Raw genomic sequence first — 57,334 nt, forward strand, 5'->3', positions numbered from 1 at the left:
CTAAAGTGCACGGCATCGAGCCGGACGAGGTCGTCGGGAGCATCATGCTGCAGCCCGCCGCGATCAAGCGGCTGATCGAGCCGGAGGAGGTGGCCGAGCTGGTCGCCTACCTCTGCGGCCCGGCCGGGTCGTTCATCACCGGCGTCTCCCTCCCGATGGACGGCGGCTGGACGGCGCACTAGTGAGGGAGCGCCGTTGCCTGGACTGAGGAGCGTCGGGAGCGCAGCGACCAGAGCGACGAGGGAAGGCAACGGCTCGGAGCGACCGAACCCGCCTCCACGGAGTGGAGGCCATAAGCAGGCTCCCCGGCGACCGAGCCCGCCGAACGGAGTGAGGCAATGAGCACGCAGTTCCTTGAGTTGCTGGCCAGAGAGGCGTCGGCGGTCGAGTTCGAGGGGCCGATCATCGAGGCCAGGGCGCGGGGCGCCGACCCGGCCACGATCGAGGAGCTGGAGCAGGCCAAGGTCGAGGCGCTCAAGGTGCGTGACCTGCTCAAGCGGCGCGCCAGGCGCGAGGCCGAGCTGTCGGCCCTCTACGACACGGCCGGCGACCTGGCCGCGCTGCGCGACCTCGACGCCGTGCTGGAGGCCATCGTGCACCGGGCCAGGCAGCTGCTGGCCACCGACGTCGCCTACATGACGCTGCACGACCCCGAGCAGGGCGACACGTACATGCGGGTGACCGACGGGTCGATCTCGGCCAAGTTCAGGGCGTTGCGGCTGGCCATGGGGGCGGGGCTGGGCGGGCTGGTCGCGCAGACGGCCACCCCGTACTCGACGGCCGACTACTTCGCCGACGCCAGGTTCCGGCACAAGCACCACATCGACGAGGCCGTCAAGGAGGAGGGCCTGGTCGCGATCCTGGGCGTGCCGCTGCGGCTGGGGCAGCGGGTGATCGGCGTGCTGATGGCGGCCAACCGCAGCGCGCGGCCGTTCCACCAGGAGGAGGTGTCGCTGCTGGCGAGCCTGGCCGCGCACGCCGCCGTCGCGATCGACAACGCCAGGCTGCTGCAGGAGACCAGGAACGCGCTGGAGGAGCTCTCCCAGGCCCACAGGACCGCCAGGGCGCACGGGGAGGCCGTGGAGCGGGCCGCGCTGGCTCACGACAGGATGACCTCGCTGGTGCTGCGCGGCGGCGGGATCGAGGACGTGGCGGCCGTGGTGACCGACGTGCTCGGCGGCTCGCTGGCCGTGCTCGACGATCTCGGGCGGCCGCTCACGGGTGACGTGGGGGAGCTCGACGCCGGGGTGTTCGAGTCGGCGCAGGTGTCCAGAGCGCTGGGGCGTACCGTGCGGCGGGGTGACCTGCTGATCGCGTCGGTGGACGTCGGCGGGGAGCCGCTGGCCACGCTGATCCTGCGCAGCGACGACGCCGACGAGCGCATCCTGGAGCGGGCGGCGCTGGTGTGCGCGCTGCTGCTGCTGTTCCGCCGGAGCGTGGCCGAGGCCGAGGGCCGGGTCAGGGGCGAGCTGCTCGACGACCTGATCTCCCGGCCCGGCTCCCCCGGCCTGGCCGACCGGGCCCGGCGGCTGGGCGTCGATCTCTCGGCGCCGCACGTCGTGGTCGTGGTGCGGCACGAGGGCCAGCGGGAACGGGCCGCGTTCTGGGCCTCGTCGCAGGCCACGCTGCGGCACGGGCTCGCGGCCGGCCGGGCGGGCGAGGTGGTGCTGCTGCTGCCGGGGGCCAACGCGGGCGGCATCGCGCAGCGCGTCGCCGCCGAGCTGAGCGCGTCGCTGCAGGTGCCCGCCACGGCGGGCGCGTCGAAGGTCTGTCTCCCGGGCGCGCCAGGGGCGGGCGACGTGGCGGCGGCCTACCAGGAGGCGCGCAGGTGCGCCGAGGCGCTGATCGCGCTCGGACGGGCGGGCGACGGCGCGAGCGCGGCCGAGCTGGGCTTCGTCGGGCTGCTCGTGGGTGACGGCCGTGACGTGCGCGGCTTCGTCGGACGGGTGCTCGGCGCCGTGATCGACTACGACGCCCGCAGGGGCACCGCGCTGGCCGACACGCTGGCCGCCTACTTCGGCTCGGGCGGCTCGCCCTCCCGTACGGCCGAGGCCATGCACATCCACGTCAACACCGTCACGCAGCGGCTCGACCGGATCGGCAAGCTGCTCGGCGACGGCTGGCTGGAGCCGGAACGCGCGCTCGAGATCCAGCTCGCGCTCCGCCTGCACCGGCTCGGCCACACATCCACCCCATAGACTGTGGGCTCCGGCCCCATATAAGTGACGCCGGTCACTCCTTACCGTGACCGGCATGGCCACTTCCATCAAGAAGATCGTCGCCGCGAGCCTGATCGGCACCACCATCGAGTGGTACGACTTCTTCCTGTACGGCTCGGCAGCCGCCCTCGTGTTCAACAAGCTCTTCTTCCCCGAGTCCGACCCGCTCACCGGCACGCTGCTGGCGTTCCTCACCTACGCCGTCGGATTCGTCGCCCGTCCGCTCGGCGGCCTGGTCTTCGGCCACTTCGGCGACCGGATCGGCCGTAAGACGCTGCTGGTCGTCAGCCTGCTGACGATGGGCGCGGCCACGTTCCTGATCGGCTGCCTGCCGACGTACGAGACCCTGGGCCCGTCGGCGGCGCTGCTGCTGACCGCGCTCCGGCTCGTGCAGGGCTTCGCGCTCGGCGGCGAGTGGGGCGGCGCGGTGCTGATCGTCTCCGAGCACGGCGACACGGCCCGCCGCGGCTTCTGGGCCTCCTGGCCGCAGGCCGGCGCCCCCGGCGGCAACCTGCTGGCCACCGGCGTGCTGGCGGCGCTGGCCGCCTGGCAGTCGGACGAGGCGTTCCTGGCGTGGGGCTGGCGGGTGCCGTTCCTGCTGTCGGGCGTGCTGGTGCTGATCGGCCTGTGGATCCGCCTGACGATCACCGAGTCGCCGGTGTTCCAGGAGGCCCCGCCGGAGAAGGCGCCGCCCATCGTGGGCGTGCTGCGGCACCACTGGAAGGACGTGCTCACCGCGATCGGCGCGCGCCTGGCGGAGAACATCTCCTTCTACCTGCTGACCGTCTTCGTCATCACGTACGCCAAGTCAGTCAAGATCGACAACTCGACCGTGCTGAACGCGGTGCTGATCGCCTCGGCCATCCACTTCATCACGATCCCGATGTGGGGCGCGCTGTCGGACCGGATCGGCCGCCGCCCGATCTACCTGGCGGGCGCCGCCGGCATCGGGGTGTGGATCTTCGCGTTCTTCCCGCTCGTGGACACCGGCAACTTCCTGGTGATCACCCTCGCCATCACCGTCGGCCTGCTCTTCCACGGCATGATGTACGGCCCGCAGGCGGCCTTCTTCTCCGAGCTCTTCGGCACGAGGATGCGCTACACCGGCGTCTCCATCGGCGCGCAGCTGTCGGCGATCGTGGCCGGCGCGCTGGCCCCGATCATCGCGGTCGCGCTCCTGAAGAGCTACTCGAGCAGCCTGCCCATCTCCGTCTACCTTGGTCTGGCGGCGCTGCTCACCCTGGGCGCGGTCTACGCCGCGCGCGAGACCCAGGGCAGCGACCTGGCTGAGAGGATCCACGCGCGATGAAGGTCACCACCCCCAGACTCACCCAGAACGTCCTGACCGTCGAGGGCAGGGACACCGGCGAGCCGGTGCTGTTCGTCCACGGAAACGTCTCCTCGGCCGCCTTCTGGCGCGACAGCATGGCGGCGCTGCCCGGCCGCTACCGCCCGCTCGCGGTCGACCTGCGCGGGTTCGGCGAGAGCGACCCCGCGCCCGTGGACGCCACGAGGGGCCTGCGCGACTGGTCCGACGACCTGATCGAGCTGGTCGAGGCGCTGGGCCTGGACGGGGTGCACCTGGTCGGCTGGAGCCTGGGCGGCGGCATCGTGCTGCAGGTCCTGCGCGACCGGCCGGCCGCCGTCCGGAGCGTCACCCTGGTCAACCCCATCTCCCCGTACGGCTTCGGCGGCACGGAGGGCCCGGACGGCCGCCTCACGCACCCCGACGGCACGGGAGCGGGCGCCGGCGCCGCCAACCCCGACTTCGTGGCCCGGCTCAAGGCGGGCGACATGTCGGACGAATCCCCCACGTCGCCGCGCAACGTCTTCCGCTCCTCGTACGTCAAGCACCCCGGGATCGCCGACGAGGACTTCTACGTACGCTCGATGCTCACCACCCGCGTGGGCGAGGCCAACTACCCGGGCGACGCCGTCACCTCGGCGCAGTGGCCCGGGGTGGCCCCCGGCAAGCACGGCATCCTCAACGCCATCGCGCCCACCTGCTTCCGCCTGGACGACCTCCACGAGATCGACCCCAAGCCGCCCATCCTGTGGATCAGGGGCGCCGACGACGTGATCGTCTCCGACACGTCGCTCTTCGACCTGGCCCACCTGGGCGCGCTCGGCGTCGTGCCCGGCTCCCCCGGCACCCCGGCCCAGCCCATGGTCACCCAGACCAGGGCCGTGCTGGAGCGCTACGGCCCCTACCGCGAGGCCGTCATCGACGACTGCGGCCACAGCCCGCACCTGGAGCACCCCGAGGAGTTCCGCCGCCTGCTGACCGCTCACCTCGGGGAGGCGTGATGTTCGTCGCGCTCACCTTGGTGGCGAGCCTGCTCACCCCGGTCCCGCGGCTCACGGTGCCGGGCGCGGAGCAGGCCGTGGTGGCCACGCTGGACGACCTGACCACGGCGGGCACCGCGAAGACCGGCCACACCGACCCGGCCGACTGGGCCGGGCTGCACTCGGCCGCCACGGTCAACCCGACGGGCGTGCCCGGCATCCAGATCGACGGCTACTTCCCCGACACCTCCACCACCAACGCCACCCACGGCTGGAACCACGACTCCCAGTTCGTGATCAGGCTCCCCGAGCACTGGAACGGCGGCCTGGTCGTCAGCGGCACCCCCGGCAACAGGGAGCAGTACGCCAACGACTACACGATCTCCGACTGGGTGCTGGCCAAGGGATACGCGTTCGCCGCCACCGACAAGGGCAACGTCGGCGTGAACTTCCACGAGGACGGCCGCGATCCCGGCGACGCCATCGCCGAGTGGAACCACCGGGTCACCCAGCTCACCGTGGCCGCCAAGGCCGTCGTCAGGCAGCGGTACGGCAAGAAACCACACCGCACGTTCGTGGCGGGCATCTCCAACGGCGGCTACCTGGTCAGGTGGCAGCTGGAGAACCGCGGCTGGCTCTACGACGGCGGCGTCGACTGGGAGGGCACGCTCTGGCGGGTCAAGGGCGACAACCTGCTGAACTTCCTGCCGCCCGCGCTGAAGGCGTACCCGGACGAGGCCGGGGTGCGGGCGGCCGGGTTCGCGGCGGGCTCGGAGTTCCTGTGGCCGTTCCACCGGCAGTACTACTGGGAGCTCACCCAGCAGCTCTACCAGAAGGAGCTGGACCCGTCCTACCAGGGCGCGGCGGCGGACTACGACTACGACCGGCGCAAGCCGTACGCGGCCGTGGCGAAGATCGCGCTGACCGGCCGGATCACCAAGCCGCTGATCACGATCCACGGAACGCTCGACACGCTGCTGCCGATCTCCCGCGACTCCGACGTCTACGCCAAGATGGTCGGCCCGCACCGGCCGTTCCGCTACTACCGCGTCGAGGGCGGCAACCACCTGGACAGCCTGGTGGACGCCTACCCCCTGCCCATGGCCTCACTCCGTGAGGCGGGCTCGGTCGCCCTGGATGCCGCCGCCTTCCCCCGCTCTGGTCGCTTCGCTCCCGCCGCTCCTCCAGGCGACGGCGCTCCCTCGCAGCTGAAGCCCATGCTGCCGGTCTTCAGGAGCGCCTTCGAGGAGCTGGAGGGCTGGGTCAGTCCTTGAGGTAGCGGTGCCTGCCCGCGCGCGCCAGGCGCACCATGTGACGCGCGCCGGGCAGCCGCCTGCCGATCCGGTGCAGGACGGTGTCCCTGCCCATGGGCGAGCGCCGCCCGAGCTCGACCGTGGCGGCGGGCCGTACGTGGATCTTGCCCCTGCGCACCTCCAGCGCGAACCTGAGCCCGATCTCCTCCTCCGCCGTGCGCAGCGACGTCAGCCAGGCGCCGGGGCCGAGCTGGTCGGGTGGCGGCATCATCCGCTTGACCGGCACCTTGGCCACGAGCTGTCCCGCGAGCCTGCCGGGCACGCCGGCCTCGACCAGGGCGGGCGCGCACACCTCGCGGCCGCGCCGCCCGGTGCTGCGCAGCACCAGCTCCAGCGGGGGCCCGCCGCTCGGCGGCACGTACGGCACCGGCAGCACGACGTACACGTGCCCGTCGAGCCGCTTGACCTCCGCCCCGCGCGACACCAGGGCGATCGACTCGGAGAACGAGCGCGGCTCCACGGCCAGGCCCAGCTCGCCGTGGTCGGTCCAGCACGGCACCACCAGGCGCGTCCTGGGGCGCTGGGCCAGCACGCCCAGGCAGTTGAGCGGCCCCGTCGAGCTGCCGACCCGGCTCCTGGCCTGGTTGGCGCCGCCGAACATGCGTACGTGCACCTCCCACTGGCCCGGCCTGAGCGGCTCGCCGACCGCGGCGGCCGTCACGTCCAGCTGAGCCTCGCCCCTGATCTGCACGCGGATCCGGCGGCGGCCGTCCTGGATGCGCTCCACGTGCTGGGTCAGGGGCAGGAAGTGGATCACTCCCGTCTCGGTGTGGCGCACGTACAGCTCGATGCGGGCCCGCTCGACCGCCTCGGTGACGTCGGTGACGCTCTCGTCCAGGGCCTTGGTCTCCAGCGAGCGCGGCGGGATCCAGTGCAGGCGCTCGCCGTCCTCCCGGTACCTGTCGGGCGTGCCGTCGCCCGACAGGACCTCCACGGTCAGCGCGAGCACCAGGACGTGGGCGTCCCAGCGCATCTCGGTCAGGTCGGCGCGGAGCCCGGCGCGCTTGGAGGAGTTCGACAGGAGCACGATCTGGTCCAGGCGCCCCATCCGCACGTACGCGGCCACCACGCGCAGCTGGACGGGCAGGTAGCGGTCGAGCCGCTCCGGGAACCGCTCCGCGACCAGCTCCTGCACCACCCGGAAGTGCAGGCCCCGGTCCACCGACGAGTCGGCGAACCTGGCGGTCAGCAGCGGGCGCAGGACGGCGTACCGGAACCAGTGGGCCTGCATGCGGTCGCGTTGACGGCCCTCGCCCACGCAGGTCTCGATGTCGGTCAGCAGCGCGCTCAGCTCCCTGACCATCGCCCGCGGCTCGTCCTCGGCCCCCGGCCGGTCGCCGAGGTGGCAGCAGACGTGCTCGGCCAGCACGGCGATGACCTTGGCGTGCAGGTAGGCCCGCATCACGAACGCCTGCTCGGCCATCCTGCCGCCGGGCACGGTGAACCCCAGCTCGTGCTCCTCCAGGAAGGCGCGGCGGTAGAGCTGCTGCGGCATGAGCAGCTGGAGCAGGCGGTCGCGCAGGATGTCGGCGCGGGCCGTGCCGCGCTCGAAGGCGGCCATCGGCGGCCCGAAGTCGCGGATCAGGCGGCCGATCAGCACGTCGGCGTCGGTCTCCACGGCGCGCTCGTGCATGCGGGCGACCGCGTCCTTCTCCAGCCGGTCGCCCTGGTCGAGAAAGTAGACGTAGTCGCCGGCGGCGGCCGCCAGGCCCACGTTGCGGCCGCGCATGGGCGTCCCGGTGTGCGGCAGGTGCAGCACGCTCACGTTGTCGCGGGTCGTGGCGATGGTGTCGAGGCGCTCGCCGATCCCGTCCGTGGAGCCGTCGTCCACGAAGATCACTTCGTACGCGTCCGGGGGCATCGTCTGCTCCAGGGCGGAGCGGATGCACGCGTCGGCGGTGGCCCCCGGATTGTGGACATTGACGATCACGCTGACCTTGACACCCATGCGGCCAGAGTGGGCCCGCATGCACGTTCGGGCGCGGCGGCTTGCCGATTAGAGAGGGAAAGTTGACCCTTTAGTACCAACCCACCGACTGTGAATGTCCCCAGGCGCCGCAGGGCGAGCCGTAGCGGCCCTTGATGTAGCCGAGGCCCCACTTGATCTGGGTCGCGGCGTTGGTCTGCCAGTCGGCGCCCGCGCTGGCCATCTTGCTGCCGGGCAGGGACTGCGGGATGCCGTACGCGCCGGAGTAGCGGTTCATCGCCCGCTCGTTCCAGCCGCTCTCCTTCTGCCAGAGCCGCTCCAGGCAACCCCACTGGTCGTCGCCCCAGCCCATGCCGGCGAGCATGGTCTTGGCGGTGGCCTTGTTGCTGCCCGGCGAGGGGTTGCTGCCCGGCGGGAAGTTCGCCGAGGGGAAGCCGTCACCGCCCGGCGCCTTCTTCGGCACCACCCAGTCGATGTCGGGGTTCTTGCCCGCGGAGGCCCGGCCGTCCTTGAGCTTGTCCGCCTTCGCCGCCTGCTCGGCGGCGTTCTTGAGCGCGTCGTTCTGGGGGTCGGGCGTGTAGAAGCTGCCGCCGGCGATGGCGCCCAGCTGCTCGGGCGTGAAGGGCGTGACGGCTGGCCTCTTGGCGTTCTCCATGGCGCGGTAGGCGACGAAACCGCCTCCGCCGACCACGACCACCAGCGAGACGGCGGTGATCACCACCGCTTTCACGCTCAGGCGCTTCTTGGGCCGGCGCGCCGGGGGGAGGTCTTCCTTCGACGGGCGCTCACTCAACTGCGGACCGGGGCTCACGAACCATGAGCTTGCCCTGTAGTGGGGGGTGGTTCGCAACCGAAACGCGGGAATCGCTTGGGACCCCGTTGGCTAACTCGCTGGTAAGCGTGGCGTTTCCGAAATAGTGTGATATTGCTCACACAAAGGACGCCTCCCCCTCAGGTGCCCGCAAACCGAAGGGAGGCCGCTTCCAGGGTGCCGCGACTACTTCGGTGTCCCATCTGTGACACGTCACAGTTTGGTGACTTAGTTTGGGCATTAGGGACAAGGAATAATAATTTGTGCGTGGCAGGCATCCTCCTGGTTGAAGACGACCCCTCGGTGCGCATGGCTCTCGAGCTGGCGCTGACCCGGCAGGGGCATTCCGTCACCTCGTACGCGACGGGCGAGGAGGCACTCGACCACATCAGGGCCCGCCGCCCGGAGATCGCCATCCTCGACGTGATGCTCCCCGGGATCGACGGGATCGAGGTCTGCCGCCGCGTACGCAAGCTCGACCAGCTCCCCGTCATCCTGCTCACGGCCCGCGGCGACGACCTGGACGTGGTGGTCGGGCTGGAGGCCGGCGCGGACGACTACGTGGTCAAGCCGGTCGAGCCCCGGGTCCTGGACGCGCGCATCCGCGCCATCCTGCGCAGGGCCGAGTCCGCCGCCTCCGATCGCATCACCTTCGGCGACCTCGTGATCGACCGGGGCGCGCTCAAGGTCATGCTGGCCAACAAGGAGATCCACCTGACGCCGACCGAGCTGCGGCTGCTGCTGGAGCTCGTACGGCACCCGGGCCAGGTGCTCAACCGCCGCTACCTGCTGCGCGAGGTGTGGGACCACACGCACATCGCCGACTCGCGGCTGGTGGACGCCTGCGTGCAGCGGATCCGGGCCAAGATCGAGCCGAAGCCGGCCGAGCCCGTGTTCATCCACACGGTGCGCGGGTTCGGCTACCGCTTCAGCCCTCCGTGATCCCCCTGCCCACGGGACTGCGCGCCCGGCTCGTCATCACGTTCACGCTCGTCGCCGTCACCGCCTCGCTGCTGGTCGCCACCATCGGCTTCGAGCTGGCCAAGACCGCGCTCGTGACCCGCGAGGAGAACACCTCTCTCGACCTCGTGCTCAGAGAGCTGGGCAGCATCACGTTCCCCATCGGCAAGCTCGCGCCCGGCGAGGCCGCGCCGACCATCAAGGAGCTGGACCGGGTCGCCGCGGCGCTGAGCGGGCCGGGCCGCAGCGTGATCGTCGAGTACGGCACGCTGGTCTCCACCGAGGGCCCCATGACCCTGAGCGACGTGCCCAACGAGCTCTACGGCCGGGCCAAGCAGAGCGTGGTCACCCAGCGCAAGGTCATCCGCAACCAGCTCTGGCTCATCGTCGGCGCCGAGGTCTACCGCGACGTCGACGGCGCTCCCCAGGCCACCGGGCTGCGCGCGTTCGCGTTCTTCCCGATGCGGGGCGACGAGAACCAGCTCAACACGCTCAGGGCCACGCTCGCCCAGGCCGGCGCCGCCATCGTGCTGATCGCGCTGGTCGTGGCGCTGCTGTCGGCCAGGCAGGTGCTGCTGCCGGTCAGGCGGCTGAGCGCGGCCGCGCAGGCGCTCGGCCAGGGCAGGCTGGACACGCGCCTGCCCGTCCACGGGCAGGACGAGCTGGCCGAGCTGACCTCCAGGTTCAACGACGCGGCCGCGGCGCTGGAGCTGAGCGTGGCCGAGCTGCGCTCGCTGGAGGCCATGTCACGCAGGTTCGTGGCGGACGTCTCGCACGAGCTGCGCACGCCCCTGACCGCCATGACCGCCGTGGCCGACATGCTCTCCGAGGAGGCGGGCCGGCTGCCTGAGGCGCCGGCGGAGGCCGTCCGGCTGGTCCTCAGGGAGATCGAGCGCCTGCGCGAGCTGGTCGAGCACCTCATCGAGATCAGCCGCTTCGACGCGGGCACGGCCACGCTCAACGTCGAGCCGGTGAACGTGGCCGACGCCATCGCCGACTGCCTGGAGGTGCGCGGCTGGAGCGATCAGGTGGAGGTGAAGGCGTCGCAGGGCTTGACGGTGAACCTCGACCCGAGGAGGTTCGACGTCATCGTGGCCAACCTGGTCGGCAACGCGCTCAAGCACGGGCAGCGCCCCGTCATGGTGAGCGCCAGAGGCACGGAGAACGGCCTGGAGGTGAAGGTGCGCGACCACGGCAAGGGCATACCGCGCGAGGCGCTGGCGCACGTCTTCGACCGCTTCTTCAAGGCCGGCGCGGGCCGCGCCCGCAGCCAGGGCAGCGGCCTCGGCCTCGCCATCGCCAGGGCGAACGTCCACCTCCACGGCGGCACGATCTCCGTACGCCCGCAGAATCCCGGCACGCTCTTCACGGTCTGGCTCCCACACTCATGACCGCTGTTCGCATTCTGGCGTTCGCCCTCCTGCTCGCCCTGACGGCCTGCGGCATCTCGCCCACGGACGTCCAGGACCGTGGCAACGCGCCCACCATCAAGATCCCGCCGCCGTCCAAGACGATCTTCCTGATCAGGAACGGCAAGCTCGCCCTGGAGGCGGCCGACGTCGAGAACGACACCGTCGCCAGCCTGCTCGGCGCGCTCTTCGCGGCCTCCTCGCAACCTCTGGACGGCGGCCGGGACACCGCGCTGCGCGGGTTCACGTACCTGGGGATCAAGGACTCGCTGAACCCCGTGCAGCGCGACGAGGTCCAGCTTCCGCGCACCTCGACGCTGACCGTCTACATCAGGGGTGACGGCACGCTCACCAGGCTCGGCATGGCGCAGATCGTCTGCACGGCCCAGCAGGACGCGGCGTACGAGATGGTGAAGATCGTCCGGGAGAACGTGAACCGCCCCTCCAGGTCGGAGGGGCAGCACACCTGCGGCGAGCTCAAGTGATCACATCGTGATGTCCTCGAGCATCTCCGTCACCAGCGCCGCGATCGGGGAGCGCTCCGACCTGGTCAGCGTGACGTGCGCGAAGAGCGGGTGGCCCTTCAGCTTCTCCACCACCGCGACCACGCCGTCGTGCCGGCCGACTCGGAGGTTGTCGCGCTGGGCCACGTCGTGGGTGAGCACGACCCGCGAGTTGGCGCCGATCCGGCTGAGCACGGTCAGCAGCACCCCGCGCTCCAGCGACTGGGCCTCGTCCACGATCACGAACGCGTCGTGCAGCGACCGGCCCCGGATGTGCGTCAGCGGGAGCACCTCCAGCATGCCCCTGTCGAGCACCTCCTCGATCACCTCGGGCGAGGTGATGGCGCCGAGCGTGTCGTAGACCGCCTGCGCCCACGGGCCCATCTTCTCGCCCTCGGTGCCCGGCAGGTAGCCGAGCTCCTGGCCGCCCACGGCGTAGAGGGGGCGGAAGACGACCACCTTGCGGTGCTGGCGGCGCTCCAGGACCGCCTCCAGGCCCGCGCAGAGTGCGAGCGCCGACTTGCCGGTGCCGGCCCGGCCGCCCAGCGAGACGATGCCGATCTCCGGGTCCATCAGCAGGTCGAGCGCGATGCGCTGCTCGGCGGAGCGGCCGTGCAGGCCGAACACCTCGCGGTCGCCGCGCACGAGCTTCACCGACTTGTCCGGCTGCACCCTGCCGAGCGCCGAGCCCTTGGCCGACAGCAGCCGCAGGCCGGTGTGCGCCGGCAGGTCCCTGGCCTCCTCGAGGTCGGCGCTGCCCTGGTCGAAGAGCGCCTCGACGTCCTCCGCGGTCACCTGGACCTCGGCCATCCCCGTCCAGCCCGACTCGTGGACGAGCTCGGCGCGGTATTCCTCGGCCGCCAGGCCGATCGAGGCCGCCTTGACCCGCAGCGGCAGGTCCTTGGACACCAGGACCACGTCGCAGCCCTCGGCGGCCAGCGAGCGGGCCACGGTCAGGATGCGCGTGTCGTTGTCGCCCAGGCGGAACCCGACGGGCAGGATCGACGGATCGCTGTGATTGAGCTCAACCCTGATCGTGCCGTCCTCCGTGGGCATCGCCTCGTCGAGCCTGCCGTACTGGACCCGCAGGTCGTCGAGGTAGCGCAGGGCTTTCCTGGCGAAGTAGCCGAGCTCGGGATGATGGCGCTTTCCCTCCAGCTCGGTGATGACCACGATCGGCAGAACCACGTCGTGCTCGGCGAAGCGCGTCATTGCCGCCGGGTCGGCCAGCAGGACCGAGGTGTCCAGCACGTACGTGCGCTTGGCCGACTGGTGAGTAGGGTTGCTCGAGGACACTGCCACACGTTCTCCCCCGGGCGCCCATAAGCGCGAGCGCCCTGCAGACGAGGCGGGATTCGGACCGGACCCGCATCCCCGACCATGAGCTGCCGTCGGCGCCGGGTACCGGCCCCCCTCGGCAGATCTTGGTGCAAAGGCGGGCCCTCTCCGAAATGTCCGGCCTGCGGTCGGACATTTACTACGTTACGTTCTGAATGCCCCGTTGTCGCGTCATGAACCGTAACGTCGATGTCTCGCAGCGTAATCGCGCAGCGCCCGCAGGAAGTCAACCCTGCGGAAGTCAGGCCAGTAGGCCTCGTGGAAGTAGAACTCAGAGTGAGCGCTCTGCCAGAGCATGAAGCCGGACAGGCGCTGCTCGCCCGAGGTCCGGATGAGAAGGTCCGGGTCGGGTTGGCCGCGAGTGTAGAGATGCTCCGCGATGTGCTCCACATCGAGCACCTCGACGAGGTCCTCGATGCTCGCCCCTTTGCTCGCTTGCTCCTGGAGCAGTGAGCGCACCGCATCGGCAATCTCACGCCTTCCTCCATACCCAACTGCAACGTTCACAATCAGGCCTGGACGGTGTGATGATGCTTCCTTTGCGTTTTTTAGGACATTCGCCGTCCTGGCCGGAAGCAGATCCAGCGCGCCGACCGGGCTGATCCGCCAGCCCTCGTCCACCAGCTCCTGCGTCACGTCCTCGATGATGCGCAGCAGCGGCTCCAGCTCCTCCTTCGGCCGGTTGAGGTTGTCGTTGGACAACATCCAGACCGTGACGACCTCGACGCCCGTCTCGCGGCACCAGCCGAGCAGCTCCGAGATCTTGTCCGCGCCCTTGCGGTGGCCGCTGGCGACGTCACGCATGCCCATCGCGCGCGCCCAGCGCCGGTTGCCGTCGATGATCACCCCGACGTGCCTGGGGATGATGTCCTTCGACAGCTTGGACTCCAGCCTGTGCTCATACAGCCGGTAGACCAGATCGCGCAGGCCCACGGAGTGCCTCCCCAGCGGTTGCCTTCGGTCGCATGACCCAACAGGCAATTATCACCGCGAATCGCCCGTGCCTGCTCCGTCTAGCGGATTCCTCGCTAGATCTCTACCTTTCAGACATCCTTCCGCCTCATCCACGAGGCTCCGGACGAACACCGACAGCTCGGACGACGTCAGCACCGCCCGCATGCCCACGCCCGTCGAGCCCCACGCCTCCACGTACGCCCTTCTGGTCAGCCGCCACTCGCCCTTGGCGGCCTGCCACACGGGGATGGTCCTGAGCTGGCAGCGCAGCTCCCCGCCGCCCACCAGGCCCGCCCTGGTGCGGTAGCGGAAGGAGAACAGCTCGCTGTCCGGGTCCTCGTCGGGGAACCTGTCGTCGGGGTCGGTCCACCGCCTGGCCGCTCCACGCCCCTGCCGGGCCTCGTCCACGCCGCGCGCCAGGCGGGCGAGCAGCCAGCCGCACCGCTCCCCGACGCTCCCGTACGGCGTGCCGTCGCGGCGCAGCTCAAGGGTGACCTCGTACGGCGTGCCGACGCTGTCCTTGCATGCCACTGGCGTGACGGTCAGATAAGAACCGTCGACACAACGCAATCCCCCCATTCTCTGACGGTTTCCGGACGAATGTCTGCTAAACCGCCTATGCCGGATCCGCCCCTGGCCGGTTGCGGCCAGGGGCGTTCAAGGGCGTTCAGGGGCGTTCAGGGGCGTTCAGGGGCGTTCAGGGGCGTTCAGGGCAGGAAACGCGACCACCAGCGGGGTTTGCGCGGCGGATCGGGCAGGCGGCCGCGCTCGCGCAGCCAGGCGGCGAAGTCGTCCGCGTCGGCGCGATAGCCGGGCGGCGGCTCGCTGCGGAACCGGGCGTAGGCGGCGAACGCCGCGGGCAGGTCGGGGCCGGCCGCGGCGGCGGCGTCGGGCCGGATCCTGGCCACGATGCCGCGCCGCTTGGCGACCAGGCTCGACGCCTGCGCCCGCATCCGCTCCGGGTCGAACCCCCTGGGCAGCTCCGCGCCGGCGACGAGCGCCGCCACGACCCGCCCCTGCGCCTCGGCCAGCCGCCGCCGCGCCTCGTCCAGCTCCTCGCCCGCCTCGCCCAGCTCCTCACCCGTCTCGCCCAGCTCCTCGGCCAGCTCCTCGGCGGGGCGCCCGTCCGTCATCCGGGCTCCCCGGCCGCGGACATCGCCGTGCGGATCCTGGCCAGCTCGTGCCCCAGGGCGGCGTCGCTCGGGTACTCGTCGTCCCACTCCAGCAGCACGCCCGGCGGGGTGGCGCGGGCGCACAGCTCCGTGAGCAGGTCGAGCACCGGCTCCGGCGCGGAGGTGGTGTGCGTGTCGTGCCAGATGCCGTGGTGCTCGTACCCGCCGGCCACGTGGACGTACGCGAGGTGCTCCAGCGGCAGGGCGTCGAGCGCGGCCGTGGCCGACAGCCCCAGGTTGAACTGGTTGGTGTAGAGATTGGCCACGTCGATCAGCAGCCCGACCCCGGTGCGCTCGACCAGCTCGGCGAGGAACTGGGCCTCGGTCAGCTCGTCGTCCGGCCAGCCGAAGATGGCGGCGACGTTCTCCAGGGCGAGCGGCACCGGCAGCGCGTCCTGGGCCCTGCGCACGTTCTCGGTGATGACCCGCAGGGATTCGCGGGTGCGCGGCACGGGCAGCAGGTGACCGGCCTCGATGCCGCCGCCCCGTACGAACGCCAGGTGCTCGCTGACCAGCGGCGCGTCCAGCGCCTGCGCGCAGGCCGCCAGGTGGGCGAGCCGGGCCGGGGAGGGCGGCTCGGCGCCGCCGACGCCGAGCGACACCCCGTGCGGGACCACCGGCAACCCCCTGGCGCGCAGCACGCGTAACGACTCGGGGAGGTCGGCGGGCCTGATGTTCTCGGCGACGACCTCGAGGAAGTCGACGCCCGGCATCCGCTCGATGGACAGGTCCAGCTCGGCCCGCCAGCCGATCCCCACCCCCAGCTCGACCCCGGTACGCTGCCGGGCTCCTGACTCGGCCATGTCAGCTCCCTCCTCCCCCGCAACCGCCGCCGCCGCAGCCGCTCCCGCCGCCGCAGCCCGACGTGCCGCCGCAGCCGTGGTGAGACGCCCCGCCGCAACCTCCGCCGTATCCGCCACCGTACGTCGCCCGCCGCCTGGGCCGGCGGGCCGCTCTGGCCGCGCGCAGGTCGGCCTTCAACTGCGCGCCCGGGCCGTACAGCGCGGTGTGCACCCGCCCGCCTCCCGAGCCCAGCGGGTGCGTCTTCCTGGCCTCGCCGAGCCGCTCCACTCCGTGGGCGGTCAGCTTGTGCCGGCGGGACTTCCGCCGGTTGGCGATCGCGGCGGTCGTGGCCGCGCCGATGATCGCCAGGGCGATCAGCGAGATCATCAGGAGCGGCTTGGTGCCCTCGGTGATCACGGTGACCGCGGCCGCCACGGCCCCCGCGAAGGCCAGCGCCGACACCACCTGAAGGACGGCGGCCAGCAGGTCGAGCCGCCTGGCGCGGTAGGCGGGCAGGACCAGGCCGGCGTCCGTGAGGCCGCGCTTCAGCTCGGCCGTCGCCAGGCTCCTGCGCACCTCGGCCTTGAGCGCGGACGCCGGGAGTCCGGAACTGCCGGCGACGGCGGCCAGCACCACCTGCTCGACGGGGTCCCGCGACACCGATGGCGCGTGGACGCCGTGGACGTGCCCCCCGCGTGAGACGCGCAGGTCTCCCGAGCCGGTCAGGAGGGCGATGGCCGTGGCGGCCACCTGCTCCGGGCCGCCCGCCAGATAGGCGATCTCGTAGTGGCTCAGTTTCTGGCCCATGGCGCGAGTACGGGACGTCTCCGGGTCGGCGTGCTCGCGTTTGAATGCGGAGGCGGTGGTGAAAGCTATCGCGGCCAGAGCCACCGAAAGGATCAGCAGGAACAGGTCCATTTAGGCCTCCCTCCGTACAGCCGGATCGGCTGGTTATCGGAAGGACGCGTAAGGCAGAGGTAAAGGTTTCGTTCTGCTCATTTAGATTATTCGAATTTCCCGCAGAGCCGTCATAGGGCCCTCATAGGGCCCTCATAGCGGTACGGCGGCCCGTCAAGTCAGACGTGGCCGCCGTACCGCACAAAAGGATCAGCCGAGGCGGTCCAGCAGGGCGTTGTACTCGTCCCACAGCTCCTTCGGCAGGTGCGAGCCGAACTTGTCGAAGTGGGCCGGGATCAGCGACGCCTCCTCGCGCCACACGTCCTTGTCGACCGACAGGAGGGTGTGCAGGTCCTCCTCTGTCAGGTCCAGGCCCTCGGTGTCGAGGTCGGCCGGCAGCAGGCCGATCGCCGTCGGCACGGCCTTGGCCTCGCCGTTGAGCCGGTCGACGATCCACTTGAGCACGCGGCTGTTCTCGCCGAAGCCGGGCCAGATGAACTTGCCCTCGGCGTTCTTGCGGAACCAGTTGACGTAGTAGATCCGGGGCAGCTGGGCGCCCTTGCGGCGGCCGATCTCCAGCCAGTGGCCGAAGTAGTCGCCCATGTTGTAGCCGCAGAACGGCAGCATGGCGAACGGGTCGTGGCGCAGCTCGCCGACCTTGCCCTCGGCCGCGGCGGTCTTCTCGGAGGCGACGTTGGCTCCGAGGAAGACGCCGTGCTCCCAGCTCAGCGACTCCGTGACCAGAGGCACGGCGGTGGCGCGGCGACCGCCGAACAAGATCGCTGAGATGGGCACGCCCTTGGGGTCCTGCCATTCGGGTGCGATGGTCGGACACTGGGAGGCGGGAGTGGTGAAGCGGGCGTTCGGGTGGGCGGCCGGCTCGCCGCTGCCGGGCGTCCACGAACGGCCCTTCCAGTCGGTCAGATGGGCCGGCGGCTCCTCGGTCAGCCCCTCCCACCACACGTCGCCGTCGTCGGTGAGCGCGACGTTGGTGAAGATGCTGTTGCCCCAGAGCGTCTTGACCGCGTTGGCGTTGGTCACCTGGCCGGTGCCGGGCGCGACGCCGAAGAAGCCGGCCTCCGGGTTGATCGCGTAGAGGCGGCCGTCGTCGCCGAAGCGCATCCAGGCGATGTCGTCGCCGATCGTCTCGACCTTCCAGCCCGGGATCGTGGGCTGGAGCATGGCGAGGTTGGTCTTGCCGCACGCGCTCGGGAAGGCGGCCGCGACGTAGCGGGTCTCGCCGGACGGCGGCGTGAGCTTGAGGATCAGCATGTGCTCGGCCAGCCAGCCCTCGTCGCGGGCCATGGCGCTGGCGATGCGCAGGGCGTAGCACTTCTTGCCGAGCAGGGCGTTGCCGCCGTAGCCGGACCCGTACGACCAGATCTCGCGGGTCTCGGGGAAGTGGCTGATGTACTTCGTCGAGCTGCACGGCCAGGGCACGTCCCGCTGACCGTGCTCCAGCGGCGCCCCGACGGAGTGGACCGCCTTGACGAACTGGCCCCTCTTCTCGATCAGGCGGAGGGCCTTCTCCCCCATCCTGGTCATGATCCGCATGGAGACGGCGACGTACGGGGAGTCGGTGATCTCGACGCCGAGCTGCGAGATCTCGCCGCCGAGCGGGCCCATGCAGAACGGCACGACGTACATCGTCCGGCCGCGCATGCTGCCCTTGAAGAGCTGCCGGAACGTCCGGCGCATCTCGTCGGGGGCGATCCAGTTGTTGGTCGGGCCCGCGTCCTCCTCACGCTCGGAGCAGATGAAGGTACGGTCCTCGACCCTGGCCACGTCGCTGGGGTCGGACTTGGCGTAGAAGCTGTTGGGCCGGGCGGCGAGTCGCGTGAACGTGCCCTGATCCACGAGCAGGTTGGTCAGGCGCGTCCACTCCTCTTCGGACCCGTCGCACCACTCGATCCGGTCTGGCTGGGTCAGGGCGGCGATCTCGTTCACCCACGCGGCCAATTCGCTATTGCTGGTCGGTGCGGGCACTTCCACGGAAACGGACACGACTGCGACTCCTCCACTCTCTCAGGGCCCAGCCATCATTAACGACGAAGCGGCATGAAAGCCAATTGGCATAGACCTGTTGGCCTGACCGTCGTCGCAGGCAGCGGCCCTGACGATTGGGGGAGCCTACCCAGCCCGAGCAGATTTAAAAGAGAATTAACACGCAGTGGTCCAGTCCAATTCCGCTGGTCTAAACCAATTTCCCCAGTGGTTTAGTCCATTTCCGCGCCCGTTTCCGCTGCGTGGTCTCAGGAATTGACGTCGGGTCCCGCGGAGCGAACGCGGTCGACGTGCTGCAGCGCGTCCCGCAGGTCGGCGAGCCAGGTGTCGGTGTGCTTGCCGACCAGACGCACGCACCAGGCGAGCGCGTCACTGCGGCTCCTGGCCACTCCGGCGGCCACGAGCGTGTCCAGAACCTGCCGCTCCGTCTGGCGCAGCCGGGTCATCACGGGCACGGAGAGTGTGGTGAACATCACAGTCTCGCCGCCGCAGACCACGCCCCAGGACACCTTCTGCCGGAACTTGCGCTCGGCCTCCCTGGCGATCTCGATCCGCCGCTCGCGCGTCTCCTCCCTGAACCTCCTGGCCAGCCCCTCGACCAGAGCGGCCCGCTCGGCCTCCGGCACGTCGTCGGGGAGGTCGGGGAGGGTGCCGAGCACCGCGATCTCCTCGCGGTCCCTGACGATCTCGGGCGCACCGGTGAACCAGCCCTCGGGCAGGCGTCCGGCGAACCAGCCGTGAATCTGCGCGGTCTCGTCGTCTGTTGCCATGTAATTACGATTACACAGTTGCAAGCCAAATGCACGCCTCCGGGCACGCGTTTATGCACCCCAGCGCCCTCATGGTCACCATCGGTCACACGCGCCTCACGGCGGCACAGAGCGGGGGTGGGGGTGGTGGGGTCAGCGGACCTTGGCGGCGGCGACCGGGCTTACGCGGACGACGCCCGCCAGGTTGCGCGTGTGTACGGGCGAGATCTTGACGACATCGCCGGTGCGCGGCGCCTGGATCATCTTCCCGTTACCCCAATAAATCGCTACATGCGAGATGTAGTCGGGATTGGTCGGGTCAAGGCGCCAGAAGATCAGATCGCCCGGCTGCGCCTGCGACAGCGGGACCTGCGGCCCGGTCACCCACTGCTGGTGCGTCACCCGGGGCATCCGTACGCCCGCCTGGGCGAAGGCCCACTGGACCAGGCCGGAGCAGTCGAAGGTGTCGGGGCCCTCGGCGCCCCACACGTACGGCCGGCCGAGTTTGGAGGCGGCGGCCTTCAGCGCCACGGTGATCTGCTCGCCGGTCATGAACGACCCGGAAGGCCAGCTACGGGTCGGGGTCTGCGGCTGCGGGAGCACCGGGTTGACCATGGCCACCTGCGTGCCCTTGGGCAGCCGCCGGAGGATGGCCTTGCGCAAGGTCTCGGAGTTGGTGTCGGGGGCGCTCACGATGAGGGCGTTGTCGCGCGGCAGCCCCAGGGTCCGCCCCACGTTCTTGGACACGACGGCGTCCACCGCGCCGAACCCGGTGGTGGCGTACGCGCCGATCCGCAGCGTCCCGGCCGGGCTCGCCACGCGCCGGTGCAGCGCGAGCCCGCCGTCGTTGCCGAGCACGAACGACACCGCCACGTCACCCGCCGCGACGTTCTGCCAGAGCGCGTCGGACGAAGCGGTCACCTTGGGCGTGTACGAGCGGAACGTGGACGGATTGACCGCCAGCGTCTGCACCCGCTTGCCGTCGAGCATGACGGACGCCGCGTCGGCCAGCTCCAGCGCCCGCACCCCGCGCAGCTTGGCCACCTTCCGTAACAGCTCGTTGGTGAACGGCTTGCGGGTCAGCACGAACAGGTTGGGCTTGTGCAGCTTCTTCAGCGGCTCCACCGGCTGGGCGGTGGCGACGGGCGGCGGTTGCTGCTGCCCCTGCTGTTGCTGTTGCGGCCGGCGCTGCGCCAGCGGCGTCTGCTTGAGCGTGGCCTGGGCGCGTACGGGGCCGGTGTCCTGCCCGGACCGCGCGAGCAGCAGCACGTCCGCGGTCAGCACCGCGACCAGCGCCACCACGATGAACGGCACCAGCTTGTACGTGTTGTCCCGCTTACGGGACTTGACCAGGAAGCTGAGGTCCTGCCGGATCCCCGAGGCACGCGAAAAATCCGCCGGGCCAACGTGGGCCCGGCGGTCGTCCTGCGGGGGTGTCAGTTGCCGATGTACGGCACAGCCTCGAGGATCTCGACCGTGTTCTGGCGGCCGTTGGGCATGGAGTAGGTCGCCTTCTCCCCGATCTTCTTGCCGTTGATCGCCGCCCCGAGCGGGGACTTCGGCGAGTAGACGTCGATCGGCGCTCCGCTCTCCTCGCGGGAGGCGAGCAGGAAGGTGACCTCGTCGTCGTCGCCGACGAAGCGGATGGTCACGGTCATGCCGGGGCCCACCACGCCCTCGGCCTTGGGGGCCTCGCCCACCTGGGCGTTGTCGAGGATCTGCCGGAGGTGGAAGATCCGGGCCTCCATCTTGCCCTGCTCGTCCTTGGCGGCGTGGTAGCCGCCGTTCTCACGCAGGTCGCCCTCTTCGCGGGCGGCTTCGATCTTCTTGGCGATGTCGACGCGCCCGGGGCCAGAGAGATATTCGTACTCCGCCTTCAGGCGGTCGTACGCCTCCTGCGTCAGCCATGTGACGTTCTCATCGCGAGAGTCGGCCACGGGTTCTCCTTGCTTGCCTAGGGGGCCCTGAGATCACTTGAGGTTACGTGTGGTTGAATTGCGAAAGGCTAACAAGTCAACCGCTCCAACGCTTCCCCAAACGTCTCACTATACGAGATTGCAGTACTGGATGTGGACGGAAGTGGCCTGACCACTGGTGTCGAGGCCTTCCTTGATCTGCTTACTACCCCCGCCAGCCGGGATTCTTACTTCCTTGCTGCCCACTTCCGCGTGATAGACGTCCAGCGCCCTGATCCGGCAGACAGCCACCCTATCGTCTGGCTTGTACACCTCAAAGGTGATCTCCGCGCGATTCGCGCTGACCACGTTGAACGTCACCACCTGCGACGGCGCCTCCGAACCGCCCGCCGTCATCGACCACATCACGTAACCCCAGCCACCCGCGATGATGGCCACCAGCACGCCGATCACGACGTGGACGACGAGCCGCCCGCCTCGTTTGGGGCGGTCGGGGAAGTCGTCGGGTGTGCCGAGAACTGGCTGGTTCTCGACATCTCTGGTCGCCATGGCGGAATCTCCCTGCACTCCCTGAGCGTTATCCGAGACAATTGTCGCCCGCGGGGGGTGTGCCCTCGCGACCGCCCAGCAGAAACTAACCTCTCTGGGCGAGTGACCGGTCCCTACTGAGGAGACATCGAGCCCGTGAGTGCACCGCTGAGGCTGATGGCCGTCCACGCCCACCCCGATGACGAGTCGAGCAAGGGCGCCGCCACGATGGCGCGTTACGTGCGCGAAGGTGTGGAAGTGCTGGTCTGTACGCTCACGGGCGGTGAGCGGGGCTCCGTGCTCAACCCGAAGATGGACCGGCCCGAGATCGTTGCGAACATCGCCGCCGTGCGCAAGGCCGAGATGGACCGGGCCCGCGAGATCCTGGGCGTGCAGCAGCGTTTCATGGGCTTCGTCGACTCCGGGCTGCCGGAGAACGAGGACGAGGCGTTGCCCGAGGGCTGCTTCGCCCTGCAGAAGCTGGAGGACGCCTCGGCGCCGCTGGTGGCGGCCGTGCGGGAGTTCAGGCCGCACGTGATCATCACGTACGACGACGACGGCGGCTACCCCCACCCCGACCACATCATGACCAACAAGGTCTCGGTGGAGGCATTCGAGGCCGCCGGCGATCCCGACCGCTACCCCGGTACGGGCGACCCGTGGCAGCCGCTGAAGCTCTACTACCAGATGGGCTTCACCAAGGAGCGGTTCGAGGCGCTGCACGAGGCGATGACCGAGCGTGGCCTCGGCTCCCCGTACGCCGACTGGATCTCCCGCTGGGAGGACCGCCCGGCCAAGTGGCCGGTCACCACGCGGGTGCCGTGCGGCGACTACTTCGAGATCCGCGACCAGGCCCTGATCGCCCACGCCACCCAGATCGACCCCGACAGCTGGTGGTTCGTCTGCCCGCGCGAGCTGCAGCAGGAGATCTGGCCGACCGAGGACTACCACCTGGCGCGCTCTCTGGTGGACACGGACCTGCCGGAGGACGACCTGTTCGCGGGCATCCACGCCGAGGACGTCTCCCCCGCCTGCCACTGACGGGACCACGCTCCCCCAGTGGCAGACTGGAACTGTGAACGTTCTAGCAGCAGGTGATGTGAGTCCGGGCCTGCTCGGCTTCCTCGTCGTGGCCTTCCTCGGCTTTGCCCTCTACTTCCTGGTCAAGTCGATGAACAAGCAGATGTCGAAGATCCAGGTCCCCCACGAGGGCGACGTGGACGACAAGAAGGCCGAGTAGATGCCGATCGAGGTCGTCGACAACTCGACGGAGAGCCGGTTCGAGGTGCTGGTGGACGGCAAGGTCGCCGGGTTCGCCGACTATCGGCTGCTGCCCACCAAGATCGTCTTCACGCACACCGAGGTGCTGCCGGCGTACGAGGGGCAGGGGCTGGCGAGCAGGCTGGTCGCGTTCGCGCTCCAGGCGAGCGCCGACACCGGCCTGCGCGTCGTGCCGCTCTGCCCCTACGTGGCGAAGTACATCCAGCGCCACCCCGAGTTCCAGCACCTGGTCGACAGCTCATTCGGCAGCGGGTGACCAGGCGCGCTCCAGCGCCTTGGGCAGGCCCCACCACCCCAGCGGGGTGAGCACCTCGTCCTTGTCCACGATGCCGAGATAGCCCCACAGGCTCACCACCGAGCCGAAGAGGCTCTCGGTCGCGTTGAGATCGTCGACGTCGTGCTCGTCGACGTCGATGTCCTCCGACTCGGAGATGAGGCGCGCCATCCGCTCGGGCGAGGCCAGCACCCCGGGGCCGAGCCTCGCCAGCGCCGCCACCCCGGCCAGCCAGTCGGCGTGCTGGATCGCGCAGAGGTTGGCCAGCGTCGCGTCCTCCAGGCTGAGCTCCCCGTCCAGGTCGACGAACTCCTCCAGCAGGTCCCCGCTCTCCGACAGGTCCGCGATCGGCCCGGCGATGCCCGCCGCCACCGCCAGCCACAGCTCGCCGTCGTCGTCCGGCATCGGACTGTCCTCGAACCCGGCGCAGGCCCGCAGCACGTTGGCGGGGTAGCCGGGCTGGGCGAGCAGCGCGCGCAGGCGCGCCGCCGCCGCGTCCAGCTCGCCGGCGGGCAGCTCGGGCTGCGTGGGCAGGCCGGCGACGATCCGCTGCAGCTCCGCCAGCGCGAACGCCTCCTCCTCGTCCCAGATCGCGAACGACTCCTCGTCCTGCTCGTCGCTCACCGCGAACCCGGGCACCCTCCCGTCGGCCAGCGGCGTGCCGAGCCAGCGCTCCTGCAGCTCCTCGTAGGCGCCGCGGGCCGTCCGGTCGCCCGCCGCCAGCGCGTCGGGGTCGATCTCCCCGGCCTCGACCCGTTCCTCCAGGTACGCGACCAGCCGGCCGAACATCTCCGCCGCCACGGGCCCGCGCTCGTCCTCCTCAGGCCAGACGAAGAAGCTGGGCGTCATGAGGATCGGCTCGGTGCCGGTGGACTCCACCCAGCGCTGCACGTCGCCGACCGTGGCGACACCCGCCTCGATCGAGCTGAGCGTGGCCTTGGCGGACTCCCAGAACGGGAGGGAGAGCGGGTTTCCCGCCGCCATCATCGCGCGGCGCAGGTCGGGCAGCGCCACCAGCGCCACCCCTGAGGGGACGGCCAGCAGGGCGCGTGCCACGTCCCTGCGGGTGATGGCGCCGACCGGGCGGCCGGCGTGTGCGCAGACGAAGTCCATATCCACGCCCCGTAACCTACGCCGTCCCGGCCTCCGTAGTCAGCCGCCCCCCGCTCCGTCCTCGCTGAGGTCCTTCGGTGAGGTCCTTCAGTGAGGCCCTTCGGTGAGGCGCCCGTCCGCGGCGCCGGGCGGCATGACGCGCGGCGGTGGGCATGACGCGCGGCGGTGGCGCGGCGCCGTGCGGCGGGAGATCGGCGGGGTGGGGCGGACTAGGCTGATCGAGGGAGGTCCTGATGAACCGCTTGAAAGACGCCACGAGCCCCTACCTGCTGCAGCACGCGGACAACCCCGTGGACTGGCACCCATGGGGCGAGGAGGCGTTCGCGGAGGCCAGGCGGCGCGACGTGCCGCTGCTGATCAGCGTCGGTTACTCGGCGTGTCACTGGTGTCACGTGATGGCGCACGAGAGCTTCGAGGACCCCGGCACCGCGCGCCTCATGAACGAGCACTTCGTCAACATCAAGGTCGACCGCGAGGAGCGGCCCGACGTGGACGCCGTCTACATGGGCGCCACCCAGGCCATGACGCGCCAGGGCGGCTGGCCGATGACGGTGTTCGCCACCCCCGAGGGGCACCCGTTCTACTGCGGCACCTACTTCCCGCGCCCCCACTTCCAGCGCCTGCTCACCGAGGTGCACAACGTGTGGGTCGGCGACCGGCAGTCCGTGCTGCAGCAGGGCGCCAAGGTGGTGGAGGCGCTCAACACCAACACCACGCTGCCCAGCGGGGCCGTGCCCAAGGAGGAGACGCTGGCGCTGGCGGCGCGCAACCTGGGCCAGGAGTTCGACGCCGTCAACGGCGGGTTCGGCAGGGCGCCGAAGTTCCCGCCGTCCATGGTGCTGGAGTTCCTGCTGCGCTCCGGCGAGCGCGAGATGAGCGGCAAGACGCTCGCGTCGATGGCCCGCGGCGGCATCTACGACCAGCTCGGCGGCGGGTTCGCCCGCTACAGCGTCGACGCCGAATGGGTCGTGCCGCACTTCGAGAAGATGCTCTACGACAACGCGCTCCTGCTGCGCGTCTACACCCACTGGTGGAAGGCGGGCGGCGGCGAGCTGGCGCGGCGGGTGGCGCTGGAGACGGCCGACTGGCTGCTGCGGGAGCTGCGCACCGAGCAGGGCGGGTTCGCCTCCGCGCTCGACGCCGACAGCGAGGGCGTGGAGGGCAAGTTCTACGTCTGGACGCCCGAGGAGCTGAGCGAGGTCCTCGGCGAGGACGACGGGCGCTGGGCGCGGGAGCTGTTCGAGGTGACCGGCACGTTCGAGCACGGCACGTCCGTGCTGCAGCTACCACGCGACCCCGGCGACCCGGCGCGCTACGCGAGCGTCCGCGAGCGGCTGCTGGCCGCCAGGGACCGGCGCGTCCGCCCGGGGCGCGACGACAAGGTCGTGGCCTCGTGGAACGGCCTGGCCATCGCGGCCCTGGCGGAGACCGGCGTGGTGTTCGAGCGCCCCGACCTCGTGGCGGCGGCCACGGCCGCGGCCGAGCTGCTCGCGAGCACGCACATGGCGGACGGCAGGCTGCTGCGTACGTCCAAGGACGGCAGGGCGGGCGCCAACGCCGGGGTGCTCGAGGACTACGCCAACCTGGCCGAGGGCCTGATCTCCCTGTACGGCGTGACCGGCGAGGCCAGGTGGCTCCGGCTGGCGGGCTCGCTGCTGGACACGGTGCTCGACAGGTTCGCCGACGGCGCGGGCGGCTTCTACGACACGGCCGACGACGCCGAGCGGCTCTTCCAGCGGCCGCAGGACCCCACCGACAACGCCACCCCGTCGGGCCAGTTCGCGGCCGCGGGCGCGCTGCTCTCCTACGGCGCGCTGACCGGCTCCACGCGGCACAGGGAGGCCGCCCACGCCGCGCTCGGCACGGTGTCCGTGCTGGCCACGGGGCACGCCAGGTTCGCGGGCTGGGGCCTCGCCGTGGCGCGGGCGGCGCTGGACGGGCCCGTGGAGGTGGCCGTGATCGGCCCGGCCGACGACCCGCGTACGGCTGAGCTGCACAGGGCGGCGCTGCTGGCCGACGTGCCGGGGCTGGTGGTCGCCCGCGGCCCCGGCGACTTCCCCGAGCTGCTGGAGGGGCGCGGGCTGGTCGGCGGGGCGCCGGCCGCGTACGTGTGCAAGGGGTTCACCTGCCGCCTGCCCGTGACGACGGTCGATGACCTGCGGGCGGAGCTGGGCGCGGCGCGCTGACCCGTCTGTGGGCGGAACTGGGGGCGCGGCGCGCTAACCCGTCTGCGGGCGGAACTGGGGGCGCGGCGCGCTAACCCGTCTGCGGGCGGCCCGTGTTGGCTTCGTTGATCGTGTCGCCCCCGGTCGTGGGCTGGTCGGGCGCCTGCTGCTGCGTGGACGGCGGGCCGGTCTGCTCGTCGGGCTGCTGCTGGTCCTGCTGCGGCCCGTTGTCGCTCGGCTGGTCCGTCACCGGCGGACCGTCCGTCGGCGGGGGCGCGGTGATGTCGGGCTCCGGCTGGTTGTCGAACCAGTCGTTCGGGTCGGGCGGCGGCGTGTACCCCGGCTGGGGAACGTCCTGGTTCTGGTCGGGCGACCCGTAGTCGGGGCCCCAGCCGTAGTCGGACGGCTCGGGGAACTCCTCGACCGGCTTGCCCGCCATGGCCTCGGTCATGAACGCCCGCCAGATCTGCGCCGGCAACTGGCCGCCGAACTGCGTGCCGTACCCGGGGATCGTGACGGTGGCGTTGTCGTCCCTGAACATGTTGACGGCGACGGCGAGCTGCGGCGTGAAGCCGTTGAACCAGACGCTCTTCGACTTGTCCGTGGTGCCCGTCTTGCCGGCCACCGGGCGGTCGTAGAGCCGGGCGGCGGTGCCGGTGCCGTACTTGACGACCTGCTGCATCGCGTACGTGGTGTCCGCGGCGGCCTGCTCGGCGACCACCCGCGTCGAGACCGGCTCGACGGTCTTCTTCGCGCCCTCCGCGTCTGTGACCGAAATCACCACGTGGGCCTCCATGTGCACGCCCTTGTTGGCGAACGTGGAGAAGCCGGAGGCGTTCTGGACGGCGCTGACCGAGGAGACGCCGAGCGGGAAGGACGCGTAGCTCTGCTGCTTCTCCAGCTGCGCCTTGGGGATGCCCGCCTTCTCGGCGACGGCGGCGACCTTGTCGAGGCCGACCTTCTGGCCGAGGTCCACGAACGCGGTGTTGACCGAGTTCTGGGTGGCGCGGACCAGGTTGATCTCGCCGTAGGAGCGGTCGCTGTCGTTGGGGATCGGCTTCGGGTCGGACGCCACGCGCATCGGCGAGTTGCCGTTGACCCTGGTGGACAGGTCGAAGCCGTTGTCGAGCGCCGCCGCCAGCGTGTACGGCTTGAAGGTCGAACCGGCCATGACCTTGGCCGAGAACGCGCTGTCGTACTGGGACTGCGCCGGGCTGCCGCCGTAGAACGCGACGATCTCACCCGTGGCCGGATCGACGGCCGCCAGCCCCGTGTGGACCTTCTTGGGCGTGGCGTCGGGCAGCACGTCCTTGACGGCCCGCTGGGCGGCCTGCATGAGCTTCTTGTCGAAGGTCGTGACGACCTTCAGCCCGCCGCCGTTGATGTCCTCGTCGGTGTAGCCGCGCCGGTTGAGCTCGGCCGTCACCTGCTCCAGCATGTACTGGGCCTGCCCCTTGAGCTCGAACGGCTTCTTCGGCGCCGCGAGCTTGGGGAAGCGCTGCTCGGCGACCTGGGCGGGCGTCAGCATGCCGGTCTGGCCCATGGCGTCGATCACGGACTTCCAGCGCTCCTGGGCCGCCGTCAGATCGGGACCCTTGGGGTCGGCGAAGCGGCTGGGCTGCTGGATCACCGCCGCGAGGTACGCGCCCTCGGCCACGCTGAGCTTGTCGACGTCCTTGCCGAAGTAGGCGCGGGCGGCCGACTGGACGCCGTTGGCGCCACGGCCGAAGTAGATCGTGTTGAGGTACTGCTCGAGCACCCAGTCCTTCGACTTGGACTGGTCGACCTTGATCGCGATGAGGATCTCTTTGAACTTCCGGGTGACGGAACGTTCCTGGCTGAGGCCGCTGTAGTAGTTGCGCACGAGCTGCTGGGTGATCGTCGAACCGCCCTGGAGCTGCTGCCCGGTGACGGTGGACCAGACGGCCCGCGCGGTGCCCTTGACCGAGACGCCGCCGTCCTCGTAGAAGGAGCGGTTCTCGGCCGCGATGACCGCGTCCTGAACGTGCTTGGGCACCTTGGCCAGCTCGACGATCTTGCGGTCGATGCCCCGGCGGGCGAGCACGGTCTTGCCGTCGCGGTAATAGATCACCGAACCCTGCGCGGTGGCCTGCTTCTGCGTGGAATCAGGAATGGGCGTCAGCGCCCATGCGACCGCGAAAAGCCCGACGAGCACGAGGATTCCGGCGCCAAATGAAATCAGTAGAAGTCGGAGAACTCGTCGTTTTCGCATCCCGTTGCCACCACCGCTCCGCACCCTCGACCCCCTCAATCACCCCCGTGCGCTGGGCGAATGTCAAGGCTAAACGATCGATAACGGTGCCTCGTCCCTTAGCGATAGTACGGCTACCGGTCACCGCGGCGCGGAACATCGGCGACCAACGGCAGCACTCGATAGGGAACCGGGGTGTCCAGGGCGATGATCGAATTAGTCCGGAGCACACCCTGTACATCAACGATTCGATCGATAACCCGCTGCAAATCGGCATTCGTCCGCGCCACCACGCGGCAGAGCAGATCGCTGTCGCCGGTGATCGTGTACACCTCCAGCACCTCGGGGATGGCGGCCAGCCGGTCGGCCACCGGGTCGTGCCCGGCGACCTGCCTTATCTCCATGCTGACAAACGCGGTGACGTCGTAGCCGAGCGCCTCCGGCGACACGTCCGGCCCGAACCCGATGATCACGCCCCTGGCGACCAGCCGGTCCAGCCGGGCCTGAACGGTGCCGCGGGCCACGCCGAGCCGGCGCGAGCATTCGAGCACCCCCAGGCGGGGCTCCTCCGTCATGAGGGTGATCAACCTGGCGTCCAGCTCATCGATCGTCATACTGTACAGATTTACCGGATATTTCGGAGGGCTGCTAGGCAGGTTGTTCACTGATTGAAGTAACTCTTGCGCAGTACGCCCAGGGATATCGAGAGTTGCCGGTATGAATGATGTCTTTCCGGTCAACGGCATGGACGCCGTCGTGTTCGCCGTGGGCAACGCCAAGCAGGCCGCCCACTACTACTCGACCGCGTTCGGCATGAGGTTGGTGGCCTACCGCGGGCCCGAGAACGGCAGCCGGGACGAGGTCGCGTACGTGCTGGTCTCGGGCGGCGCCACGTTCGAGTTCCGGGCCGCGCTCCGCCCTGGCACGGACCTGGCCAGGCACGTGGCCGAGCACGGCGACGGCGTGATCGACCTGGCGATCCAGGTGCCCGACGTGGAGGCGGCGTACGCGTACGCGGTGGCCCACGGGGCCGAGGGGCTGGCGGAGCCGTACACGATGGAGGACGAGCACGGCAAGGTGCAGGTCGCGGCCATCGCCACCTACGGCGAGACGCGCCACACGCTGGTCGACAGGTCCAACTACGGCGGCCCCCACCTGCCCGGCTACGTGGCCGCCGAGCCGTTGGTGGCGCCGCCGGCGGCGAAGGGCGGGCGGCTCTTCCAGGCGATCGACCACTGCGTCGGCAACGTCGAGCTGGGCAAGATGGACCAGTGGGTGGAGTTCTACCGGAAGGTGATGGGCTTCACGAACATGGCGGAGTTCGTCGGCGACGACATCGCCACCGAGTACTCGGCGCTCATGTCCAAGGTCGTCGCCGACGGCACGCGCAAGGTCAAGTTCCCGCTGAACGAGCCGGCCGTCAGCCGCAGGAAGTCGCAGATCGACGAGTTCCTGGAGTTCTACGGCGGCCCGGGGGTGCAGCACATCGCGCTGGCCACCAACGACATCCTGACCACGGTCGACCACATGCGGGCGGCCGGCGTGCAGTTCCTGGACACGCCTGACTCGTACTACGACGACCCCGAGCTGCGGGAGCGCATCGGCAAGGTGCGCGCGCCGATCGAGGAGCTGAAGCGGCGCAAGATCCTCGTGGACCGCGACGAGGACGGCTACCTGCTGCAGATCTTCACCAAGCCGGTGCAGGACAGGCCCACGGTCTTCTTCGAGCTCATCGAGCGGCACGGCTCGCTGGGGTTCGGCAAGGGCAACTTCAAGGCGCTGTTCGAGGCGATCGAGCGAGAGCAGGAACGAAGGGGCAATCTATAGTTTGTCCCGACTTAGTGGTGGTCATCAGGACATCATGGGAACACCACCGGGACTGGCGGGACGCTGGCGACGGTTGTTCGCCGGCGTCCTCGACTGGTTCATCGTCAACGTCATCGCCGCCCCCTTCAGCTGGTCGAGCTGGGAGTACGTCTGGGACCGGGGCAGAGGCGCCTGGGACCGTTACCCGGTGGGGCAGCCCTTCCTGGCCGCTCTCGTGGCCTTCCTGTACTTCTGGCTCCTGCATGCCTTTTGGAACGGCCAGACCCTCGGCAAGAGGCTGTTCGGCATGCGGGTCGTGCAGGAGAACGGCGCGCGGATCACCGTGGCGCAGGCCGCGGTGAGACAGATCGTCGAGTCCGCGCTCGTCTGGGTCTGCTGCGTGGGCACGCTGGTGGACCTCGGCTGGATCCTTTTCGACCCTCGCAAGCAGGCGGTACACGACAAGGCCGCCAGGACGGTCGTGGTGAATGCCTGACTCAGCGTAAGATTTTGGTCACGATCCGAAGGGGGCACCTTGCCGATGCGTTTCGACAGACGCGGGGTGGCACTGCTGGCCACGCTGAGCGTGCTGGCCTGTGCGCCCACCGACGGCCGGCCGGCGCACGCTGACGAGCCGCCCGCCGTCGCCGGCTACCGACCGGGCGCCGCCGGCATCGGCGACCCCGACTTCCCCGACGACGGCAACGGCGGCTACGACGTCTCCCACTACGACCTGGCCGTCGACTACACCCCGAAGACCAAGCAGCTCGAGGGGCAGACCACCATCCAGGCCGCCGCCACCCAAAACCTGTCGAGCTTCAACCTCGACCTGGCCGGCTACGACGTGCGCAAGGTCACCGTCGACAGCGCGGCGGCGAGGTTCAGGCGGGAGGGCGACGAGCTCACCGTGACCCCCGCCCGCCCGCTCGGCAACCGGTCCCGCTTCACCGTCAAGGTCGTCTACGGCGGGCGGCCCAAGGCCGCCATGGACAGCGCCAACCTCGGCACGTACGGGTTCATCCCGACCTCGGACGGCGCGTTCGTGGCCTCCGAGCCCAACGGCTCCAAGACCTGGTTCCCCAACAACGACCACCCGGCCGACAAGGCCACCTTCGACTTCGCGATCACCGTGCCCGCCGGGCTGACCGCCGTGTCCAACGGGGAGCTCCAGGGCCGGCCCACGACCACCGGCGGCAAGACCACCTACCGGTGGCGCGAGCGCCAGCCGATGGCGACCTACCTGGCGACCGCCACGCTCGGCAAGTTCGACCTGCGCCAGGGCCGCACCCCCGGTGGCATCCCGGAGTACGCCGCCGTCGATCCCAAGTTCAAGAGCTCGCTCGACAGGCTCTACACGATCTCCGGCGAGGTCACCGACTACTGGTCGACGGTCTTCGGCCCCTACCCGTTCTCCTCGACCGGCGGCATCATCGACGACTACATGGCCGGCTACGCCCTGGAGACCCAGACCAAGCCGCTCTACGGCGGCTTCGAGCCCGACGCGACCATCGTCGCGCACGAGCTGGCCCACCAGTGGTTCGGCGACAGCCTCACCCTCAAGCGCTGGAAGGACCTCTGGCTCAACGAGGGCTTCGCCACCTACGCGGAGTGGCTGTGGCAGGAGCACAAGGGCACGAAGACCGCCGAGGCCATCTTCAAGGAGCTCCACGCCCGCCCGGCCGACGACCCGATGTGGGCCTACCCGCCGGGGCGGGCCAAGCCCTCCGACCTGTTCAACGCGTCGGTCTACACGCGCGGCGCCATGACGCTGCAGGCCCTGCGCGACGCGATCGGCGACGACACCTTCTTCAGGCTGCTCAGGACGTGGACCGCCGACCACCGCTACGGTCACGTCACGACGGAGCAGTTCATCGCCCTCGCCGAGCAACTGTCGGGCAAAAACCTCCGCCCGCTCTTCGACGCCTGGCTCTTCCAGCCCCGCCGCCCCAGCTGACCTGGGGCGAAACGCTTCCCGTCGCTCGATCCAAGTATGGAGGTAAGGCGAACGACGAAGGGAGCGAGGCCAGTGCGCCTCAACGAAGACCCCGCGGCCTTTGAGGCCTTCTATCGCCGCCACGTCGATGCCGTCATGCGTTTCGTGGTCCGGCGGGTGAGCGACCCTCACCTCGCCGCCGACCTGACGGCGGACATCTTCCTGGCGGTCCTTGACTCGGCGCACACCTACGTGCCCGGCCGGGGCACCGAGATCGCCTGGCTGTACGGCGTCGCGCGCAACATCGTGTCGGCCCGGCACCGGCAGGCCGCCCGGGAGGCGCGGGCGAATGGCCGCGTCGCCGGCCGCCGGCTGATGGACGACGACGACCTCGTGCGGATGGAGGAGCGGATCGACGCCGAGCGCCGGCTGCGCGGCTCCCTGGAGGCCATGCGCGGCCTGCCGGAGGGCGAGCGCGCGGTGCTGGAGCTCGTCGCGATCGACCAGCTCACCGTCGCCGAGGTCGCCGAGGTCCTGGGGATCAGGCAGGTGACCGTACGAGTCAGATTGCACCGGGCAAGACGGGCCCTTGAACGCGTCGCTTCGCCGTCGGCACCCGTGTACGTGGAGGGACAGGCATGAGCAATTTCGAGGAGCGCCTTCTCAGTGCACTCAAGGAAGAGATCACGACGAGAACGGCGGAGGACGACGTGACGACGACCGTGACACCGGTCAGGCGTGGCTCCCGGCGGCGCTACGTGGGGCTGTCCGCCGCGCTGGCGGGGGTCGCGGCGGCCGCCACCGCGACGGCGGTGGTGCTGTCCGGGCTCGGCGGCAGCCCGGCGTACGCGGTGACCACGGGGGCGGACGGGGTGATCACCGTGCGGATCAACAAGTTCGACGACCCGGAGGGGCTGCGGGCCGACCTGGCCGAGGCCGGGGTCACGGCGGTCGTCGACTACCTGCCCGAGGGGCAGACCTGCAAGGAGCCGCGTGGCGCGAACGGGAACGGCCCTGGTGAGTTCTCGGTGAGCTTCGGCCGGTCGAGCGGCGTGACCTCGTTCATGATCGAGAAGGGGGAGGTGCCGGAGGGCTCGACGCTGGTGATGGCGGTCTCGAAGAGCAAGGCCGGCGACGACCAGCCGCCGTTCGGGATGTCGCTCACCATCGTGAAGGGGCCGGTCGCGCCCTGCGAGCCGACCGCGATGCCCGGTCCCGGCACCCAGGACGGCGGGGGCGGCCTGCACACCAGCACCGGGGACGAGGGCCAGGGCCCCAGCAACGACTCGGCGACCGAATAACCCACCCGTCCGGGCCTGCCCGGGCGCCTGAGGCCCGGTTTGAGGCCCGGTTTGAGGCCCGGTGGCCCTCCCGAGCAGATGGGGTCGCCGGGCCTTCAGGCTTGGGTCACGGGCCCGGGCTGGAGAACACCAGGACGGACGCGGTGAACCCGTGCACATGGTTGTGGCCCGCCACCGGCCCGACCTCGCCGGCCGCGAAGAACCCGGCCATGCCGATGGGCCCCAGCGTGTCACGCAGGGCGACCGGGTCGTGGTCGGCCGTGCCGAACATGGCCGAGCCCCGCCCGTTGCACGAGAACAGCAGCGCCCCGTCCACCTTGCCGAGCTGCTCCCGATGGGCGTCCAGCAGGTCGTACAGGTCCTCGTCGGCGGTGGCCGCGTCGCGTACCTGGAAGCGCACGGTCCTGCCGATCTCCACGATGTCGCCGATGGCCACCGCCTCGCGTTCGGGATCGATGCCGATGACTCCCCTGATGAGGAAGTCGCCGCGTTCGTGGCGCTCGGCGTACTCGTCCATGGCCACGCCGATCTGCAGGCCGGAGGCGACCAGCTCGCGGTCGTCCTCGTCCAGTTCGCTGACGATGTCCTCCAGCCGGGCCAGCGCGGGCTGCCCGGCCAGCTCCAGCAGCAGGTTGTCCTCCGACGCGGTGACGACCATGCTGGGGCCGATCGGGCGGCAGCCCTGGCTGACGACGGTGCTGATCCTGACCGGGCCGCTGATCAGCACGCCGATCGCGCCCTCGGTGTAGACCTCGCCGTCGGCGAACAGCCGTACGGAGCCCCGTCCCTGCAACCCGTTGGCCAGCCCGCCGATCAGCGGCAGGTCGCCGAGCACGTCGACGGAGCGCTCGACGAAGGCGTCGGTCGGAAACGTGTACGGATCGGCGAGCAGGATCGCGACATGATCATCGGCGCCTCGCTCGGGCAGCCCGACCACCACGAACCTGTCCTCGGCCGCCAGCGTCTCCAGCTGGAAGGTCGTCAGCCTGGCGCCGTCCAAGGTCGCCGCCCACGCGCTCACCGCGGGCAGCAGCTCGACCCCCTGTCCGTCGCCGATCACCCCCGTGGCGCTGCATCCGACCACGTGCGCGTCGGGCGCGAGCCTCATAGCGGCCTCACCGGCCCGCGCGACGTCCTCGGGATCATCGCCGCAGATGAAGAAACAGACCAGGTCGGCCCGGCCACTGAGCCTCGACAGGGCCTGGCCCACGGCGGTCTCCGCGGCCCCCACCAGGTCGGAACCCACGGCGAGGCCGTCGGCGAAGCGGCTAGTCATAACGGCCACGAGTCTCGCCTCCCTCGACATGTCAAAGTTCCCTAGGCCCGATTCTCCCCACTAAAAGGACAAGCACGCGCACGAAACGTCACGCAATGGTCGAGATCCGAAATCTGCGCCAGATGCGAAACTCTCTGCCGCATTGCTCGCGGGGGACGTAGTCTCGTTCCCGTGCATCAGCCACGTATTCTCCGCGAGTTGCGAGAGAGCGGCCACGTTCATCGCACCGTCAAAGCCGAAGTCCGGGAGAACCTGCTGGCCAAGCTGCGGGCAGGCGAGCCACGATTCCCCGGCATCGTGGGCTTCGACGACTCCGTCCTGCCGCACCTGGAGCGGGCCCTGCTCGCCGGGCACGACCTGGTCCTCCTCGGTGAGCGGGGCCAGGGCAAGACCCGGCTCATCCGTACCGTCACGGGTTTGCTGGACGAATGGACCCCAGTCGTCGAAGGTTGCGAGATCAACGACCATCCGTACGCGCCGGCCTGCACGCGCTGTCAGGCCCTCGCGCGGGAGCTGGGGGACGAGCTGCCGGTCGCGTGGAAGCACCGCGACGAGCGCTACGGCGAGAAACTCGCCACGCCCGACACCTCCGTGGGCGACCTGATCGGCGACGTCGACCCGATCAAGATCGCTGAGGGGCGCACGCTGGGCGACCCCGAGACCGTCCACTACGGCCTCGTCCCCCGCACCAACCGCGGTGTCTTCTCCGTCAACGAGCTGCCCGACCTGGCCGAGCGCATCCAGGTGTCGCTGCTCAACGTGCTGGAGGAGCGCGACATCCAGGTACGCGGCTACAACCTGCGGCTCCCGCTCGACATCCTGCTCATCGCCAGCGCCAACCCCGAGGACTACACCAACAGGGGCCGGATCATCACCCCGCTGAAGGACCGCTTCGGCGCCGAGATCCGCACCCACTACCCGCTGACCGTCGAGGACGAGCTGACGCTCATCCGCCAGGAGTCCGTGCCGGACATCGGGGCCGACGTCCCCGAACACCTGGTCGAGGTCATCGCCAGGTTCACCCGGCTGGTACGCGAGTCCACGGCGGTGGACGCCCGTTCCGGCGTGTCGGCGCGCTTCTCGATCGCCGCCGCCGAGACCGCCGCGGCCTCGGCCGTGCGCAGGGCGGCGCTGACGGGCGAGGAGCAGGCCGTCACGCGCGTGGTCGACCTGGCCTCGGTGGTCCACAGCCTGCGGGGCAAGGTGGAGTTCGAGGTGAGCGAGGAGGGCAGGGAGACCGAGATCCTCGCCCACCTGCTGCGCCGGGCCACGGCGGAGACGTTCAGGACCCGGCTGGGCGGCATGGACCTGTCGGCGATCATCGACAAGTTCTCCGAGGGCGCCCAGGTGGAGTCGGGCGAGCTGGTCGCCGCCGGCGAGCTGCTCCACCGGATGGGCCCGGTCACGGGCCTGGCGAAGGTCATGTCCAAGCTCGGCATGGGCGCGGGCGAGGAGTCGCCGGGGCACGCGGCAGCAGCCCTGGAGTTCGCGCTGGAGGGTCTTTACCTCATGCGGCGCCTGTCCAAGGAAGACCTTGACGGCGTGAGCGTCTACCGCACATGAACATATCGGCGGTCTTCCGCGTCATAGTGGATAGCTGATCACACCGACCGGGAGGCCGCCCATGCGCCTGCTTGCCTGCGCCACCGCTCTTGCCATGGGTTTCGTCGCCGTGCCCGCCTCCGCCGAGGCCACAGCGGCCAAGGTCGTGTACGGGTACGCCTGGGCAGACGGCGAGGGGCACCTGCGGATCGTCCCCAAGTCGGCCACTTTCGTGCGGAAGGGCGAGTTCCGGAGCTACCGGCTCAAGCCGGTGGCCGGGGCCCAGGAGGTGCGGCTCGACTACACCGGCGCCTCCTTCGGCCGGGTCACGGTGGCGTGCGACCTGAAGGAGACCGAGGGCCAGGTGGCCCTGGACGCCAAGGGGCTGGGCCGGACGGCCTGCGAGGCCGGGGATCTGACCGACGGGCTGGCCCGCGGCCCCGTTCCGCTCCGCGTCGAATACCGGGGCGCCGACGCCGTCAAGATCAACGAGTTCCTGGTCACCGAGTGGCCGGGCGCGCGTACCGCCCGCGGCACGCTCAAGCGCGTCAACGACACGACGGTCCTGTTCACGACCGGCGGAAAGACGGTCAAGCTCGGGTACACGCACGCCACGAGCTTCTACCGGACCACCGCGCGCTGCCGGGACGGGTGGCTGGCGGGCAGGCCGGTCAACGCCGACAAGCAGGGGCTCGGCAAGAAGTCGTGCACCTCGGCGGACCTGACCAGGGCCCTCAAGGCGGCCCGGCACCCCGTACTGGTGAAGATCGACTACACCCCCGAGGCCGGGGGCGTCAACGAGGTGTGGGAGGTCTTCGGGGACGCGTAAACGGGCGGATCGGGTTAGCGTTAGTGCGTGATGGCCTTTCGCTATGGTGAGTACCACGACGGCCCCGATCCCCTCGCCCCGCCCTACGACGTGCGGGCGGCCCTCGACGAGATGGGCGACGCGATCCTGTCCGGCTCGACGCCGGTCCACGCCCTGCGCGACCTGCTCAAGCGCGGCCTGCCCGGCGCGCAGGACCGCCGCGGGCTCGACGACATGCTCAGGGAGGTGCGCCGGCGCCGGCGCGACCTGCGCGAGCGCGGGCGGCTCGACGGCACCCTGGAGAAGGCGCGGGCGCTGCTCGACAAGGCCATCGGGCAGGAGCGGGCCGAGCTGTTCCCCGACCCGTCCGACGACGCGCGGCTGCGGGAGGCCGAGCTCGACGGGCTGCCCGAGGACACGGCCGGCGCGATCCAGGAGCTGAGCACGTACGAGTGGCGCTCCTCGGCGGCGCGCCAGACGTTCGAGGAGCTGCGCGACCTGCTGCGGCGCGAGGTCCTGGACAGCCAGTTCAGGGGCCTGCGGGATGCCCTCGCCAACCCCGACCCCGAGGCGATGGAACGCGTCCGCCAGATGATGGCGGAGCTGAACGACATGCTGGACAAGGACTCCCGCGGCCAGCACACCCAGGCCGACTTTGACGCCTTTATGGGGAAATATGGCGATTTGTTCCCCGAAAAGCCGCGGAACCTGGAGGAGCTCGTCGACATCCTGGCCCGCCGCGCCGCCGCCACGCAGCGCATGCTGGCCTCGATGACCCCACGTCAGCGCGAGGAGCTCGCCGGCCTGATCAACCAGACCCTCGACCAGGCCGGGCTCTCCGACGAGATGCGCCGCCTCGGCGAGGCCCTCTACGCCCGCCGGCCCGACCTGGCGTGGAACGCCCCCGAACGCCTCACCGGCGAGGAGCCCCTGGGCATGGGCGACGCGGTCACGGCCCTGGAGGAGCTGGCCGACCTCACCCAGCTGGAGACCGCCCTGCGGCAGGACTACCCGGGCGCCAGGCTGGACGACATCGACGAGTCCGCCGTACGCCGCGCCCTCGGCCGCTCGGCCGTGGACGACCTGGAGGCGCTCAAGCGCATCGAGCGCGAACTGGAGGAGCAGGGCTACCTGCTGCGCCGCCGGGGCAAGCTGGAACTCACCCCCAAGGCGGTCCGCCGCCTGGGTGAGACGGCGCTGCGCCGCGTGTTCTCCTCCCTCGACGCGGGCCGCCGCGGCGACCACGACCAGCACGACGCGGGCTCGGCCGGGGAGCTGACGGGCTCGTCCCGGCCGTGGCGCTTCGGCGACGAGCAGCCCATCGACGTGGTCCGCACGCTGGTGAACGGCGTGCGCAGCGGCGGCGTCGCCGCCCCGGGCACCGCCGTCCGCGACGCTGGGGCCGCTTCGGGGGCCGCCGGTTCGGGCGGGCGCGTCGCGGTCCGCCTCTCGGTGGACGACTTCGAGGTGGCCGAGACCGAGCGCCGCACCGCCGCGGCCGTCTGCCTGCTCGTGGACCTGTCGTACTCGATGGCCCTGCGGGGCACCTGGGCCGCCGCCAAGCAGACGGCACTGGCGCTCCAGGCCCTGGTGGCGTCCAAGTTCCCGCAGGACGCGGTCCAGATCATCGGCTTCTCCAACTACGCCAGGGTGCTGCAGCCCGACGAGCTGGCGGGCCTCGACTGGGACATGGTCCAGGGCACCAACCTGCACCACGCCCTCCTGATCGCCGGCCGCCACCTCGACCGCCACCCCGACTTCGAGCCGGTGGTGCTGGTGGTCACGGACGGCGAGCCCACGGCCCACCTCATGCGCAACGGCAGGTCGGCGTTCGAGTGGCCGCCGTCGCACGAGACGCTGGAGCTCACGCTGGCCGAGGTCGACAAGATGACCCGGCGGCGAGCGACGATCAACGTCTTCATGCTGGCGGCCGACGACCGGCTGAAGGAGTTCGTGGACGAGGTGGCCCGCAGGAACGGCGGCCGCGTCTTCTCGCCGAGCGCCGAGCGCCTGGGCGAGTACGTGGTCAGCGACTTCCTGCGCCTGCGCCGCGCCCGCTGAGTTTGTCGGTGCCGTCTGCCAGACTCGCTCGCCATGAGCGAGCGAAGCGAGCCTGGCGTGCGGTTGAGAGACGTCGTGGAGGCCGATCTGGAGGTCTTCCTGGCGCAGGAGCACGACCCGGAGGCGGCCCGGAGGTCCAGGTTCACGCCCCGCCCCCGGGAGCGCTTCCTCCACCACTGGGCCACCCGGATCCTGGCCGACCCCACCGTCTTCGTGCAGGCGGTCCTCGTCGATGGCGAAGTGGCCGGAAACATCGTGGCCTGGTGGGAGGAGGAGCGGCGCTTCATCGGCTACTGGTTCGGCCGCGAGTTCTGGGGCCGCGGCATCGGCACCCGGGCCCTGACGCTCTTCCTGGAGCAGGAGAAGACCCGTCCCCTCTACGCCGACCCCTACGAAGGCAACACCGGCTCGGTCCGGCTCCTGGAGAAGGTCGGCTTCCAGCGCTCCGGCACGGTGCGGCACGGCGAGGACCAGCACATCATGCTGGTCCTCGCGGCCCCGCCGACGGCCTGATCGCGGCGCGTTACGGATGATCCGCCTGTCTGCGGACTCGAGGCACCTGCTGGGCGCGGCGGGCGGCCTCGGCCCGGAGCTGGCGCCTCAGCTGCCTGCCGTGGCCGAGGAAGGAACGGGTCCGCAGGCGGCGATCCTCGGGCAGGCTCCAGTCGGGCAGCGCGCGGTCGATCGCGACGGTGAGCCGGTCGTCCCCGTGGGCGGTGGCGGTGCCGAGCAGCACGACGTTCTCCTGCCAGCGCATGCCGGGATCGTGCCGGTGGAAGGTCAGGCAGACCGGTCCGGGCACAGCGGCCACACCGGCGGGCAGGTGCAGCTCGTACCCGGTCGTGGTGCGGGAGAAGGCACGCGCGGGCACGGTCACGGGCCGGCCGTCCGCCACCGTCGAGACGATCGGCCGGCCCAGGTCGCGGGCCCGGCGGGCGTACGGGCGCCAGTCGGCGGGCGGTGAGGAGCGACCGGGAAGGCGGGGCCCCGACGGGGCCGGGTCCGAGGCGGGGGCCGTGGTGCCGGGCGGGCAGGTCCAGGTCAGCGGGTCGCGGGTCAGGTCGCCGCCCGGCCACCAGGTGATCCGCTCTGGGGTCACCTCGATGTAGATCCGCGCGAAATACCAGGTCAGGCGCTTGACCAGAAACCACGGCAGCCCCGCGAAGGCGTCCGGGATCTTGGCCCGGGACTCGCGGACGTACCGGTCGGTGTTGGCCTGCAGATCGGCGTCGCGGACGGTGGCGCGGCCCTGCACCAGCACCACCGGATCGCCCTCGAACAGCAGCGCGACGCGCGGATCGCGGCGCGCCCGCTCGGCTTTGCCGGGATAGGTCAGGCCGGTGCTGACGTCGATGGTGCCGCGGGCCCCGGTGTAGGGGGTGACAGGCCAGGTGACGGGCCGCCCGTCGCGGGTGAGCGAGGTGTAGGCGCACACCACGGAGCTCCGGAACGTCGTGGTGGGGAGCGTGAGGGTCATGCCCGCGCACGCTAATGACGGTGTCTTGGGCCGTTCTTGGAGCCGACCTTCAAGAGCCGCCCAAGACCGGGAGGTCACGATGACGGCACCCTGACAAACCGGAAGGAGCACGACCATGCGCACCACCGCACCCCCGAACCTGCCGCAGATCTCGCTGCCCGGCCAGGCCGCCGCCGCGCCGGGGCCGCTCGACATGACCAACATGTACCTGGCGCACTACGGCTTCCGCCGCGACCTCGGCCACCTGATCACCGCGATCGGCCGGATCCGCCTCGGCGACCGCCGGCGCATCACCGCCCTGCGCGAGCACCACGCGTGGGTGCTGTTCGTGCTGCACCACCACCACACCGCCGAGGACGAGACGGTCTGGCCGCGGCTGCGGGAGCGGGCGCCGCAGGCGATCGGGACGATCGACGCGCTGGAGGCCGAGCACGAGGCCTGCGACCACTGGATCCGCGAGAGCACCGACGCCTTCCAGGCGTTCGGCACCGGCCCGTCCGAGCAGCGGCGCGAGCGGCTCATGACCGCCCTGCGCGCGCTGGCCGACACCCTCGGCGCGCACCTGGCGCACGAGGAGACCGACGGAATCCCGCTGATGATGGCCCACATCACGCCGGAGGAGGACGCGGAGGGGCACAAGACGATCAGGAAGCAGTACGGTCTCCGCAAGCTGATCACGCTGCTCGGCTGGATCACGTCCGAGCTGCCCGCCGAGGTCGAGGCCCACCTGCGCAGGACCTCGCCCAGGCCGATGGTGCTGCTCAGCACCCTGGCCGGCGGTCGCTACCGGCGGCGCGCGGCCTACCTGTGGGGGTGAGCCAGCTCCCGTTCCACGCCCTCGGCGTGCTCGGCGTGCCGCCGCGCCGCCTCGGTGTCGCCCAGGGCCTCGGCCAGCTGCGCCAGTGACCGGCTGACCGGCCACATCAGCATGCTCAGCCCCGCGATCCCCATGCGGTCGCCGTACGCGGACGCCTCCTCGTACAGGTCGGCGCAGGCCTGCCGGTCGCCCAGCCCGGCCCAGATCTCGCAGCGGACGACCAGCCAGAACAGGTAGACGAACGTGCGCGGGATCGGTGATTGCCGCTCCCACGGCCCGAGCACCCGCCGCGCCTCCTCCAGCCGGCCGCTGACCATCAGGTAGTGGGCGAGCCCGTCCCGGTTGAACTGGTCGAGCTGGTCGTGCGAGATGTCCCCCGGCGGCGGCACCGCGTCCGCCGCCCCGCGGCGCAGGCGCATGAGCGCGACCTGGTACGTGGCGCCGGCCGTGGTGGTCTCCACGCCCCACATCGAGGTGGCGCGCTGTTCAGCGGCGGTGACCGCGAGGAGCGACTCGGCCGCCTCCAGGTCGCCGCGGTGGAGGATGACGCCGAGGCGCAGCCAGTCCAGGATGATCCGCAGATACGGCATGTGCGTACGGCCGATCAGCCGCTCCGCCTCGGCCAGCACGTCCAGGGCCTCCGGCACCCGGCACAGCTCCAGCAGCGTGCCGCCCTGGCAGGTGAGCCCGATCGTGCGCAGCTCGTCGTCGCCCGCCTCCAGCCCGGCGCGGGCCATCTCCTCCCCCGCCTCCAGCCGCTGACGCACCGAGTCCGGGTCGAGCATCGCGTAGTAGCGGGCGAACAGCACCCGGCCCAGCAGCGTCGCGTCGTTCTCCTGGCGGGCCAGCCGCGCCGCCTCGGCGCTCCACCGGTCCCGCTCCGCGGGGTCGGACCCCGGCAGGTAGTACGCCTGGAGCGCCAGGCAGGCCAGCACCCGGGCCCGGGCCGGCGGCTCCAGCCCTTCGTCGGCGGCCAGCTCCCGCAGGTCCGCCAGCAGCTCGGCGTCGTAGTCGCCGTAGACCTTCCAGGGTTGCAGGATGCGGCCGCCGTACCCGGTCGCGGCCTCGATCCAGCGCCGCCGGTCGCCCTCCTGCTTGGCCAGGCGGCGGATCCGCGTCAGCTCGGCCTCCTGGCCCACCGAATCGCCCGCCCCGAACTTGGCCTCGGCCAGCGCGAACAGCAGGTCCATACGCTCCGCCGGGCCCAGCTCGGGGTCGTCCTCGGCCACCCGGCCGGCCCGCTCCAGCAGCTCGACGGCCACGTCGTACGCGCGCAGCCGCTTGGCCTCCTCGGCGGCCCGCCACGCCGCCCGCCAGGCCCGCGCGGTGTGGCCCGCGGGAATCGCCTGGAACCAGTGGTGGGCGGCGGTGGCCAGCCGGTCGGAGGCCGAGCCGCCAATCCGTGACTCGATCGCGGCGGCCACGGCGGCGTGCAGCCGCGCCCTCCGCAGCACCGGCACCACCTCGGTGAGCGCCTCCTGCACCAGCGCGTGCACGAACCGGAACCGGCCCGGCCGCCCCTCCGCGACCAGGGCGGCGGCCAGGGCCGGCTCCAGCCGGTCCAGCGCCGCGTCCAGGTCGAGCCCGGCGGCCTCGGCCACGACCGTCACGTCGAACTCCCGCCCTGCCACCGCCGCCACCCGCAACAGCTCGGCGGACGGCTCGGGCAGCCGGTTCACCCGGCCGAGCACGACGTCCCGCACGCCCAGCGGCAGCGTGCCGCGGCCCGGCGATCCGGCTCCGAGGTAACGCATCAGCTCCGTGACGAAGAACGGATTACCGTTCGTGCGGTCCCTGAGCGCCCGCACGTCCGTACCCGCCGGGGTCAGCTCGGCCAGGTCGGAGGCCGAAAGGCCGGACAACGGCAGCCGCACCGCCTGCCGGCGCGACAGCGCCTCGAACGCCTCGGCCAGCGCGCCCTGCGGCGGCGGCCAGTCGCGTGCCGTGCCCACCACGGCCAGCCTGCCGTCCAGCACGTACTCGGCCAGGTAGCCCAGCAGCCGCAGCGAGGACCGGTCCGCCCAGTGCAGGTCGTCCAGCACCACCAGCACCGGCCGCCGGCCCGCGGTCAGCGCGCGTGCCGCCGCTCCGTACGTGCGGAACCTCGCGCCCTCGGGGTCGGTCCCGGTCGCGGAGCCGACTCCTGGCAGGTTCGCGCGCACGTCGGCGGGCAGTGGCGGCAGCGTGTCGGCCAGCCGTTCCAGCACCGTCACCCACGGCCAGAACGCCGGCGCGCCCTCCGTCGCCGCGCACCGCCCCACCGCGACCGTGAACCCCCTGGCCCGGGCCCGGCTCACGAGCTCCTCGGCCAGCCGCGTCTTGCCGATCCCCGGCTCCCCGGTGATCAGCGAGAACCCCGTCCGCCCCGCCGCCGCCGCTTCCAGCAGCCCGTCCAGCGCGGCCAGCTCGTCCTGCCGGCCCGTGATCCCCCGCTCCGCCACCCGCGGCTCGGGCGGCGGTGGCGGCCGGTGGGGGAACAGCGTTGGCGATTGGTCGAGGATGTCGCGTTCCAGCGCGCGCAACTCCTCGCCCGGGTCGATGCCAAGCTCCTCGGCCAGGATCCGGCGGGCCGTGCGCAGCGTCTCCAGGGCTTCACCCTGGCGGCCGCTCCGGTAGAGCGCCAGCGCCCGCAGCGCCCACAGCCGCTCGCGCAGGGGGTGCTCGAAGGTCAGGGCCTCCAGCTCGCCCAGCAACTCGCCGTGGCGGTCCTGCTGGATGACCGCGCTCACCCGCAGCTCGCGGGCCCGCTCCCGGGCCTCGGTGAGCCGCACCCGGACGGCGGTCACGTACGCCTGATCGTCCAGCTCCTGGTACGGCTCGCCGCGCCACAGCGCCAGCGCCTCACCCGCCAGCCGCTCCGCCTCGGCGGGCCCGGCCGCCTGCTCGGCCTGCCCGACCAGGCGCAGGAACCGCGTCGAGTCCACCTGCTCCGGATCGATCGCCAGCGTGTAACCCACCGGCCCGAACGTCAGCAACCGGCTCTGCGCCCTGGCCCGGCGACCGGGCTCCAGCAGGCGGCGCAGGTTGGAGACGTACGCGTGCAGCGACGCCATCACCTCGGCCGGCGGCTCCTCGCCCCACAACCGGTCGATCAACGCACTCGGGGCCACCGGCCGGCCCTCCGCCAGCACCAGCACGCTCACCAGCGCCCGCATCTTCAGCGAGCCGATCTGACACGACCGCCCGTCGTCGCCGACGACCTCCAGCGGGCCCAGCACACGGATGTCCACAGCCCTACCACTCTCACGAAGTCGCCTGATCTTACGACAAAGGTGGAGGCTGGGGTGGTTCACTGCGGCGCCGACTGCCGATCGCGGGCTCAGGAGCGTCCCCCTGAGGTGCTCAGGTCGCGCCTGCCTGGCGATCGGGGTGTTCCACATTCAGGGAGTGCGCGGGCGATGGTGAAGGCCGACGCCGATCGCGGTGCGGGCGTTGGCCACGACCTGGGCGATCTGTCGGCGCGCCCATCCCGCGAAGGCCCGCCCAGTTGGGCGTCAGCGCGTGTCGGCGGCTTTGGTGAGATCGAACTCGCCGTGACGCACACCTCGAAGGAAGGCGTCCCACTCTGTGGACGAGAAGGTGTGATGGTGAGGCGGGTCCGTGGGTGGTACGTCTGGGATCGCCTACAGGACACCGTGTGCGAGACATGCGAGCGGCTGGCCATGGCGACGCGGCGGTGAATGGCGAGGCTCAAGAGCAGGGCCTCCGCTTCCCCACCGATGTCCCTGACATGGCGGCCCGCCTCGTGAAGTCCACTCACCGCGGCCCGCCGATCTGGCCAGGCCCGACGGTGCACGGATGGACGAGCTGGACCGCAATCCGACCTCGCCGTTGTCCAGACGGCCGGCGAGGTGCCTGCTCAGCCGGTAGGGCGGGCTCCAGCAGGTTGATTACCCAATCGGTCAACGGGTGGGGAGAGCGGCCTTACCCACCAGGCCGGCATCGGGCGTGGCGCTTCCAGGATGACGCCACGACCAGACGGTAACCGGCCGGCCGCCGGCGGTCCGGGGGTCGGGAGACCCCCGGCAAGGGGGCTCGGGGGAGCTTGGCTCCCCCGTCAGGGGAGCCCGTAGCCGCATCCGCGCGAAGCGCGCCCACCTGGCGAAGGCCCGTGCAGTTGGGGGTCAGGCGTCGATGAGGCGGGAGTAGAAGTCGAGGGCCACGTCGAAGCCGTCGTGGCAGTTGCGGTGGGATCGGTAGCAGGGTCGCCAGGCCGAGCTGGCGCCGACTCCCGCCCTGGCGTCGCTGAGGGCCGAGGGGACGCGTTCCGGTTTGGGGAGGAGGCCGTGGCCCAGGTAGCGGATGCCGGTCAGCTCGGTGTGGGCCCCGCGGCCGCCCGAGACGAACGTGCCCAGGCGCCAGCCGCTCTCCTCGTCCCAGACCAGCGCGGCCCCGTCCGCGAGCTTCAGCGTCGCGTCACGCGGATCGCAGGGGCCCTCCCACCAGTCCGCCACCTCAGGTCCCAGTACGCCGATGACCTGCCGCACATAGCTGGTCGGCTGCTGCAGCCACTCGTCGGAGTACGGCTTGACGTGCCTGATGGCCACGGACGGCACCCCCTTGTGCCCTATCGGTAAGAAAAAAATGACAGGGACCAACCATACCCGGGCCGAACTTATTCCGTTGCACAGCCGTCTAGTCATTACGGACGATATTCGGGTCGGATTCGGGGAAGGAGGGGTGCCCATGATAGCCACGGTTCTGCTCATCGTCCTGATGCTCGTCGCCGTCGCGGCCACAGAAATGATCATGTGGTGCTCCATGAAGAGCGAAGAGAGTGTCGAGTCCACTGGCGAGATCGCCGGGGACTAGTCTCTCGGGCATGTCGTCCCTGCTTCTCTGGCTGCACATCGCCTTCGCGATCTTCACCATCGGCCCGGTCACCGCCGCGACGATGTCCGCGCCGCGCGTCATCCGCACCAAGAACGTGCCCGCGCTGCAGGTCATCCAGCGCATGACGAGGATCTACAGCCTTGGCGCCCTGGGCGTGTTCGTGTTCGGGGTGGCGCTCGGCGTGGTGCTCGGCGGCGGGCTGCTCGGCAAGTGGTACATGACGGCCTCGATGACGCTGTTCATCGTGGCCGCCGTGCTGCTCGTCATCATCGACCGCGACCTGCGCACCGCCCTGCGGGCGCTCTCCAGCGAGAGCGCCGAGGACGACGCGAAGGTGCAGATCGGGAGGATCGCCGCGATCAGCGGGGTCGTGTCCGTGATCTGGCTGGTGATCCTGTTCCTGATGGTGGTCCCCGGCTGATCGTGGTCCCTGGCTGAGGCCACGGACAGCCGCTCCGGTGTGCGCCTGGGTGAGATCGGCGGGCAGCCGATCAGGCGAGCGCCTGGGTGAGGTCCGCGAGCAGGTCGTCGATGGTCTCGATGCCGACCGACAGCCGCACCAGGTCGGCGGGCACCTCCAGCGGCGATCCGGCCGCCGAGGCGTGCGTCATCCTGCCCGGGTGCTCGATCAGCGACTCCACCCCGCCCAGGGACTCCCCCAGGGTGAAGAGCTTCGCCCGGTTGCACACCTCCACGGCCTCCGCCTCGCCCCCGGCGACGCGGAACGACACCATGCCCCCGAACCGCCGCATCTGCTTGGCCGCCACCTCGTGCCCCGAGTGGTCGGGCAGCCCCGGGTAGAGGACCTGGGTCACCCGCGGGTGCGCGAGCAGCAGGTCGACGACGCGTTCGGCGTTGTCGCAGTGGCGGTCCATGCGTACGCCCAGGGTCTTGAGCCCGCGCAGCGTCAGCCACGCGTCGAACGGCCCGGCCACCGCGCCCATCGCGTTCTGGTGGTAGGCCAGCTCCTCCCCGAGCCCGCGGTCGACGGTCACCAGCGCCCCGCCGACCACGTCGGAGTGGCCGCCCACGTACTTGGTGGTCGAGTGGACGACGACGTCGGCCCCCAGCTGGAGCGGCTGCTGCAAGTAGGGCGAGGCGAAGGTGTTGTCCACCACCAGCAGCGAGCCGTTGTCGTGGGCGAGCTGCGCCAGCGCGGCGATGTCGGCGACGCCGAGCAACGGGTTGGTGGGCGTCTCGACCCAGACGACCTTGGTCTTCTGCGTCATCGCCGCGGCGACGGCGTCGAGGTCGTGCAGCGGGACCGGGTCGTAGTGCAGGTCCCAGCGCTGGTGCACCTTGGCGAACAGCCGGTAGGTGCCGCCGTACGCGTCGTTCGGGATGATGACGTGGTCCTGCGGCTTGCACACCGTGCGCAGCAGGGTGTCCTCGGCGGCCAGCCCCGAGGCGAACGCCAGCCCGCGCACGCCGCCCTCCACCGCGGCCAGCGCCTCTTCGAGCGCGGTCCTGGTGGGGTTGGCCGAACGGCTGTACTCATATCCGGAACGCAGACCGCCCACGCCGTCCTGCTTGTAGGTGGAGGTCGCGTAAATCGGCGGCACCACCGCACCCGTCGCGGGGTCGGGCTCCTGACCTGCGTGGATGGCCAGCGTCTCAAAACCGTTGCTCATACACGCCACGTTAATGGAAGTCGGCCCGCGATCCGTCCCCTCCGGATCGCGGGCCGCTCGCGGGCACCGTCCCCCAACGGCCCCCGCGGTGGCTCGCGCACCATGCCCGCGCGAGCCGGGCCTCAGGCCGCCCTGGACTCGTGGTCCTCCGAGCGAGGCCGGAGCCGTACGACGTCCGCCTCGATGAACCGGCCGCTGCCGCCCTGCGCGGGCTCCCCGTTGATGCGGGAGAGCAGCACCGGGTCGGCCAGCGCGAGCAGCACCCCCACCAGCAGCCCGGCACCCAGCAGCACGAATCCGATGGCAACCATTTCCTGTCCCCTTCCGACATCTCCCAGCATCGGCGACACCCCATGGCTCCCGCCTCCACTGAAGGATTGGTCTCCGGCCATCCGTCTCGGCCGAACGGTTGATACGAGATGTCCGACTTCCGGCCTAGGCTCGAAGCCGTGGTGGAGAGCAAGCGCATCGTGTACTGGATCCGGCGGCTGAGCGAGATCGCGATGCTCGGCTGGCTGGGCATGATGCTGCTGCTCGACCTCGTGCTGGCCGGCGTCACCGGAGGCGTCCAGTGGCTCGTGCCCTTCTGCGGCGCGGCCGGCATCGCGGCCGTGGTGCTGCGGCGCCGCCACCGGATCGAGGGGTTCAGCATCATGCTGGCCCTGTCGTTCAGCGTGTCGATCGTCATCGGCAGCAGCGAGCTGAGGGGCGCGCCCGGCATGGCGGAGACGGGATCGCTGCTCATCCTGATCATCGGCGTGCTGCGGCACGTGGAGCCGGTGCGGCGGGCGGCGGTGCTCGCGTGCGTGGGCCTGATCGTGCTGATGGCCGAGGCCGTCGGGCGACAGTACGACAATTCGGGGCTGGCGTTCTCGTTCCTGCTGTTCGCGGGGTGGTCGGCGGCGGCCGGGGCCGGCGGTTACCTCCGCTTCCAGCAGGAGCGCCGCACCGAGGCCGTCCATTCGGTACGGCGGGCCGAACGCCTCGAACTCGCCAGGGAGCTGCACGACCTGGTCGCCCACTACATCACGGGCATCGTGGTCCAGGCCCAGGCCGCGCGCACGGTCGCCGAGACCAAGCCGGAGGCGGTGGCGCCCGCGCTCGACGCGATCGCCACGGCCGGGTCGGAGGCGCTGACCTCGATGCGGCGCATGGTCACCGTGCTGCGCACGGAGGACGAGGCGGGCCGCAAACCCGGCGTCACGCTGGCCGACCTGCGGATGCTGGCCGAGCGCTTCTCCGCCGACGGGCCGAAGGTGGCGTTCGAGATCGGGCAGGGGCTGGACGATCGCACGCTGCCGCCCGAGGTCATGACCACCCTGCACCGGGTGCTCCAGGAGTCGCTGACCAACATCCGCAAGCACGCCTCCCGTACCGCGTGGGTCGAGGCCGGTCTGCGGCGCTTCGAGAAGGTGGTGGTGCTGCGGGTGCGCAACTTCGGGTCGGGGTCAGATCCGAAGGTGTCGCGCCTCGGCGGCGGGTTCGGGCTGGTCGGGATGGCCGAGCGGGTGGAGGCGCTGGGCGGCAGGCTCTACGCGGGCCCGTCCGCCGAGGGCGCCTGGGAGGTCGTCGCCGAGTTCCCCCTCCCGTAGGGCCCGCTCGTACGCCTCGCCGCCCAGGACGGCCCGCAGCCGCCCGCCGATCCGCTCCACGTCCAGCCGCTCGCCCGCCGGCAGGGGCGCCCCCGCCGCCGCCCGCATGGCCGTGGCCGCCCCGATCAGCCTGGCCGCCTCGACGGGGCTGCCCTCCCGATCCAGCGACAGGGCTCCCGCCAGGCCCTCGAGCGCCAGCGCGACCGCCCGGGGATCGCCGCTCGCCCGCGCGGCCTCGTACCCCTCGCGGTGCCTGGCCAGCGCGAGCGCCGCGGCTCCGCGCTGCTCGGCCGCGAAGCCCAGCTCCGCCATCACGAACGCGATCCCGGGCGTCCCCCGCACCTGCCGCAGCCAGTCGAGCAGGGACAGCAGGTACGACTCCGCCTCCTCGTACCTGCCCTGCCGCCGGGCGCTCAGAGCCAGGCCGAGCACGGCGTTCTCCTCGGCGGACTTGTACGACTGCTCGACCGCCAGCCGCCTGGCGCGCTCGTGGTGGTCGTCGGCCCGCGCGTAGTCGCCGGACAACATCGCGATCCGGCCCAGCGCCGCCACCTTGAACGACACCTCGAACCCCAGCTCCTCCGCCAGCCGCAGCGCCTCCTCCCGCAGCCGGGCGGCCCTGGCGTAGTCGCCGCGGATCTCCGCCGCCCGGTCGAGCACGTCCATGGCCTCGATCTGGCCCCACTCGTCCCCGAGCTCCCTGAAGATCGCCAGGCCCCGCTCGCCGTCGCGTTCCATCGCGGCCAGGTCGGCCCGGCCGACGGCCAGCTTCCCGCGCAGGCAGAGCGCCGCCGCCATGCCCCATCGATCGCCCAGCTCCCGGTAGGCCGCCAGCGCCCGCTCCGCCGCCACCTCGTGCGCCCGCCGGTCACCGTAGGCCCACTGGACGTGGCTCAGGAACCAGTCGGCCAGCGCCGCGCCCGCCGGGTCCAGCTCGGCCCGCCGGACCGGCGCGGCGGGCTCGCCGATCAGCAGCTCGATCCCGGCCAGCCAGACCGACGCCCGCGCCGCCTCCGCCCCGGAGGCGGCGTGCGTCCCCAAAGCCGCCGACAGGGCCGCCGACAGGGAGCGGCGGGCCTCGCGCAGGCGCCCGCGCAGGAACCAGTACCAGGCCAGGGCGTTGACCAGGCGCAGCGGCTCCGGTCCCGCGAGGGCGAGTCGCAGGTTGGCGCTCTCGGCGTCGAGCCGGGCGAGCCACTCCCGCTGCCCGGGCCCCTTGAGGTCTGCCCGTTCGGCCAGGGCCGTGTAGTGGCGGGCGTGGCGCTCCCTGATCGCGTCGTACTCGCCCGCCTCGCGCAGCCGCTCCACGCAGTACGCCGTCACGGACTCCAGCAGGCGGTAGCGCGGCCCCGCCACGCGCACCACCAGCGACCGGTCCACCAGCCTGGCCACGGTGTCGAGCACGTCCACGCCGGGCTCGGCGCACACCTCCTCGGCCGCGTCCAGCGTGCAGCCGTCGGCGTGCACGGCCAGCCGCCGCAGCACGACGCGCTCGGGTTCGCTCAGCAGCTCCCAGCTCCAGTCGATCATCGCCCGGAGCGTGCGCTGCCGCGCCGGCGCGTCCCGCATGCCCGCGCTGAGCAGCCTGAACCGGTCGTCCAGCCGGTCGGCCAGCTCCCGCACCCCGAGGGCGCGCACGCGGGTGGCGGCCAGTTCGAGCGCCAGCGGGATGCCGTCCAGACGCCGGCAGATGGTGGCCACGGTCTCGCTCGGCGGGACGTTCGCCCGGGCCGTGAAGAGCCGCACGGCCTCGGGTCCGGGCAGGGGCGGCACCACGCGTACGGACTCGCCCGTCACGCCCAGCGGCTCCTGGCTCGTCGCCAGCACGCGCAGCCCCGGGGCGGCGCGCAGGAGGGCGGCGACCAGCTCGGCCGCCTGCTCCACCAGGTGCTCGCAGTTGTCGAGGACGAGCAGCATGCGCTTGCCCGCCAGCGCCCCGGCCAGCCTGGGCGCGAGCGGGGCGGCGTCGTCGTCGCGCACGCCGAGCACGGCCGCGACCGCCTCGGCGGCCTCGGCCGCCCCCGCCAGCTCGGCCAGCCACACCCCGTCGGGGAAGTCGGGCCCAGCGTCGGCGGCGGCGGCCAGGGCGAGCCGGGTCTTGCCGACGCCGCCCGGCCCGGTGAGCGTCACCAGGCGGGAGGCGGCCAGCAGCGCACGGACCTCGGCCAGCTCCCCCTCCCGGCCGATCAGGTCGGTGAGGGGCGCGGGCAGGTTGGTCGCGGGCGCCACCGGGGAGGCGGGCGCCAGGCCGGGGTCCTGGCGCAGGATGGCCTGGTGGAGGCCGGCCAGCGCCGGTGACGGGTCGAGCCCCAGGTCCTCCCCCAGCCGCCCGCGCAGGCTCTCGTAGGCGGCCAGGGCCTCGCTCTGCCGCCCGCCCCGGTAGAGCGCCGTCATGTGGGCGGCGACCAGCCGTTCGCGCAGCGGGTGGCGGGCCACCAGGTCGCCCAGGTCCACGGGTTCGCCGAGCTCCAGGCGTATCTCCGCCTGCTCCTCCAGCGCCGTGAGGCGCGTCTCCTCCAGGCGCGCGGCCTCCGGGAGCGCGAAGGCGGCGTCGGCGAAGTCGGCGTACGCGGGCCCGCGCCACAGCGCCAGCGCCTGCTCCAGCTCGGCCGCGCGCGTGCGGGGGTCAGGGGAGCGGCGCTCCACGAGGGAGCGGAACCGCCGGGCGTCGCAGTCGTGGGCGGCCAGCCGGTAGCCGGCGGGCCCGTGTACGACCAGGCCGGGGTCGCCGAGGGCGCGGCGCAGCTGGGAGACGCGGGCCTGGAGGGTGCCGACCGGGTTGCGGCCGGGCGCGGCGCCCCAGAGGTCGTCGATCAGCCGGTCCACCGAGACCGGCCCGCCCCCGTTCGCCAGCAGGTCGGCCAGGAGCGCGCGTACTTTGGGCTCGGCCACCGGGACGGGCCTGCCGTCCTCGGCCCGGACCTCCAGCGGCCCCAGCACCCCGAATCGCACCACGTCAATATCCAACCCGTGGCGGGCCCGAAGGATTTCCGTAGTGGCGTGCCCGAGGGTGTCGGGCATGAGTCAAGTGACAGTCGTGGGAATGGGCCCGATGGGCTCGAAGATGGCCGAGACGTTCCTGGCCGCCGGGCACCAGGTGGCGGTCTGGAACCGTACGGCGAGCAGGACGGCGCCGCTGGTCGCCCAGGGTGCCAGGCAGGCGGCGAGCGCGGCGGACGGCGACCTGCTGGTGGTCAGCCAGATCAGCTACCAGGCGATGTACGACAGCCTCGGCGACGCCAGGCTGGACGGGAAGGTGGTGGTCAACCTCAGCTCCGACACCCCGCAGGCGCTGCGCCGGGCGGCCCGGTGGGTGGAGGAGCGCGGCGGCACGCTGATCACGGCGGGCATCATGGTGCCGCCGCCGGGGATCGGGCAGCCGGGGGCGTACACCTTCTACAGCGGCCCCAAGGACGTCCTCGACCGGCACGCCGGGACACTGGAGGCGCTGAGCGAGATCACCTACGTCGGGGCGGACCAGGCGCTGGCGATGATGTACTACCAGGCCCAGCTCCTGATCTTCTGGTCGAGCCTGACCAGCTTCATGCACGCCATGGCGATGCTGCGCACGGCGGGGGCCGAGCCGGCGGAGTTCCTGCCGTTCGCCCGGGACCTGTTCACCCAGATCGGCGGCGAGGGGCCCATGGGGTACGCCAAGATCCTGGCCGAGTGTTTCACGGCCGGGAAGTACCCGGGCGAGCTCAACTCCCTGCACATGCAGGCCGTCGGCATCGGCCACGCCGTGGAGGCACTGGCCGAGGCCGGGCTGGAGACCACGGTCCCGGGCGCGCTCAAGGCGTTGTTCGAGCGCGCCGACGCCGAGGGCCGGGGCCACGAGGGGCTCGGCACCGTGATCGAGTCGATCAGAAGGCCCTAGTGATTGGCGAGGAAGGCGAGCAGGTCCTGGCGGGTGATCATGCCCGAGGGCTTGCCGTCTTCCAGCACTACGGCCGCATCGGCCTTCTCCAGCGCTTCGACCGCACGGGCCACAGGTTCACCACTGCCGATCATGGGTAGTGGCGCCGACATGTGATCGCCGATCGGGTCGTCGGAGGAGAGTCTGCCGTGGTAGAGGGCTTCGAGGAGGTCGCGTTCGACGATGGAGCCGACCACCTCGGCCGCCATGACCGGCGGCTCCTCCTTCATCACCGGGAGCTGGGACACCGAGTATTCGCGCATGATCGAGATGGCCGTGCCCACCGACTCGTGCGGATGCGCATGCACGAACTCCGGCAGCCCCTCCCCCTTCCGCGCCAGCACGTCGGCGACCAGCCCCTCCTCGGACGACGTGGTCAGGAAGCCGTAGTCGGCCATCCAGTCGTCGTTGAAGATCTTGGACAGGTAGCCGCGCCCGCCGTCGGGAAGCAGCACGACGATCACGTCGTCGGGCGCGGCCGTGGCCGCCACCCGCAGCGCCGCCACGACCGCCATCCCGCAGGAGCCGCCGACCAGCAGCCCCTCCTCGCGGGCGAGCCTGCGGGTCATGTTGAACGAGTCCTTGTCGGACACCGCGATGATCTCGTCGCAGATCTTGGTGTCGTACGTGGCGGGCCAGATGTCCTCGCCCACGCCTTCCACCAGGTACGGACGGCCGGTGCCGCCGGAGTAGACCGAGCCCTCCGGGTCGGCGCCGATGATCTTCACGCGGCCGCCGGAGACCTCCTTGAGATAGCGGCCGGTGCCGCTGATCGTGCCGCCGGTGCCGATGCCCGCGACGAAGTGGGTGATCCGGCCCTCGGTCTGCTCCCAGATCTCCGGACCCGTCGAGTGGTAGTGGGAGTCGGGGTTGTTGACGTTGGAGTACTGGTCGGGCTTCCAGGCGTTCGGCACCTCGCGGGCCAGCCGGTCGGAGACCGAGTAGTAAGAGTCGGGATGGTCGGGCGAGACGGCGGTCGGGCAGACCACGACCTCGGCCCCGTAGGCCCGCAGGACCGCGATCTTGTCCTGGGCCACCTTGTCCGGCACCACGAACAGGCACCGGTAACCCTTCTGCTGGGCCACGATCGCCAGGCCCACCCCCGTGTTGCCGGACGTCGGCTCGACGATCACGCCTCCCGGACGCAGCTCGCCGGACGCCTCCGCAGCCTCGATCATCCGTACGGCGATGCGGTCCTTGACCGAGCCGCCCGGGTTGAAGTACTCGACCTTGGCCAGCACCTGCGCGGACAACCCCGCGTTGACCTTGTGCAGCCGGACGAGCGGAGTGTTCCCCATGAGATCAACCAGGGAATCGTAAACGCGCACCGCGGTGTTCACCTTCTTTACCGAAGCTTGGTCAGCTTGCCAGTGGCCGAGATCCAGTGGGGGTGGCCGGCACTCGGCTAGTTTTCAAGCAAACGCTACCGCTGAGTTCGACTAGGAGGGCACGTACGGTGGTCTGGCCAGCTGGTATGGCGCGCGCGGCACGCAAGATCGCCACCGCCGCGGCGCTCGGAGGTGGCGGGTTGACGGCCCTCGGCGCGACGGCGTACGGGCTGCTGGTCGCCGAAGGTCTGCTCGCGCGCAGGGCCATCGGGCAGCCGCACGGCCTGGATGGGCCGCCTTCCGACGGCACGTACGGCGACTTTCCCGGCGAGCCGCTCAAGCTCGCCATGCTCGGCGACTCCACCTCGGTCGGGCTCGGCCTGACCGACCCCGCCCAGACCCCCGGCGGACTGCTCGCGCATGGCCTGGCCTCGGTCGCCGAACGCCCGGTACGCCTGATCGTCGTCGGCAAGTCGGGCGCGCCCTCCTCCGAACTGGGCGACCAGGTGGACAAGGCCCTGGCCATGGAGGCCGACATCGCGGTGATCTTCGTGGGGGCCAACGACATCATCACGCAGACGCCGCCCGCCGTCGCCGTACGCCATCTCGCCAAAGCCGTGCGGCGGTTGCGGGACGCGGGGGTCGAGGTGGTCGTGGGCACCTGCCCCGACCTCGGCACGGTGCGGCCGATCGGGCAGCCGCTGCGCTGGGTGGCGCGGCGGTGGAGCCGCCAGCTCGCCGCGGCGCAGACGGTGGCGGTGGTGGACGCGGGCGGCCGTACGGTGGCGTTCGCCGACCTCCTGGGCCCCGAGTTCGCTACAAATCCGACAGAAATGTTCGGACCGGATCGTTTCCATCCATCTGCCCGAGGTTACGCGCAGGCCGCTTACGCGGTGCTACCGTCAGTGTGCGCTGCGTTGGGGCTGTGGCCTGAGCCGCGCCCCGCACGCGGCGAAGCACTACAACCGATCTACCTTGCGGCGGCTACGGCCGCGGAGGAGCCCGGCACCGAGGTCACCGCGACCCGGGTCGACGGACGGGCGACGGGCCTGCACGGCAAGTGGGCGACGTTGTTCCGGCGGCGGCTCGGCGAGACGTTCAACGACGCACGGCGTCTGACGTCCCGGCTCGGCGAGACGCTCGACGACGCCTGACGTCCCCCGTCCAGGCCCGCCGAGCCGAAGTCCGGTTACTCTGCGCGCCCGCGTCGCCACTCCTCGTCCCCTTTGGAGTGGATTGCCCGTGCAGCGACCCCTCTGGAAACCGTCCGTCGCCCTCGCCGGCACCCTCGTCGGAGTCCTCTCCGCGGCCGCCTGCTCCGGCAGCGACGCGGCCACCACCCCCAACTTCCCGACCTGGCAGAACACCCAGGTCAACGCCGTCAGCCGGACGGCGGTGGCGGGCGGGGTCGTGGCCGCCACCGCCATGAAGCCCGACGGCTCGCTGGAGACCGTCGCCCTCGGCCTGCGGGACGGCAAGCGGCTGTGGGCCTACCCGGCCACGATGGCCGGCCGCCTGCCCGGCATGGGCGTCTCGGCCCCGGCGGTCGTCGAGACGTCCCCGGGCCAGGGCGTGGTCGTCGCGCTCGACCCGGCCAAGAGCGGCCGCTGGAACGCCACGCTCATCGCCCGCGACTCGCACTCGGGGGCGCAGAAGTGGAGCAGGCCGGTCCACTCGACGTTCGGGCCGCAGCGGTGCGGGCCGTACGTCTGCCTGTCGGAGCACACGGCCCTGGCCAAGGCCCGCATGGTGGTGCTCGACCCGTCCACCGGGAAGACCCTGTGGAAGCTGCCGGGGATCTCCGAGGTGGAGTGGTCGGACCCGAGCCGGGTCCTGCTGCTCAGGCTGGCGGCCAACCCCATGATCGAGTCGTACGACCTCAAGACCGGCAAGCTGCAGTGGCAGCAGCCGATCGAGCAGGCGCTCGGCCCGGGGATCGACATGTCGGGCGGGTGGGCGTTCGGGGCGACCGGTGACAATCTGGTCGGCTACGTCGCCCCCTACACGAACCCCCAGACGAAGAAGGTCTCCACCTTCGGCCTCTTCTCCGTGAAGATCGCCGACGGGACGATCAACTGGATGCGGCCCTCGGTCGTACGCGTCTATCCGAGCGGCAGCCCCGGCTACGCCCCCGTCGTACGCCCCGTCGACCGCCAGGGCGCCTACGGCGGCTTCGCGCGGCTGGACTCGGAGAGCGGC

51 protein-coding genes and 1 pseudogene (2 of these 52 cut by a window edge) are annotated in these 57,334 nt (G+C 71.1%); 28 read left to right on the forward strand and 24 right to left on the reverse strand.

Annotation, left to right across the window (positions count from 1 at the left end):
• The 5 genes from H4W80_RS29185 to H4W80_RS29205 all read left to right on the forward strand — a co-directional run.
• Positions 1-182 carry the end of a 3-hydroxybutyrate dehydrogenase gene (locus tag H4W80_RS29185; RefSeq protein WP_192788016.1) on the forward strand. Its footprint begins 571 nt before the window's first position, so the window shows 182 of its 753 coding nt (coding positions 572-753); the start codon falls outside the window, past its left edge; its stop codon occupies positions 180-182.
• Between the two features lie 156 nt (positions 183-338).
• Positions 339-2,198: a helix-turn-helix domain-containing protein gene (locus tag H4W80_RS29190; protein ID WP_192788017.1), complete on the forward strand. Its 1,860-nt coding sequence runs from the start codon at positions 339-341 to the stop codon at positions 2,196-2,198.
• Positions 2,199-2,253: 55 nt separating this feature from the next.
• Positions 2,254-3,528, forward strand: coding sequence for an MFS transporter (locus H4W80_RS29195; protein ID WP_192788018.1), 1,275 nt, complete (start codon positions 2,254-2,256; stop codon positions 3,526-3,528).
• Positions 3,525-4,526: an alpha/beta fold hydrolase gene (locus tag H4W80_RS29200; RefSeq protein ID WP_192788019.1), complete on the forward strand. Its 1,002-nt coding sequence runs from the start codon at positions 3,525-3,527 to the stop codon at positions 4,524-4,526. The genes H4W80_RS29195 and H4W80_RS29200 overlap by 4 nt, the downstream gene beginning before the upstream one ends.
• Positions 4,526-5,779, forward strand: coding sequence for a tannase/feruloyl esterase family alpha/beta hydrolase (locus H4W80_RS29205; RefSeq protein WP_192788020.1), 1,254 nt, complete (start codon positions 4,526-4,528; stop codon positions 5,777-5,779). The genes H4W80_RS29200 and H4W80_RS29205 overlap by 1 nt, the downstream gene beginning before the upstream one ends.
• Here the strand turns inward: H4W80_RS29205 and H4W80_RS29210 are convergent.
• Together H4W80_RS29210 and H4W80_RS29215 are read right to left on the reverse strand one after the other, a co-directional pair.
• Positions 5,769-7,766: a glycosyltransferase family 2 protein gene (locus H4W80_RS29210; protein ID WP_192788021.1), complete on the reverse strand. Its 1,998-nt coding sequence runs from the start codon at positions 7,764-7,766 to the stop codon at positions 5,769-5,771. The genes H4W80_RS29205 and H4W80_RS29210 overlap by 11 nt on opposite strands.
• A 70-nt stretch (positions 7,767-7,836) precedes the next feature.
• Complete coding sequence (locus tag H4W80_RS29215; RefSeq protein WP_318787108.1) at positions 7,837-8,475, reverse strand: aggregation-promoting factor C-terminal-like domain-containing protein; 639 nt, start codon at positions 8,473-8,475, stop codon at positions 7,837-7,839.
• 348 nt (positions 8,476-8,823) lie between these two features.
• Here H4W80_RS29215 and H4W80_RS29220 point away from each other — a divergent pair, with 348 nt between their 5' ends.
• The 3 genes from H4W80_RS29220 to H4W80_RS29230 are packed head-to-tail and all read left to right on the forward strand — an operon-like array spanning position 8,824 to position 11,410.
• Positions 8,824-9,498 (forward strand): response regulator, encoded by a 675-nt coding sequence (locus H4W80_RS29220; protein ID WP_192788022.1) that lies wholly within the window; start codon positions 8,824-8,826, stop codon positions 9,496-9,498.
• Positions 9,495-10,907 carry an ATP-binding protein gene (locus tag H4W80_RS29225; protein ID WP_192788023.1) on the forward strand — a complete coding sequence of 471 codons (1,413 nt, stop codon included), beginning with the start codon at positions 9,495-9,497 and terminating at the stop codon, positions 10,905-10,907. Before H4W80_RS29220 ends, H4W80_RS29225 begins: the two co-directional genes overlap by 4 nt.
• A complete protein-coding gene (locus tag H4W80_RS29230) occupies positions 10,904-11,410 on the forward strand; it encodes a hypothetical protein (RefSeq protein WP_192788024.1) in 507 nt (168 codons plus the stop codon). Before H4W80_RS29225 ends, H4W80_RS29230 begins: the two co-directional genes overlap by 4 nt.
• Here H4W80_RS29230 and H4W80_RS29235 read toward each other — a convergent pair whose 3' ends face one another.
• The 11 genes from H4W80_RS29235 to H4W80_RS29285 all read right to left on the reverse strand — a co-directional run bounded on the left by H4W80_RS29235 (position 11,411) and on the right by H4W80_RS29285 (position 21,790).
• On the reverse strand, positions 11,411-12,679 hold the full coding sequence (locus tag H4W80_RS29235; RefSeq protein WP_192793800.1) for a PhoH family protein: 1,269 nt from the start codon (positions 12,677-12,679) through the stop codon (positions 11,411-11,413). It abuts the gene before it with no gap.
• Positions 12,680-12,937: 258 nt separating this feature from the next.
• Positions 12,938-13,699 carry an isoprenyl transferase gene (locus H4W80_RS29240; RefSeq protein WP_192788025.1) on the reverse strand — a complete coding sequence of 254 codons (762 nt, stop codon included), beginning with the start codon at positions 13,697-13,699 and terminating at the stop codon, positions 12,938-12,940.
• Positions 13,700-13,750: 51 nt separating this feature from the next.
• A complete protein-coding gene (locus H4W80_RS29245; protein ID WP_318787110.1) occupies positions 13,751-14,251 on the reverse strand; it encodes a hypothetical protein in 501 nt (166 codons plus the stop codon).
• A gap of 176 nt (positions 14,252-14,427) precedes the next feature.
• Positions 14,428-14,853 carry an SCO6045 C-terminal-like domain-containing protein gene (locus tag H4W80_RS29250; RefSeq protein WP_225963721.1) on the reverse strand — a complete coding sequence of 142 codons (426 nt, stop codon included), beginning with the start codon at positions 14,851-14,853 and terminating at the stop codon, positions 14,428-14,430.
• Complete coding sequence (locus H4W80_RS29255) at positions 14,850-15,695, reverse strand: MbnB/TglH/ChrH family RiPP precursor modification enzyme (RefSeq protein WP_192788027.1); 846 nt, start codon at positions 15,693-15,695, stop codon at positions 14,850-14,852. Before H4W80_RS29255 ends, H4W80_RS29250 begins: the two co-directional genes overlap by 4 nt.
• 1 nt (position 15,696) lies before the next feature.
• Positions 15,697-16,593, reverse strand: a complete 897-nt coding sequence (locus H4W80_RS29260) for a TIGR04222 domain-containing membrane protein (protein ID WP_192788028.1) — start codon at positions 16,591-16,593, stop codon at positions 15,697-15,699.
• Between the two features lie 189 nt (positions 16,594-16,782).
• The gene (locus H4W80_RS29265; protein ID WP_192788029.1) at positions 16,783-18,576 is read right to left on the reverse strand and encodes a phosphoenolpyruvate carboxykinase (GTP); all 1,794 of its coding nucleotides are present in this window, start codon (positions 18,574-18,576) and stop codon (positions 16,783-16,785) included.
• A 248-nt stretch (positions 18,577-18,824) separates the two neighbouring features.
• A complete protein-coding gene (locus H4W80_RS29270; RefSeq protein ID WP_192788030.1) occupies positions 18,825-19,346 on the reverse strand; it encodes a hypothetical protein in 522 nt (173 codons plus the stop codon).
• A 132-nt stretch (positions 19,347-19,478) separates the two neighbouring features.
• On the reverse strand, positions 19,479-20,639 hold the full coding sequence (locus H4W80_RS63825; protein ID WP_318787111.1) for a C40 family peptidase: 1,161 nt from the start codon (positions 20,637-20,639) through the stop codon (positions 19,479-19,481).
• A 122-nt stretch (positions 20,640-20,761) separates the two neighbouring features.
• Positions 20,762-21,262, reverse strand: coding sequence for a transcription elongation factor GreA (greA, locus tag H4W80_RS29280; protein WP_148437100.1), 501 nt, complete (start codon positions 21,260-21,262; stop codon positions 20,762-20,764).
• A gap of 108 nt (positions 21,263-21,370) precedes the next feature.
• Positions 21,371-21,790 (reverse strand): DUF4307 domain-containing protein, encoded by a 420-nt coding sequence (locus H4W80_RS29285; RefSeq protein ID WP_192788031.1) that lies wholly within the window; start codon positions 21,788-21,790, stop codon positions 21,371-21,373.
• Positions 21,791-21,925: 135 nt separating this feature from the next.
• On the opposite strand from H4W80_RS29285, the gene mca reads away from it, so the two are divergent.
• The 3 genes from mca to H4W80_RS29300 are packed head-to-tail and all read left to right on the forward strand — an operon-like array spanning position 21,926 to position 23,306.
• Positions 21,926-22,810 (forward strand): mycothiol conjugate amidase Mca, encoded by an 885-nt coding sequence (mca, locus tag H4W80_RS29290; protein WP_192788032.1) that lies wholly within the window; start codon positions 21,926-21,928, stop codon positions 22,808-22,810.
• Positions 22,811-22,844: 34 nt separating this feature from the next.
• Positions 22,845-23,009: a hypothetical protein gene (locus H4W80_RS29295; protein WP_192788033.1), complete on the forward strand. Its 165-nt coding sequence runs from the start codon at positions 22,845-22,847 to the stop codon at positions 23,007-23,009.
• On the forward strand, positions 23,010-23,306 hold the full coding sequence (locus H4W80_RS29300; protein ID WP_192788034.1) for a GNAT family N-acetyltransferase: 297 nt from the start codon (positions 23,010-23,012) through the stop codon (positions 23,304-23,306). It abuts the gene before it with no gap.
• Here H4W80_RS29300 and H4W80_RS29305 read toward each other — a convergent pair.
• Entirely contained in the window at positions 23,289-24,437 is a 1,149-nt protein-coding gene (locus H4W80_RS29305; RefSeq protein WP_192793803.1) for a hypothetical protein, read from the reverse strand. The two genes, H4W80_RS29300 and H4W80_RS29305, sit on opposite strands and share 18 nt — an antisense overlap.
• A gap of 233 nt (positions 24,438-24,670) precedes the next feature.
• On the opposite strand from H4W80_RS29305, the gene H4W80_RS29310 reads away from it, so the two are divergent.
• Positions 24,671-26,623 carry a thioredoxin domain-containing protein gene (locus H4W80_RS29310; RefSeq protein WP_225963722.1) on the forward strand — a complete coding sequence of 651 codons (1,953 nt, stop codon included), beginning with the start codon at positions 24,671-24,673 and terminating at the stop codon, positions 26,621-26,623.
• 70 nt (positions 26,624-26,693) lie between these two features.
• Here the strand turns inward: H4W80_RS29310 and H4W80_RS29315 are convergent, their stop codons facing one another.
• Positions 26,694-28,778, reverse strand: coding sequence for a transglycosylase domain-containing protein (locus tag H4W80_RS29315; protein ID WP_318787112.1), 2,085 nt, complete (start codon positions 28,776-28,778; stop codon positions 26,694-26,696).
• 170 nt (positions 28,779-28,948) lie between these two features.
• Positions 28,949-29,428, reverse strand: a complete 480-nt coding sequence (locus H4W80_RS29320) for an Lrp/AsnC family transcriptional regulator (protein WP_192793805.1) — start codon at positions 29,426-29,428, stop codon at positions 28,949-28,951.
• A 103-nt stretch (positions 29,429-29,531) separates the two neighbouring features.
• On the opposite strand from H4W80_RS29320, the gene hppD reads away from it, so the two are divergent.
• From hppD to H4W80_RS29345, 5 genes are all read left to right on the forward strand, one after another.
• Positions 29,532-30,641: a 4-hydroxyphenylpyruvate dioxygenase gene (gene hppD, locus H4W80_RS29325; protein WP_192788036.1), complete on the forward strand. Its 1,110-nt coding sequence runs from the start codon at positions 29,532-29,534 to the stop codon at positions 30,639-30,641.
• 34 nt (positions 30,642-30,675) lie between these two features.
• Positions 30,676-31,116 carry an RDD family protein gene (locus H4W80_RS29330; protein ID WP_192788037.1) on the forward strand — a complete coding sequence of 147 codons (441 nt, stop codon included), beginning with the start codon at positions 30,676-30,678 and terminating at the stop codon, positions 31,114-31,116.
• A 45-nt stretch (positions 31,117-31,161) separates the two neighbouring features.
• A complete protein-coding gene (locus H4W80_RS29335; protein ID WP_192788038.1) occupies positions 31,162-32,574 on the forward strand; it encodes a M1 family metallopeptidase in 1,413 nt (470 codons plus the stop codon).
• Between the two features lie 72 nt (positions 32,575-32,646).
• Positions 32,647-33,195 carry an RNA polymerase sigma factor gene (locus H4W80_RS29340; RefSeq protein ID WP_318787113.1) on the forward strand — a complete coding sequence of 183 codons (549 nt, stop codon included), beginning with the start codon at positions 32,647-32,649 and terminating at the stop codon, positions 33,193-33,195.
• The gene (locus H4W80_RS29345; protein ID WP_192788040.1) at positions 33,192-33,854 is read left to right on the forward strand and encodes a hypothetical protein; all 663 of its coding nucleotides are present in this window, start codon (positions 33,192-33,194) and stop codon (positions 33,852-33,854) included. The genes H4W80_RS29340 and H4W80_RS29345 overlap by 4 nt, the downstream gene beginning before the upstream one ends.
• Before the next feature lie 106 nt (positions 33,855-33,960).
• Here H4W80_RS29345 and H4W80_RS29350 read toward each other — a convergent pair whose 3' ends face one another.
• Positions 33,961-35,130: an FIST signal transduction protein gene (locus H4W80_RS29350; RefSeq protein ID WP_192793806.1), complete on the reverse strand. Its 1,170-nt coding sequence runs from the start codon at positions 35,128-35,130 to the stop codon at positions 33,961-33,963.
• A 171-nt stretch (positions 35,131-35,301) separates the two neighbouring features.
• Here H4W80_RS29350 and H4W80_RS29355 point away from each other — a divergent pair, with 171 nt between their 5' ends.
• The 4 genes from H4W80_RS29355 (at position 35,302) to H4W80_RS29370 (ending at position 40,054) form a co-directional block, all read left to right on the forward strand.
• On the forward strand, positions 35,302-36,693 hold the full coding sequence (locus tag H4W80_RS29355) for a sigma 54-interacting transcriptional regulator (RefSeq protein ID WP_192788041.1): 1,392 nt from the start codon (positions 35,302-35,304) through the stop codon (positions 36,691-36,693).
• 61 nt (positions 36,694-36,754) lie between these two features.
• Positions 36,755-37,501 (forward strand): hypothetical protein, encoded by a 747-nt coding sequence (locus H4W80_RS29360; RefSeq protein ID WP_192788042.1) that lies wholly within the window; start codon positions 36,755-36,757, stop codon positions 37,499-37,501.
• A 30-nt stretch (positions 37,502-37,531) separates the two neighbouring features.
• Positions 37,532-39,541, forward strand: a complete 2,010-nt coding sequence (locus tag H4W80_RS29365; protein WP_192788043.1) for a vWA domain-containing protein — start codon at positions 37,532-37,534, stop codon at positions 39,539-39,541.
• 33 nt (positions 39,542-39,574) lie between these two features.
• Entirely contained in the window at positions 39,575-40,054 is a 480-nt protein-coding gene (locus H4W80_RS29370) for a GNAT family N-acetyltransferase (protein WP_192788044.1), read from the forward strand.
• A 10-nt stretch (positions 40,055-40,064) separates the two neighbouring features.
• On the opposite strand, the gene H4W80_RS29375 is transcribed toward H4W80_RS29370, so the two are convergent.
• The gene (locus H4W80_RS29375; RefSeq protein WP_192788045.1) at positions 40,065-41,018 is read right to left on the reverse strand and encodes a pyridoxamine 5'-phosphate oxidase family protein; all 954 of its coding nucleotides are present in this window, start codon (positions 41,016-41,018) and stop codon (positions 40,065-40,067) included.
• A 115-nt stretch (positions 41,019-41,133) separates the two neighbouring features.
• On the opposite strand from H4W80_RS29375, the gene H4W80_RS29380 reads away from it, so the two are divergent.
• Complete coding sequence (locus tag H4W80_RS29380) at positions 41,134-41,835, forward strand: hemerythrin domain-containing protein (protein ID WP_192788046.1); 702 nt, start codon at positions 41,134-41,136, stop codon at positions 41,833-41,835.
• On the opposite strand, the gene H4W80_RS29385 is transcribed toward H4W80_RS29380, so the two are convergent.
• Positions 41,820-45,065, reverse strand: a complete 3,246-nt coding sequence (locus tag H4W80_RS29385; protein ID WP_192788047.1) for an ATP-binding protein — start codon at positions 45,063-45,065, stop codon at positions 41,820-41,822. The genes H4W80_RS29380 and H4W80_RS29385 overlap by 16 nt on opposite strands.
• 894 nt (positions 45,066-45,959) lie before the next feature.
• Positions 45,960-46,382: a DUF6292 family protein gene (locus H4W80_RS29390; protein WP_318787114.1), complete on the reverse strand. Its 423-nt coding sequence runs from the start codon at positions 46,380-46,382 to the stop codon at positions 45,960-45,962.
• Positions 46,383-46,521: 139 nt separating this feature from the next.
• On the opposite strand from H4W80_RS29390, the gene H4W80_RS62890 reads away from it, so the two are divergent.
• Entirely contained in the window at positions 46,522-46,647 is a 126-nt protein-coding gene (locus tag H4W80_RS62890) for a hypothetical protein (protein ID WP_264086010.1), read from the forward strand.
• A 10-nt stretch (positions 46,648-46,657) separates the two neighbouring features.
• Positions 46,658-47,089 (forward strand): DUF2269 family protein, encoded by a 432-nt coding sequence (locus H4W80_RS29395; protein WP_192788049.1) that lies wholly within the window; start codon positions 46,658-46,660, stop codon positions 47,087-47,089.
• A gap of 70 nt (positions 47,090-47,159) precedes the next feature.
• Here the strand turns inward: H4W80_RS29395 and H4W80_RS29400 are convergent, their stop codons facing one another.
• Positions 47,160-48,299: a cystathionine gamma-synthase gene (locus tag H4W80_RS29400; protein ID WP_192788050.1), complete on the reverse strand. Its 1,140-nt coding sequence runs from the start codon at positions 48,297-48,299 to the stop codon at positions 47,160-47,162.
• A gap of 122 nt (positions 48,300-48,421) precedes the next feature.
• Positions 48,422-48,610 (reverse strand): hypothetical protein, encoded by a 189-nt coding sequence (locus H4W80_RS29405; protein WP_192788051.1) that lies wholly within the window; start codon positions 48,608-48,610, stop codon positions 48,422-48,424.
• A gap of 513 nt (positions 48,611-49,123) precedes the next feature.
• On the opposite strand from H4W80_RS29405, the pseudogene H4W80_RS64285 reads away from it, so the two are divergent.
• Positions 49,124-49,825, forward strand: a pseudogene (locus H4W80_RS64285) (sensor histidine kinase); the annotation flags it as partial.
• Here H4W80_RS64285 and H4W80_RS29410 read toward each other — a convergent pair.
• A complete protein-coding gene (locus H4W80_RS29410; protein ID WP_318787115.1) occupies positions 49,748-52,846 on the reverse strand; it encodes an ATP-binding protein in 3,099 nt (1,032 codons plus the stop codon). The pseudogene H4W80_RS64285 and the gene H4W80_RS29410 overlap by 78 nt on opposite strands.
• A 64-nt stretch (positions 52,847-52,910) precedes the next feature.
• Between H4W80_RS29410 and H4W80_RS29415 the strand changes: the two genes are divergently transcribed.
• Positions 52,911-53,768 (forward strand): NAD(P)-dependent oxidoreductase, encoded by an 858-nt coding sequence (locus tag H4W80_RS29415; protein ID WP_192788052.1) that lies wholly within the window; start codon positions 52,911-52,913, stop codon positions 53,766-53,768.
• On the opposite strand, the gene H4W80_RS29420 is transcribed toward H4W80_RS29415, so the two are convergent.
• Positions 53,765-55,135 (reverse strand): cystathionine beta-synthase, encoded by a 1,371-nt coding sequence (locus H4W80_RS29420; RefSeq protein WP_192788053.1) that lies wholly within the window; start codon positions 55,133-55,135, stop codon positions 53,765-53,767. The genes H4W80_RS29415 and H4W80_RS29420 overlap by 4 nt on opposite strands.
• 146 nt (positions 55,136-55,281) lie before the next feature.
• Here H4W80_RS29420 and H4W80_RS29425 point away from each other — a divergent pair, with 146 nt between their 5' ends.
• The gene (locus H4W80_RS29425; protein ID WP_192788054.1) at positions 55,282-56,289 is read left to right on the forward strand and encodes an SGNH/GDSL hydrolase family protein; all 1,008 of its coding nucleotides are present in this window, start codon (positions 55,282-55,284) and stop codon (positions 56,287-56,289) included.
• A gap of 88 nt (positions 56,290-56,377) precedes the next feature.
• On the forward strand, positions 56,378-57,334 hold the 5' portion of the coding sequence (locus H4W80_RS29430; protein WP_192788055.1) for an outer membrane protein assembly factor BamB family protein. Its footprint extends 402 nt past the window's final position; only the first 957 of its 1,359 coding nucleotides appear in the window; its start codon is at positions 56,378-56,380; its stop codon lies off the right edge, out of view.

The organism is Nonomuraea angiospora, from assembly GCF_014873145.1.
Classification (GTDB): Bacteria; Actinomycetota; Actinomycetes; order Streptosporangiales; family Streptosporangiaceae; genus Nonomuraea; species Nonomuraea angiospora.

Bases quoted from the DNA above. Each gene is read 5' to 3' on its own strand.
- H4W80_RS29260 (WP_192788028.1), bottom strand. From the start codon at position 16,593: ATGGACCTGTTCCTGCTGATCCTTTCGGTGGCTCTGGCCGCGATAGCT.
- H4W80_RS29365 (WP_192788043.1), top strand. From the start codon at position 37,532: ATGGCCTTTCGCTATGGTGAGTACCACGACGGCCCCGATCCCCTCGCC.
- H4W80_RS29380 (WP_192788046.1), top strand. From the start codon at position 41,134: ATGCGCACCACCGCACCCCCGAACCTGCCGCAGATCTCGCTGCCCGGC.
- H4W80_RS29425 (WP_192788054.1), top strand. From the start codon at position 55,282: ATGGCGCGCGCGGCACGCAAGATCGCCACCGCCGCGGCGCTCGGAGGT.
- H4W80_RS29230 (WP_192788024.1), top strand. From the start codon at position 10,904: ATGACCGCTGTTCGCATTCTGGCGTTCGCCCTCCTGCTCGCCCTGACG.
- H4W80_RS29360 (WP_192788042.1), top strand. From the start codon at position 36,755: ATGCGCCTGCTTGCCTGCGCCACCGCTCTTGCCATGGGTTTCGTCGCC.
- H4W80_RS29250 (WP_225963721.1), bottom strand. From the start codon at position 14,853: ATGACGGACGGGCGCCCCGCCGAGGAGCTGGCCGAGGAGCTGGGCGAG.
- H4W80_RS29370 (WP_192788044.1), top strand. From the start codon at position 39,575: ATGAGCGAGCGAAGCGAGCCTGGCGTGCGGTTGAGAGACGTCGTGGAG.
- H4W80_RS29415 (WP_192788052.1), top strand. From the start codon at position 52,911: ATGAGTCAAGTGACAGTCGTGGGAATGGGCCCGATGGGCTCGAAGATG.
- H4W80_RS29395 (WP_192788049.1), top strand. From the start codon at position 46,658: ATGTCGTCCCTGCTTCTCTGGCTGCACATCGCCTTCGCGATCTTCACC.
- H4W80_RS29375 (WP_192788045.1), bottom strand. From the start codon at position 41,018: ATGACCCTCACGCTCCCCACCACGACGTTCCGGAGCTCCGTGGTGTGC.
- H4W80_RS29350 (WP_192793806.1), bottom strand. From the start codon at position 35,130: ATGACTAGCCGCTTCGCCGACGGCCTCGCCGTGGGTTCCGACCTGGTG.
- H4W80_RS29195 (WP_192788018.1), top strand. From the start codon at position 2,254: ATGGCCACTTCCATCAAGAAGATCGTCGCCGCGAGCCTGATCGGCACC.
- H4W80_RS62890 (WP_264086010.1), top strand. From the start codon at position 46,522: ATGATAGCCACGGTTCTGCTCATCGTCCTGATGCTCGTCGCCGTCGCG.
- H4W80_RS29310 (WP_225963722.1), top strand. From the start codon at position 24,671: ATGAACCGCTTGAAAGACGCCACGAGCCCCTACCTGCTGCAGCACGCG.
- H4W80_RS29210 (WP_192788021.1), bottom strand. From the start codon at position 7,766: ATGGGTGTCAAGGTCAGCGTGATCGTCAATGTCCACAATCCGGGGGCC.
- H4W80_RS29320 (WP_192793805.1), bottom strand. From the start codon at position 29,428: ATGACGATCGATGAGCTGGACGCCAGGTTGATCACCCTCATGACGGAG.
- H4W80_RS29405 (WP_192788051.1), bottom strand. From the start codon at position 48,610: ATGGTTGCCATCGGATTCGTGCTGCTGGGTGCCGGGCTGCTGGTGGGG.
- H4W80_RS29335 (WP_192788038.1), top strand. From the start codon at position 31,162: ATGCGTTTCGACAGACGCGGGGTGGCACTGCTGGCCACGCTGAGCGTG.
- H4W80_RS29285 (WP_192788031.1), bottom strand. From the start codon at position 21,790: ATGGCGACCAGAGATGTCGAGAACCAGCCAGTTCTCGGCACACCCGAC.
- hppD (WP_192788036.1), top strand. From the start codon at position 29,532: ATGAATGATGTCTTTCCGGTCAACGGCATGGACGCCGTCGTGTTCGCC.
- H4W80_RS29205 (WP_192788020.1), top strand. From the start codon at position 4,526: ATGTTCGTCGCGCTCACCTTGGTGGCGAGCCTGCTCACCCCGGTCCCG.
- H4W80_RS29400 (WP_192788050.1), bottom strand. From the start codon at position 48,299: ATGAGCAACGGTTTTGAGACGCTGGCCATCCACGCAGGTCAGGAGCCC.
- H4W80_RS29345 (WP_192788040.1), top strand. From the start codon at position 33,192: ATGAGCAATTTCGAGGAGCGCCTTCTCAGTGCACTCAAGGAAGAGATC.
- H4W80_RS29270 (WP_192788030.1), bottom strand. From the start codon at position 19,346: ATGGCAACAGACGACGAGACCGCGCAGATTCACGGCTGGTTCGCCGGA.
- H4W80_RS29300 (WP_192788034.1), top strand. From the start codon at position 23,010: ATGCCGATCGAGGTCGTCGACAACTCGACGGAGAGCCGGTTCGAGGTG.
- H4W80_RS29330 (WP_192788037.1), top strand. From the start codon at position 30,676: ATGGGAACACCACCGGGACTGGCGGGACGCTGGCGACGGTTGTTCGCC.
- H4W80_RS29305 (WP_192793803.1), bottom strand. From the start codon at position 24,437: ATGGACTTCGTCTGCGCACACGCCGGCCGCCCGGTCGGCGCCATCACC.
- H4W80_RS29200 (WP_192788019.1), top strand. From the start codon at position 3,525: ATGAAGGTCACCACCCCCAGACTCACCCAGAACGTCCTGACCGTCGAG.
- H4W80_RS29190 (WP_192788017.1), top strand. From the start codon at position 339: ATGAGCACGCAGTTCCTTGAGTTGCTGGCCAGAGAGGCGTCGGCGGTC.
- H4W80_RS29255 (WP_192788027.1), bottom strand. From the start codon at position 15,695: ATGGCCGAGTCAGGAGCCCGGCAGCGTACCGGGGTCGAGCTGGGGGTG.